Source organism: Pseudorhodoferax sp. Leaf267, assembly GCF_001422405.1.
GTDB lineage: Bacteria > Pseudomonadota > Gammaproteobacteria > Burkholderiales > Burkholderiaceae_C > Pseudorhodoferax.
The window spans coordinates 55,806-111,564 of sequence record NZ_LMMV01000004.1 but is presented as its reverse complement, the minus strand read 5'-3'; the positions used below and the strand labels follow the sequence as shown (position 1 = coordinate 111,564).

The following is a 55,759-nucleotide window of genomic DNA, read 5'->3' as shown; positions in this document are numbered from 1 at the left end:
GAACGGCGGCGCCACCAAGCAGGTGCAGGAGCTGCGCAACCTGTACGACCGCGAGAAGGTCGACGCCGTGGTGGGCTACGTGAGCTCGGGCGACTGCCTGGCCGTGGCGCCGGTGGCAGAGGAACTCAAGCGCTTCCTGATCCTGTACGACTGCGGCACGCCGCGCGTGTTCGAGGACGGCAAGTACAACTACGTGTTCCGCACCGCCTCGCACGGCACCATGGACAACGTGGCGCTGGCGCGCTACCTCAAGGCGCGCAACATCAAGGCCGACACGATCAACCTCATCAACCAGGACTACGCCTGGGGCCACGATTCGCGCAACGACTTCAAGGCTGCCATGGGCCAGCTGTACCCGCAGGCCAAGGTCGGCGAAGACCTGCTGCCCAAGTTCGGCGCCGGCCAGTACGGCACCGAGATCTCGGCGCTGACGTCCAAGCGCGCCGACGTCACGCACTCCAGCCTGTGGGGCGGCGACCTGCAGGCCTTCGTGCTGCAGTCCGGCCCGCGCGGGCTGTTCAAGCGCACCCAGGTCGTGCTGTCGGCGGCCGACCATGTGCTGACCCCGCTGGGCGACAAGATGCCCGACGGCACCATCCTCGGCGCGCGCGGCGCCTACGGCCTGCTGGCGCCCAAGAGCGCGCTGAACGACTGGTGGTGGAAGCTCTACGAGACCGGCTACAACACCTACCCCGCCCAGGCTCCGTACCGCATGGCGCAGGCGCTGCTGGGCCTCAAGCTCGCGGCCGAGAAGGCCATGGCCGCCAACGGCGGCAAGAAGCCCACGCACGAGCAGCTGGCCGCCGCCCTGAAGGGCAGCGAGTGGGACGCCCCCGGCGGCCGCATCCGCATGACGCTGGCCGACGGCCACCAGGCCACGCAGCCCACGGCGATCGGCAAGACCCGGTATGACGCGGGCAAGAAGATGGTGGTGCTGGAGGACATCCAGCGCTTCCCGGCCGAATGCGTGAACCCGCCGGCGGGTATGAAGTCGGAGGACTGGATCAAGGGAGGCATGGCCGGCGCGAAGTGCGAATGACGCCATGAGCAGCTTCATCACCATCCTGGTGGACGGCCTGAGCTACGCCTCCTGGCTGTTCATCGTGGCGCTGGGCCTCACGCTGGTGTTCGGCGTGTTGAAGATCCTGAACATCGCGCATGGCAGCTTCTATGCGCTCGGCGCGTACGCGGCGGCCAGCTTCGTCGGCTGGTTCGCCACGCTGCAGTGGGCGCCGGGCTGGTCGCTGGTGGCCATGCTGCTGGCGGCGGTGGCGGTGGCGGCGCTCGTCGCGCCGCTGACCGAGCGCGGCCTGCTGCGCTTCTTCTACGGCCGCGACGAGGTGCTGCTGGTGCTCGTCACCTACGCGCTGTTCCTGATGCTGGAAGACGTGACCAAGCTCATCTGGGGCGCGAATCCCTACTACCTGTCCGAGCCCTATGCGATGTTCGGCAACGTGGAGATCGGCGAGCAGATCTACGTGGGCTACGACTTCATGCTCATGGGCCTGGCCGTGGCCGTGGGCCTGGCCGTGTGGTGGGGGCTGAACCGCACGCGCCAGGGCAAGATCGTGCTGGCCGTGATCCACAGCGAGGAAGTGGCTTCCAGCATGGGCGTCAACGTCTCGCGCGTGTACATGCTGGCGTTCTCGGTCGGCATCTTTTTGGCGGCGCTGGGCGGGGCCTTCACGGCGCCGCTGATCTCGGTGCAGCCGGGCGTCTCGGTCGGCGTGATCATTGTCTCGTTCGCGGTTGTCATCATCGGCGGGCTGGGCAGCATCGAGGGCGCGGCCATCGGCGCGCTCATCGTCGGTCTCGCGCGCTCCTGCGCCGTACATTTGGCGCCGCAGGTCGAGCTGTTCGCGATCTATGTGGTCATGGCGCTGGTCCTCGTATTCCGGCCCGAGGGCCTGTTCCAGCGCATTCAAGCAAGGAAGATCTGATGAAGAGCGCTTCCCTTCCTGCACCCGCCGTGGCGCGCACGGCGCCGCGCGGCAATGCGGTCTTCTGGGGTGGCCTGGTGCTGCTGGCGGCGCTCGTCGCCATCGGCGCCTGGCTGCCGCGCTGGCTGGTGTTCCTGTTGACCATGGCGGCCTCGCACGGCCTGGTCTCGCTGGGCATCGTGCTGCTGATGCGCAGCGGCGTCGTGTCCTTCGGCCAGGGCCTGGTGTTCTCGGTCGGCGGCTACTGCGCGGCGCTGGCCTTCAACCACCTGGGTGTGACCGACGCACTGGCACTCGCGCTGCTCGGCGGCCTGGCGGCCGTGCTGGTGGCCGCGCCGTTCGCGCCGCTGCTGGCACGCTACCGCGGCATCTTCTTCGCGATGCTGACGCTGGCGCTGTCCATGGTCTGCTATGGCGTGCTGGTCAAGACCACCAGCCTGGGCGGCTCGGACGGCTTCAACATGGGCCGGCCCACGCTGCTGGGACAGAGCCTGTCGGACGAGCGCGTGGCCTACGTGCTGTACGCGGTCACGATCACGGTTGCCGGCGTGCTGGCCCTGCTGACGCGCGTGTATTTCGACTCCACGCGCGGCCTGATCGCACTGGCCGTGCGCGACAACGAGTTGCGCGTCGAATACCTGGGCGGCTCGGTGCGCCAGGCGGTCGCGCTGAACTTCGGCATGGCCGCCTTCGCGGGTGGCTGCGGCGGCGCGCTCACGGTCATGTCGCTGGGCCACATCGACCCGAACTTCAGCTACTGGACGACCTCGGGCGAGTTCGTGTTCGTCGCCATCCTGGCGGGCTCGCAGAGCGTGCTGGCGGTGTTCGTGGCGTCCACGCTGCTGGAGGTGGTGCGCTCGTTCTCCAACCTGTACTTCCCGAACACCTGGCAGCTGTGCCTGGGGCTGTTCCTGCTGCTGATGATCCGCTTCCTGCCGGGCGGCATCGGCTCCCTGTGGATCAAGAAGAGATGAGCGAGAACATCCTGCTGCGCGCGCGCGGCGTCGAGAAGCGCTTCGGCGCGGTGGTCGCCGCCAGCGGCATCGAGATTGCGATTGCGGCCGGCGAGCGTGTGAGCCTGATCGGCAGCAACGGCGCCGGCAAGACCACCTTCGTGAACATGGTCACCGGCTATTTGAAGCCCGACACCGGCAGCATCGAGCTGGCGGGCCGCGACATCACGCAGCTGGCGCCGCGCGCCATCACCCACCTGGGCGTGGCGCGCTCGTTCCAGATCCCGCAGCTGTTCGCCGAACTCACGGTGCTGGAGAACATGCTGGTCGCTACCGCCTGCCATGGTCGCCGGCTGTCGTTCTGGCGCTCCGCGCGGCGTGCCGATGCCGTGGCGCGCGCCGACGTGCTGCTGCAGCGCTTCCAGCTCGCCGAGCACCGCGAGCGCCGCGTGGCCGAGCTGCCGGGTGGCGTGCGCAAGCTGCTCGACATTGCCATGGCGCTGACCGGCGAGCCGCGCCTCTTGCTGCTGGACGAGCCCACGAGCGGCGTGGCCGCCGAGGAGAAGTTCCCGATGATGGACGTCATCATGACCGCGCTGGGCCAGGAGGCCATGACCGTGCTGTTCGTGGAGCACGACATGGACATCGTGGAGCGCTACGCCGACCGCGTGGTGGCGTTCTACGCGGGCCGCATCATCGCGGACGACGTGCCTGCCGTGGCGCTGGCGGCCGAGGACGTGCGGCGCTATGTCACCGGCACCTTGCACTAGGAGCACGCGATGCTGACCGTCGAATCCATCCACGTCGCCATCGGCTCGGTACAGGTGCTGCGCGGGCTCACACTCACTGTGCCGCAGCAGTCCATGGTCGGCCTGATCGGCCGCAACGGCGCGGGCAAGACCACGCTGCTGCGCACCGTCATGGGCCATTTGCCTTGCACGCAAGGCCGCATCCGCTTCGAAGGGCAAGACCTGGCCAGCGTGCCACGCCATGCGCGCGCCGCCATGGGCATCGGCTACATGCCCGAAGACCGCGGCCTGGTGCCCGAGCTCAGCGTGGAAGAGAACATCCTCGTGCCGCTGTGGGCCACGGGCATGCGCGACACGCGTCAGCGGCTGGACTTCGTCTATGGCGTGCTGCCCGAGCTGGCCGACATGCGCGCGCGCCGCGCGCTGCTGCTGTCCGGCGGGCAACAGAAGCTGGTGGCGCTGGCCCGCGCGCTGGGCGTGGGCACGCGGCTGCTGCTGCTGGACGAGCCCTTCGAGGGCGTGGCTCCGGCGCTGTCGATGCGGCTGGGCGAGGTCATCGCCGGCTTGCGCGGTGGCGCGCTGTCGGTGCTGATCGCGCAGTCGGACCTGAACCACGCGCGCAAGCTGGTCGACAGCGAGGTCACGATCGAGCGCGGGGCCAATGCCGTGGTGGAGGCCGCATGACGCTGTGGCACACGACTGAATTGCCGCCGCTGCGCATGGAGGCCGTCTATGGCGACCGCCTCGTGCGCTGCTTCGCCGAACGCCCGGCCAGCCTGCACGCGCTGCTCGCCCGGGCCGTGGCGCAACACCCCGAACAGGACGCCGTCGTCTGCGGCGCCACGCGCTGGAGCTACCGCGCGCTGGAGGCCGAAGTCGCCCGCATCGCCGCCGGCCTGGCCGCGGCGGGCGTCACGCCCGGCGAGCGCGTGCTGATGTTCATGGGCAACCGGCCCGCGTTCGTAGCGGTGCTGTACGCCATCGCGCGGCTCGGCGCCATCGCTGTGCCGGTCGGCGAGCGCGAGCAGCTGCCTGGCCTGGCCTACATGCTGCAGCAGTGCGGCGCCTGCGCCATCGTGTTCGACGACCCGCTGGCCGAGCGCGTGCCGTCGTCCGACGTGCCGGCGCTGCGCCTGCGCATCGCGGCCAGCGCGCTCTCCACACTGGGCGCCGGCCTGCCGCCCCGCACCGAGGCCGCCGACGTGCAGCCGCAGGACACGGCGCTCATCCTCTACACCTCCGGCACCACGGGCCGCCCCAAGGGCGCGATGCTCACGCACCTGAACGTTGCCCATTCCGTGCGCCACTACGAAGTCTGCATGGGCCTGCGTGCGGGCGACCGCTCGGCCCTGGCCGTGCCGGCCAGCCATGTCACCGGCCTCATCGCCATCATCGCGGCCATGGCCCATGTGGGCGGCGCCGTCATCGTGCTGCCGCAGTTCAAGGCCGCCGACTTCCTGGCCACCATGGCCACCGAGCGCGTCACGCACACGCTGATGGTGCCGGCCATGTACACGCTGGCGCTGATGCAGGGCCTGGACGGTGCCGCGCTCGCCCACTGGCGCATCGGCGGCTACGGCGGCGCGCCCATGCCGGTGGCCACCATCGACGCGCTGGGTGCACGCCTGCCGGGCCTCACGCTCGTCAATGCCTATGGCGCGACCGAGACCACCTCGCCCGCGACCATGATGCCGCCCGGCCTCACGCGCGAGCATGCCGACAGCGTGGGCCTGGCGCTACCGTGCGCCGACATCCGCGTGATGGACGACGCCGGCCGTGAACTGCCGCCCGGCGAGGCCGGCGAGCTGTGGATCGGCGGCCCCATGGTCGTGCCCGGCTACTGGGACAACCCGGCCGCAACGGCCGCCAACTTCACGGCCGGCTACTGGCACTCGGGCGACCTGGGAAGCATCGACGCCCAGGGCTTCGTGCGCCTGTTCGACCGCAAGAAGGACATGCTCAACCGCGGTGGCTTCAAGATCTATTCGGTGGAGGTCGAGAACACGCTGATGGCGTTCCCCGGTGTGGTGGAGGCTGCGGTCATCGGCCGGCCATGCCCCGTGCTGGGCGAGCGCGTGCACGCCTTCCTCCACGCACCCGGCATCGCGCCCGACGACGCGGCCGTGCGCGCGCACTGCGCCGCGCGGCTCACCGACTACAAGATGCCCGAGACCCTCACCTGGTCCGACACCCCGCTGCCGCGCAGCGCCACCGGCAAGCTGCTCAAGCGGGTGATGCGCGAGCAGCTCTGACCCGCTCCCAGACCTTCTCGTGGAAGAAGAACGCAAAGGCCTGCACGGTCGGCTCCAGCAGGCTCAGCGTGAGCGACATCAGCAGGTTGCCCGTGACCGCATAGGCCACCAGCGCCGCCACGGTGATGTGGACCAGGTAGTAGCTGGCGGTCTTCTGCAGGGTCGCCAGGTTGGCGCGGATGAATCGGGTCATGGTGCTCTCGGTGGGCGTGCGATGCAGGCATTCTGGATGCGAACGACTCGCAATGCCAATCGATTCCATCGAAGGCCGCGATAGCCTGATGGGCAACTTGATCGTTCTCGCCAATCGGAAGCATCCATTCGGCCATCGTCGCGGCACAGGGCGCTGCCTAGACTTGCCCGCATGACACAAGATGCGACCCGCGACGCCCCCCCCAGCGCACCCGCCAGTGCCCGCCCGCCGCTGGCCGGCGTGCGCGTGCTCGACCTCACGCGCCTGTTGCCTGGCCCCGTGTGCACGCTGCACCTGGCCGACCTGGGGGCCGACGTCATCAAGATCGAAGACACCGGCGCGGGCGACTACGCCGCGCCGCCGCTGCGTGCGCTGGTGCACCGCAACAAGCGCGCGCTGCAGCTGGACCTGAAGCAGCCCGACGGCGTGCAGGCGCTCAAGGCGCTGGCGCGCACGGCCGACGTGCTGGTCGAGGGCTTTCGCCCCGGCGTGATGGACCGCCTGGGTGTGGGCTACGCCACGCTGGCCGCCCTCAACCCCAGGCTCGTCTACTGCAGCATCACCGGCTACGGCCAGAGCGGCCCCCTGCGCAACGCGCCCGGGCACGACCTCAACTACTGCGCGCTGGCCGGTGTCAGCGACCAGATCGGCGTGGCCGGCCAGCCCGCGCTGTCCAACCTGCCGATCGCCGACCTCATGGGCGGCGCGCTGACCTCGGCCATGGGCCTGCTGGCCGCGCTGTTCGACGCCGGCCGCACCGGCCAGGGCCGGCATGTGGACATCGCCATGGCCGATGCCGCGCTGGCGCACAACCTGGTGGCCATGGTCACGCTCAACGGAAAGGGCGCCACCCAGCCGGCCGGTGGCGACAAGCTCTCCGGCGCGCTGCCCTGCTACGGCCTGTACCAGACGCGCGACGGCCGCCACCTGGCCGTGGGCGCCCTGGAGCGCAAGTTCTGGGACGGCTTTTGCGAGACCATCGCCCGCCCTGATCTGAAGGCCCGCCACCTGCCGGCCAGCCCTGCAGAGGCCGCCGCCGTGCGCGCCGACGTGGCCGAGCTGATCGCCTCGCAACCGTTGGCGCATTGGCAGGAAGTCTTCGCCGACAACGACTGCTGCGTCACGCCCGTGCTGCGGCTCGGCGAGGCGCTGCACGAGCCGCAGTTCCGCGCCCGCCGCATGGTGCTGGACACGGCCGACGGCGCGCACCTGGCCAGCCCCGTGCAGATGAGCGGCCACGCCTTCGAAGTGCGCCGGCCCGCGCCACGGCCGGGGCAGCACAGCGACGAGGTGCTGGGCGAGGTGGGGTACTCGGCCGACACGCTGGCCCGGTTGCGGGCCGACGGCGTGATCGGCTGAGGGCCGGCGCGCTGGCGACGCCGCGACTGCGCAGCGCCCAGGCGCGCAGCGTGCCGGGTTACTAAGTCGTTCCCCTGGCCGCTTGCAGAACCCTGCCTTGACCGACGCCACGCACCCCCGCGCCCGCCACACCATCGCCATCGCGCAGGTGGAGCGCATCCTGCTGGGCGCGCGCCAGCGCGGTGCCGACGTGCACGCGCTGCTGGAGCGCGCCGGCATCGCACCCGCCTTGCTGGGCGCGCCGCTCTCGCGTGTCACGCAGGCCCAGTACGCGTGCCTCACGCATGTGCTGCGCCGCAGCCTGCGCGACGAGCTGTGGGGCCTGTGCAGCCGGCCCGTGCCGGTCGGCAGCTTCGCCCAGGCGGGGCGTTTGCTGGTGGGCTGCCGCAGCCTGGGCGAGGCGCTGGAGCTGGGCCTGCGCCAGTACCGTCTGCAGATCGACGACTTCGTGCCGCGCCTGCAGCTGCACGGCGAGATGGCCACGGTCAGCGTCTCGCCACGCCACCCGCCCGGGCCGGCACAGTCCTACGCGCAGCGTGTGTTCAGTTTCCTGGCCTACGGGCTGGCGTCCTGGTTGGTCGGGCGGCGCATTCCGCTGCTGGCGGTGGACTACCCCGCCACGGCCGAGCGCCCCGCCAGCGAGGCCGCGGCGGTGTTCCAGGCGCCGGTGCGCTACGGCGGCACGCGCACGGCCTGGCATTTCGGGGCCGGCTGCCTGGCGCTGCCCGTGGTGCAGGACGCGCAGAGCCTGCGCGCGTTCCTGCGCCAGGCACCGGCGAGCCTGCTCATCAAATACCGCGACCAGTCCAGCGTGACCGAGCGCATCCGCCGGCTGCTGCGCCACCAGCTCGCGGGCGAGCTGCCCTCGCTGGCCGACATCGGCCGCCAGCTCGACATGACACCGCAGACGCTGCGCCGCCGGCTGCGCGACGAGGGGCAGCCGGGATTTCAGGCCATCAAGGACGACCTGCGCCGCGACGTGGCCATCGAATGCCTGGCCCGACCCGAGATGGCGCTGCCCGAGATCGCGGGCCTCCTGGGCTTCTCCGAAGCCAGCACCTTCCACCGCGCCTTCAAGCACTGGACCGGCGTGGCGCCTGGCGCCTACCGGCAGGCGCGCCTGCGCAACGGCTGAGCTTCACTCCAGCCGGATGTTCGCGTCCTTGATGATCCGCGCGTAGATCGCCGCGTCGTCGCGCACCACCTTGGCAAAGTCCGCCGTGGGCATGCCGCCCGGCGTCATGCCCAGCGCCTCGATGCGCTGCACCACATCGGGCAGGCGCAGGATGCGGTTGCTCTCCTCGGCGAACTTGGTGGCGATGGCCGCCGGAACCTTGGCCGGCATGAACAGGCCGAACCAGCCCACGGGCTCGAACGAGTGGTAGCCCAGCTCGGCGAAGGTCGGCACGTCGGGCAGCGTGGGGTTGCGTTTGCTGCCGGTCACGGCCAGCACGCGCATCGCGTCCAGGTGCGGCCGCGCCGTCGCCATGTCGATGAAGGCCGCGGTGAGCTGGTTGCCGCGCAGGTCCTGCAGCAGCGGTGCCGCGCCCTTGTAGGGCACGTGCACCAGGTCCAGCCCGGCCTGCATGTTCAGCAGCGAACCCTGGATGTGCGAGGACGTGCCCACGCCGTAGCTGCCGTAGTTGTACTTGCGCGGGTTGGCCTTCACCTGGGCCACGAAGTCCTGCACGTCCTTGAACGGTGCCGCCTTGGGCACGGCCAGCAGCGAGTTGGTGTTGGCCACCTGGGCCAGCGGCTGCAGGTCGCGCATCACGTCGTAGGGCAGGTTGGGCATCAGCGGCGGGATCTGCACGATGGCCGTGATCGCCATCAGCACGGTGTAGCCGTCGGGCGCGGCCTTGGCCACCATGTCGTTGCCGATGGCGCCCGAGGCGCCAGGCTTGTTCTCCACGATCACGGTCTGGCCCCAGGCCGTTTGCAGGTGGCTGGCCATCATGCGCGCCAGCGTGTCGGTGGCGCCACCGGCCGGGTAGGGCACCACGATGCGGATGATCTGGTTCGGGTAGCTGCCGGGGCCTTGGGCAAAGGCAGGCAGGGTGCCCAGCCCGAAGGCGGCAAGCCCGCCGATGGCCTGGCGGCGTGAAATCGAGAGGTGTCGGCCCATGTGTCGTGTCTCCTGTCGGTCGCGGCGGGACGGGCGTGTCCCTGGCCGCAGTCTGGACGACTTGGCAGGCCGGACCAATGGCCGCAAGCGCGGCGGGCATTGGCAGAAAGTGACAAGGGGGGCCAACCCAGGGATATCCCCAGGTCTTGCAGCGCCTGCGCGGCCGCGGCCGATCTCAGGGCAGGCAGGCGACGACGCGATCGATCTCGTCCTGCGTGAGTCCCAGGTGGAACGGCAAACCGATGACGCACGGGGCCACCGCGTCCGTCTGCCGCAGCGTGGCGCGGGGCACGTCGGCGAACGCGGGGTGGCGGTGGCAGCCCAGCCCCCACCAGCGGCGCCATTCGATCCGGTCGGCGTCCATGCGGTCGGTGACGGCCTGCACCTGCGATGCCGGCACGATGGCGTTGAGCGTCATGGTGACCCATTGCGCGCCCGCGCCGCGCTGCAGCCGTGCGGCCTTGTGCTGCAGCCGGCTCGCATAGGCGGCCGTCAGCGCGCGCAGCGCTGCCGTCTGCTGCGGCAGGCCGTCCATCGCCGCCAGGCCCACGGCGGCCGCGTACTCGGAGATGCGGTAGTTTCCGCCGCGCAGGGTGGACACACGCTCGGCACTGCGAAAGCCGAAGCCGGTGAGGGCCGTGGCTTCGTCGGTCAGGGCCGTGTCGGCGCTGAAGATCGCGCCACCCTCGCCGATGCCCAGCACCTTGGTGGCGTGCAGGCTCACGCAGACAGGCTGGCGGCCAATGCCGTCCAGCGCGGTGACGGCAGCCGCCGCGTCGAAGACGACGGGGATGCCGGTGTCGGCCTCGAACTGCGCCCAGGCGCCCTGGTCCGGCGGCGCGCCGAACGCGCTGACGACCAGCACCGCGGCGACCTGGGCCGGCGCCTGCGCCAGCGCCGCGTGCGCGATCTGCGTCGTCAGCACCAGCGCTTCGGCGTCCACGTCGGCCAGGTAGGGCGTGAGCCCCGCATTGCAGACGGCATGGGCGCTCGCGATGAAGGTGAAGGCGGGCATCAGGCACAGGCTGCCCTGGCGCGCGCGCAGGCGCAAGGCCAGTTCGATCGCGCTCGTGCCGTTGGCCGTCAAGGCCGTGCCGGCCGCGCCGGCCATGCGCCCCAACCGCTCACCGAACTCCCGGCTCAGTGGGCCGTAGTTGCTGTAGATGCGTGCGCCGTCGATGCGCTCGATGTAAGGCTTGAGCGTGCCGATGGTCGGCAGCTGCGGCCGCAACACGCGAACCAGCGTGCGAGCCGGCACGGGGCAAGAGGTCGCACCCGTGGGCAGCGCGGGTTCGGGCAAGCGGGCGGCGCCATTGCCTGGGTGCGCCATGGGCCATGGCGCGGCGTGCTCGAGTGAAGGGCGGTTGTCTGTGTACACGGCGGCATTTTGCCGCCGTTTTCATTATGTATACGAACAAATGTCAAAAAATGATGTCGATTCGATGGAGCGCAATCAACACGTTAACTGACATGGTGCACACGTCTCGGATTCTCGGAATCGGGCCGCGCCGGAGCGGTTACTTTGCCGTGGGCATCACGAACTCCGCCCCCTTGGGCGTGCTCTCCGGCCAGCGCTGCATGATGGACTTCTGCTTCGTATAGAAGCGCACGCCCTCCTCGCCATACGCGTGCATGTCGCCGAACAGGCTCTTCTTCCACCCGCCGAAGCCGTGCCAGGCCATGGGCACCGGGATCGGCACATTGATGCCCACCATACCGACCTGGATGCGCCGCGCGAACTCGCGGGCCACGTTGCCGTCGCGCGTGAAGCAGGCCACGCCGTTGCCGAACTCGTGCGCGTTGATCAGCTCCACCGCGGTGGCCAGGTCCGGCACGCGCACGCAGGCCAGCACCGGGCCGAAGATCTCTTCCTTGTAAATGCGCATCTCGGGCGTGACCTTGTCGAACAAGGTGCCGCCGGTGAAGAAGCCCTGCTCGTGGCCCTCGACCTTGTGGCCGCGGCCGTCGACGACCAGCTCGGCGCCTTCCTGCACGCCGATGTCGATGTAGCCCTCGATGCGCTCGAGTGCCTGCTGCGTGACGATCGGGCCCATCTCGGCGTCAAGCTCCATGCCGTTCTTGATGACCAGCTTCTTCGCGCGCTCGGCCAGCATCGGCACGACCTTGTCGGCCGCGTCGCCCACCAGCACCGCGACCGAGATCGCCATGCAGCGCTCGCCCGCCGAGCCGTAGCCGGCGCCGATCAGCGCGTCCACGGTCTGGTCGATGTCGGCGTCGGGCATCACCACCATGTGGTTCTTGGCGCCGCCCAGGGCCTGCACGCGCTTGCCGTGGCGCGCGCCAGTCTCGTAGATGTACTGCGCGATCGGTGTGGAGCCCACGAAGCTGATGGCCTTCACATCCGGATGCTCCAGCAGCGCGTCCACGGCCAGCTTGTCGCCCTGCACCACGTTGAACACGCCGTCCGGCAGGCCGGCCTGCTGCAGCAGTTTGGCGATGAACAGCGAGGCCGATGGGTCGCGCTCGCTGGGCTTGAGGATGAAGGTGTTGCCGGCGGCAATGGCGACGGGGAACATCCACATCGGCACCATCACCGGGAAGTTGAACGGCGTGATGCCTGCCACAACGCCCAGTGGCTGGCGCAGCGTCCAGTTGTCGATGCCGGTGGAGACCTGGTCCGTGAAGTCGCCCTTCAAGAGCTGCGGCACGCCGCAGGCGAACTCGATGATGTCGATGCCGCGCGAGACCTCGCCCTGCGCGTCGGTGAACACCTTGCCGTGCTCGGCCGTGATGATGGCGGCGAGTTCATCCTTGTGCTGGTTCACGAGTTCGAGGAACTTGTTCAGCACGCGTGCGCGGCGGATCGGCGGCGTATCGGCCCAGGCCGGGAAAGCGGCTTGCGCGGCGGCCACGGCCGCGTCCACGTCTTCGCGTGCGGCCAGGCGCAGCTGGCGCGCCTCGGTGCCCAGCGCGGGGTTGAAGACCGGCTGCGTGCGCGTGCCCTGGCCGGGGGTGGGCTGGCCGCCGATGAAGTGCGCCACTTCGGCGCTGTCGACAAAGGCGGGGGTAGCGGGCAGGTCGCGCTTCATGGTGTCTCGCTTAGGGTAGAGGTGAGGAGCCGGCAGTCTAGGAAGCCCGCGCGCGCTTGTACAGGCCGCAGCCTTGAATTGATTGTTCAGTCTGCTGAACAATGCTTGCCATGAATCCCGACAAGCTCGACGCCCTGTGGCCGCACCTGCACAGCCTGGCCGTGCTGGGCGAGCATGGCAGCTTCACGGCCGCTGCCGCGCGCCTGTCCATCAGCAAGGCCGCCATGAGCCAGCGCATCACCGAACTGGAGCGCGCCGCCGGCGTACCGCTGGTGCAGCGCACCACGCGCAGCGTGCGGCTGACGGAGGCCGGCCAGCGCCTGGTGGACGGCACGCGCGGCGCCTTCGCGCAGATCCAGCAGAGCTTTGCCACCGTGCGCGACCTGGCCGCCGCGCCGCACGGCCCGCTGCGCGTGACGGCGCCCGTCGCGTTCGCGCGCCAGCAACTCGTGCCGCGCCTGCCCGAGTTCCTGCGTGCCCACCCCCAGGTGCGGCTGGAGCTGGACCTGTCCGACGGCCTGCGCACCCTGGCCATGGAGGGCTTCGACCTCGCCGTGCGCCACACGGCCGCACCGCCCGAGACGCACGTGGCCTGGCCGCTCGCGGCCACGCAGTCGCTGCTGGTCGCCAGCCGCGCCTACCTGCGCCGGCGCGGCGTGCCGGCCGCGCCCGATGACCTGCGCACGCACGACTGCCTGCACTACCCGCGCGCCGGCCAGGTGGCGGGTTGGACGCTGCTGCGCGGCGCCGAGCGCCAGGTCGTGCCCGTGGCCGGGGCGTTCGCGGCCAACAACAGCGAGGCGCTGCGCGACGCCGCGCTGGCGGGCCTCGGCATCGCGCTGGTGCCCGACTTCAGCGCCCAGGCCGCGCTGCGCGGCGGGCAGTTGCAGCCGGTGTTGCCGCTCTGGAAGGTGGAGGGGCCGTTCAGCGAGACGCTGTACGCGATCCGGCCGTACTCGCCCTACGTGCCGCGCGCGGTCGAGGCCTTCGTGGCCTATCTGCGGCATGCGTTCGCCGGCGGCTTCGGCGTCTGAGCGAGCGGTGGCCGCCCGTCGACCCGTGCCATCCGCGCGCCGCCTGCCATGTGTTTTCTGGCAGGTAGCGGTCGTTATCGGTTTGTGCCAATCTATCGTTCAGTTTGTTCAATCCGTAGCCAGCTGATGGCCACGGGCTCGATCGCATCCCGATTGCCACCACCTGCGATGCCATGTTGGTCGAAACGCACCAGCCGTTGCCGTCCGCGTCTGCCCTCGAAGGCGCGCGCTACACGGTCAGCGAGCTGCTCTGGGGCGAGGCCCTGGTGCCCGCCCAGCGCAAGGCCATGCGCCCCGGCCGCGGGCGCAGTGCCGAACTGCGCAACGAGGGCCGCATCCTCGGCCTGCTGAGCGGCATCGCCGGCGTGCCGCAGTTGCTGGAGGTCGACGGCGCCGGCGAATGGCTGGTGCACACGCGCCTGCCCGGCAAGCCGCTGCGCCAGGTAGCGGCCGGCCTGCGGGCCGACGTGCCGGCCGTGTTGCGCGGCATGCTGTCGCTGCTCGGACTGCTCGAACACGTGCACGCGCGCGGTGTGCTCGTGGGCCGCATGACGCCCGACCACGTGCTGGTGCTGGCCGACGGCTGCGCGGCCGGGCTGCTGGACTTCAGCCATGCTGCCGCGCAGCAGCACATCGACGCCGGCTTGCGCCACCTGGGCGACCAGCAGCTGGCCCAGCCCTTCGGCGCGCCCGAGCAGACCGGCCGCATGGCCCGCGCCGTCGACTACCGGGCCGACTACTACGCGCTCGGGGCCGTCGCCTACTGGGTGCTGGCCGGCCGTGCGCCGTTCACCGAGACCGCGCCGCTGGCGCTCCTGCACGCCGTGCTGACACAGCCGCCAGTCTCCGTCGCGCTGCTGAACCCGGCCGTGCCGCCGGCGCTGTCCGCGCTGCTGGACAAGCTGCTGGCCAAGAACCCCGACGCCCGCTACCAGTCGGCCCACGGCCTGCGGCAGGACCTGCAGCGTTGCCTGGACGGCGCACGCGACTTCACGCCCGGGGCGCACGACCACCGCACACAGCCCACGCGCCCCTCGCGCCTGTTCGGCCGCGAAGCCGCGCTGGCCACGCTGCAGGCGGCGCTGGCCGCAGATGGCACGGGCTGCCGCGTGGCCCTGGTGCGCGGCTACTCGGGCGCCGGCAAGTCGGCGCTGGTGCAGGCCCTGGTGCCGGCCATCAGCGCACGGCGCGGCCTGGTCGCGGCCGGCAAGTACACCCAGTTCCGCCGCCTGCAGCCCTTCAGCGGGCTGGCCGAGGCGCTGGGCGGCGTCACCGAATACTGGCGCGCCGAGCCGCCTGATTGGCTGGACGCGATGCGCGCGCGCCTGGTGCAGCGCCTGGGCCGCAACGCCGCGCTGCTGGCCCGCACCGTGCCGGCTTTCGCCCAGCTCCTGTGGCCGCAGGGCACGCCCCCCGACGACGTGGAGACCGATGCCCCGCTGCTGGTGCGCATGCGCCAGGCCCTGGCCGCGCTGTGCGAGACGCTGCGCGATGCCGGCGCGCCGTGCGTGCTGTTCATCGACGATCTGCAGTGGGCCGACGCCGATTCGCTCGCCGCGCTGGAGACCATCGCGCAGGAGCACAGCCGCGGCACGCTGCTGCTGATCGGCGCCTACCGTGACCACGAGGTCGATGCCGCGCATCCGCTCAGCCGCATGCTGGCGCACCTGCGCGAGGCCGGTACCGAGCTGCTGGACGTGCGTGTGGCCGGCCTGGCCGCGGCTGACCTGCACGACCTGCTGGCCGACGTGCTGGACGCCACGCCCGAGGCGCTGGCGCCGCTGGCCGAGGCGCTGCACGCCAAGACCGGCGGCAATGCCTTCTTCGTGCTCGACTACGTGCGCCGGCTGTTCGACGCCCATGCCCTGCAGCGCACGGACGGCCAATGGCAGTGGGACGCGCACGCCGTGGCCGCGCTTCCCAGTTCCGACAACCTGGTCGCCGGCCTGATCGCCGAACTGCACCGCATGCCGGCCGACGCGCAGGACCTGGCAGGCGGCTGTGCCTGCCTGGACGGCGCCATCGACATCGAGGCGTTGGCCGCCGTGCGCCAGGTCACGCCTGCCACGCTCGAGCAGCAGTTGCTGCCGCTGCTGCGCCGCGCCATCGTGGGCAGCAGCACAGCGCTGGACGACGAACCCGGCAGCGTCGGTGCCCTGCGCTTTTGCCACGACCGCATGCAGGAGGCCGCGCTCGCACTGCTCGATGCGCCGGCACGCGAGCGCTGGCACCTGGGCCTGGCGCGCGTCATGTGGCAGCGCCAGGCCCGCACCGGTGCGCCGGGCGTGGCCGCTGCGGCGGGCCACTACCTGGCCGCGCTGCACAGCCTGGTGGATGTGCAGGGTGACCTGCACGAACGCGCCCGCGCCATGGGCCTCATGCTGCGCGCCGGCCGCGACGCACTGGCCCAGGGCGCCAGCGAGCATGCGGTGCGCCTGCTGCAGGGCACGCGCACGCTGGATGCCATGCTGCCCGCCGACGGCGCCCGCACGCGCGATATGGCGATGCTGCTGCATGCCGCGCTGTTCTCGCAGTCGCGCTTCGAGGAGATGGACCCGCTGTTCGCTGGCCTCGCGCGTGACCTGGACGAAGACCCGCTGGCCGTGCACAGCGCCGTGCTGCTGCAGGCGCGCACGCTGTTCCTGCGCGGGCGCAACGCCGAGTCCATCGCGCTGGCGCTGGACGGCGCCCGGCGGTTGGGCCTGCCCTCACCCGGCCCCGACGAATGGCGCGGCGCCATGGAGTTCGAGCTCGACCAGCTGCAATCGCGCATGGCGGCCGGCGGCGACCACCTGTTCGACGCGCTGCTGCCCATGGACGACGCGCCGCTGGAGGCCGCCACCGCGCTCCTGATCGTGGCCCAGCTCAACCCCATGACCGACCAGCACCAGAGCGGCTCGTGGTGCTGCCTGCGCATGATCCGCCTGGGCCTGGAGCGCGGCAGCTTCCTCGGCCTGCCCGAGGCGCTCACCGGCGCCTTCACGCCCCTGGCCACCCTGCGCAACGACTACGCGCTGGGCTGCCGCCTGGGCCGCATCGGTGTGCGGCTGGTGCCGTCCCTGTCCGACGAGCGCAGCGCCAGCCGCGCGCTGTACCGCCATGCCAACGTCGTCTCCAGCTTCTGCGACCCGCTGGAGGCGCGCTTCGCCCACTACCGCCAGATCGAGCACCTGGCCGACACCATGGGCGACCAGTCCACGCTGGCCGAAAACCTGGTCTGGGAACTGTCGGCCACCTTCGAGACCGCGCCGCAGCTGGACGGCATGGACGCGCCGCTGGAGCGCGCCACCGCCCTGTCGCGCCGCCTGCGCGACAGCATGAGCCAGGGCAGCCTGGGCGTGTTCCAGTGGCTCACCGACTACGCATGCGGCCGCCTGTCCACGCTGGACAGCGTGGACGAGGCATTGCGCGAGCGCATCGCGCGCAGTGCCTATGCGCGGCTGCACCACACCGTCTACCACCTGGTGGCCGCGGCGCTGGGCGGTGACTGGGACCGCCTGCTGGCCGATGTCACCCAGGCACCGCCGCTGCGCCTGCTGCGCAACAACTATTTCTACGCGCTGTACCACTGGCTGCGCGCGCTGGCGCTGTGCCACGCGGTGGTGCAGGCCAGCCCGTGCATCGCGCGTGACGAGGCGCTGGCCGAGATCGCCGAGCGCGCGCAGTGGCTCGACGAGCGTGCCGCCGATGCGCCGCACAACTTCGCCCACATGGCGCAGCTGCTGCAGGCCATGCGTGCCTGGGCGCTGGACGACTTTGCCGGCGCCGCGCGCCGGTTCGAGGCCGCCATCGATGCCTCGTCGCACCGGCCGTGGCACCAGGCCATCGCCTGCGAGCTGGCGGCCCGCTGCCACGGCGCACAGGGGCTGCAGCGCGCCGCCGCGCTCTACCTGGCGCAGGCCCTGCTGGCGTTCGAGCGCTGGGGCGCCACGGGCCAGGCGGCGCGGCTGCGTGGCCTGCCCCGGCACGCGGACACGCACGCGCTGCTGCCGCTGTTCAGTGCCCGGGCCGCCGGGGGCGAAGAATCCGGCGCCCACGCCGAGCGCGGCATCGACGCGGAGGCTGTGACCCGTGCCGGCCAGGCCCTGGTCGCCGAGCGTGACCCGGCCCAGCTGCTGCGCGTGCTGCTGCGCCTGCTGCGCCAGTACGCCGCCGCCGAATACGGCGTGCTGTGCTGGCGCCACGGCGAGCAGTGGCGCCCGTTGGCGGCATTCGACCCGGCGCGCCAGCGCGTGGCCGACGGCGACGGCACGGCGCAAGGCGAGGCTTTGCTGCAGGTGCCGGCTGCCGTGCAGCACACCCTGGCGCAGGGCGGCCAGCCGCTGGTGCTGGCCGACGTGCGCGCGCACCCGCGTTTCTCGCACGACCACGCGCTGCAGGCGCGCGGCGCGAAGTCCATCGCCGCGCTGCCCATCGTGCTGCGCGGCGAAACCGTCGGCCTGCTGTACCTGGAGAACTGCCAGGCCGCCACCACGCTGCACGACACGCAACTGGAAACCTTGCGCCTGCTGGGCGCGCAGTTCGCCGCGGCCTACGACAACGCGCAGTTCTACAGCCAGCTCGAGGCCAAGGTGGCCGCGCGCACCGGCGAGCTGCGCCAGAGCCAGGCCACGCTGCAGGCCGTCCTGCACAACGCGCCGCTGCCCATCTTCGTGAAAAGCCGGGACAACGTCTGCGTGATGCACAACGCCACCTACGCCGCCAGCGTGGGCTACCCCGGCGAGACGCTGGTCGGCCGCAGCTACGACAACTTCATCGGGCCGCTGAGCGGCGATGCCGCCGTGCACGAGGCCGACCGGCAAGCCTTCAACGGCGACATCCCGCTCCCCTACGACGTCAGCCTGTCCACGCCCGACGGCCCGCGCCATTTCGAGGTCTACAAGTTCGGCCTGCCCGATGCCAGCGGTGCCATCTGGGCGGTGTGCGGCATGAGCATGGACATCACGCTGCGCAAGGCCGCCGAGGAGCAGCTGCGCCGGGCCAAGGAAGCGGCCGACGCGGCCAACGCCGCCAAGAGCGCCTTCCTGGCCAACATGAGCCACGAGATCCGCACCCCGATGAACGCGGTGATCGGCATGTCGCACCTGGCGCTCAAGACCGAGCTGACGCCGCGCCAGCGCGACTACGTGCAGAAGATCCAGCAGTCCGGCCAGCACCTGCTGGGCATCCTCAACGACATCCTGGACTTCTCCAAGGTCGAGGCCGGCAAGATGACCATCGAGCACGCGCCGTTCGAGCTGGACGAGCTGCTGGACAGCGTGGTGAGCCTGATCGGCGTGAAGACCCAGGCCAAGGGCCTGGAGCTGATCTGCGACCTGCCGCCCCAGGTGCCGCACAGCCTCACGGGCGATGCGCTGCGGCTGTCGCAGGTGCTCATCAACTACGCCAACAACGCCGTCAAGTTCACCGATGCGGGCGAGGTCGGCATCGCCGTGCGCCTGCTCTCGCAGGACGGTGGCCAGGCCATGCTGCGCTTCGAGGTGCGCGACACCGGCATCGGCCTGTCGCCAGAGCAGATCGGCCGGCTGTTCCAGAGCTTCGAGCAGGCCGACAGCTCCACCACGCGCCAGTACGGCGGCACCGGCCTGGGCCTGGCCATCAGCAAAAAGCTCGCCTCCCTGATGGGTGGCGAGGTCGGCGTGGAGAGCAGGCCCGGCCGGGGCTCGACCTTCTGGTTCACCGCACAGGTGGGCCTGCGCGCGCGCCGGGTGCGCGGCACGCAGCCGCCCATCGACCTGCGCGGGCGCCGCGTCCTGGTGGTGGACGACAACGAGAACGCTGCGCAGGTGCTGTCTCAGATGCTGCAGTACCAGGGCTTCGTGGTCGCCACCGCGCTGTCCGGCAGCGCCGCGGTGCAGGCGGTGCGCCAGGCCGATGCCCAGGGCCAGCCCTACGAAGTGGTGGTGCTCGACTGGCAGATGCCCGGCATGGACGGCCTGCAGGCGGCCGTGCAGATCCAGGCGCTGGGGCTGGACCATCCTCCGCGGCTCATGATGGCCACCGCGCATGGCGACGTCTCGCAGGAGGCGATGCAGGTCGGCATCGGCGTGGTGCTGGTCAAGCCTGTCAGCGGCTCCACGCTGGTCGAGGCCATGCTGCGCGTGTTCGGCCGCGCCGGGCAGCCGCAGCGCGACGGGCGCAGCCATGGCGACGACGCCATGGCCGCGCTGGCCGGGCTGCGCGGTGCCCGCGTGCTGCTGGTGGAAGACAACGCGCTCAACCAGCAGGTGGCCTGCGAAATGCTGCAGCAGGCCGGCTTCCAGGTGGACGTGGCGGCCGACGGCGCCATCGGCGTGGCCATGGCCGACCGCGCGCAGGCTGCCGCCCAACCCTACGACGTGGTGCTGATGGACATGCAGATGCCTGTCATGGATGGCCTGGCCGCCAGCCGTCTGCTGCGCCGGCAGCCCGTGCACGACGCCATGCCCATCCTGGCCATGACGGCCAACGCCATGCCCTCCGACCGCGACCTGTGCGCCGCCGCCGGCATGAGCGACTTCGTCCTGAAGCCGATCGAGCCCGAACAACTCTGGCAGGCGCTCGCCCGATGGATCCGCCCGCGCGCCGGCCTGCCCATGCCCGAGCAGGCGCAGGCACCGCCGGCCGACCCCGGCGCCGCAGCGCCGGCCCTGCCCGAGGGCATCGCCGGGCTGGACATGGCGCAGGGCCTGCGCCGCATGCTGGGCAAGCAGGCGCTGTACCTGGAGCTGTTGGGCAAGTTCGCTCGCACGCAGGACCGCGTGCCCGCGCAGGTGCGCAGCGCGCTGCAGGCCGGCGACACCGCGCTGGCCAGACGCCTGGCCCACACGCTGCGCGGCCTGGCCGGCAACCTCGGGGCGGGCGCCCTGCAGGCCCAGGCGGCCGAGGTCGAGCTGGCCATCGGCGCGGGCGTCACCTTGCCCGCGCTGGAGCCGGCACTGGCGCAGTTGGCGCAGTTGCTGGACCCGTTGACCGCCGCGCTGGTGGCGGCCTTGCCGGCGGCGGCGCCCGCCGCCGCGGCGCCAGGCACGAACGGCCAGGACAGCGCCGCCATCGCCGCCATCGCCGCACGGCTGCACAGCCTGCTGGAGCAGAGCGACAGCGATGCCGCAAGCTACTTCGCCGAGCACCGCGCATCGCTGGAGACGGCCATCGGCCCGGCCTGCGCCGAGATCGCCAGCGCCATCGACGGCTACGACTTCGACGCCGCGGCGGGCACGCTGGCCGCGGCGCTCGCAAGCGCTAGCGCTGCAGCCAGTCGCGCAGAGCCAGGCTGACCTGTTGCGGCTGCTCCAGCGGGCTCAGGTGGCCGCAGGCGCCAAACGTGCGCAGCTGCGCGCCTGGGATGCGCGCCGCCATTTCCTCGTGCAGTGCCGGCGGCGTCAGCACGTCGTCGGCGCCGCAGGCCACCAGCGTGGGGCAGGCCACGCCGCGCAGGGCCTCGCGCTGGTCCACCCGGCCGATGATGGCCTGCTGCTGGCGCGCGAAGGCCTCCACGCCCGTGTTGCGCGCCATGCTGCGCACCACGGCGGCCAGACCGGCGTGCTGCGGCGCCTGCGGCCACACCAGCTTGGGCAGCAGCGCCTCGGCCACCACGGCCAGGCCCTCGGCCCGTGCGCGGGCCACCAGCGTGCGGCGCTGGGCACTGCCCTCGGGCGTGTCGGGCCGTGCGTTGGTGTCCAGCAGCGCCAGGCGCTGCACGCGCTCAGGCGCCAGGCGCCAGATCGCCATCGCCACATAGCCGCCCATGGACAGGCCGGCCAGCGAGAAGCGCTCGAACGGGCAGGTGGCCAGCGCGTCACGCGCCATGGCCTCGATGCTGTCGTGCCGTGTGGGGTCGGCGACCCAGCAGTCGGCCACGTCGGCCAGGGCCTGCACCTGCGGCGCCCACAGCATGGCGTCGCACAGCAGGCCGGGCACGAGCAGCACCGGTTGCAGCGTGCTCATGCCTTGGGCCGGTGGATCGCGCACAGCTTGTTGCCATCGGGGTCGCGCACATAGGCCAGGTACAAGGCCCCCATGGCGCCGCTGCGCAGGCCCGGTTCCTCTTCGATCGAGGTGCCGCCGTGCGCCACGGCCGTTTCATGGAACAGCTGCACCTGCTCGGGCGAGCCGCACTTGAAGCCGATGGTGCCGCCATTGGCGCAGGTGGCCGCTTCGCCGTTGATGGGCTCGCTGATGCAAAAGCTGCTGCCGTCGTGGCGGTAGAACAGCCGTGTGTGGCCCGAGCCCGCCACGTTGCGCACCGGCTCGCCCGCGCCCAGCGTGCCGAGTACGGCGTCGTAGAAGCGTTTGGACCGTTCGATGTCGTTGCTGCCGACCATGATGTGGTTGAACACGTGTGTCTCCTGGGGCGCCTTGGGCGCCAGTTCGAGGGTGGATGTCGCTGGCTGCGCAAGGCTGCGCAGCCGTGCCCGGGGGCAGCGGCGATTGTGCGCAAGATCGGCGGCGCTGCGCATGCGGGTATCGTGGGGTCGATGCGCAAGACCGATGCCCCCAGGCGTTGCCACCCGTGCAGGCCCACGGCGCCGATGGGTCTGCGCTGCGGGCTGGCGGTGCTGGTGCTGCTGTCGGCGCTGACGGGCTGCTCGCGCGAGACCAGCGAGGCCGCACTGCGCAGCGAGGCGCTGGGGTGCATGCGCTGCCACGGCATGGTCACCAAATTCGTCGGGCCCGGCTTTGCGCAGATCGCCGCGCGCTACCGGGGCGACCCGGCCGCAGCGGCCAGGCTGCGCCAGACGATCCGCCAGGGCTCGGTGGGCACCTGGGGCAATGTCATCATGCCGCGCCAGCCGCAGGTGAGCCAGGCCGATGCGGAGCTGCTCGCAGCCTGGATCCTGGGGCAGCCGCCCAGCGACTGAGCGGCACGACGCGTGCTGCGCGCGTCAGCGACCGGTGTCCCCCACCAGCCCGCGGTGCCACTCCGCATACGGCGTGTTGCGCACCAGATGGCGGTTCCAGTCGGGTGCGCCATCGGTCCACCACACGGCCCCGCGCTCGCCGAGCGCCTGCTTGGCGGCATCGACGTCATCACGTGCGGCGCGCAGTGCGGCGGTGTCGTGGGCGCGCAGGGCGACGCCGACGGCGCGGCGTGCCGCCATCAGCGCGTGGACCAGGCGCTCATGCTGGTCCGCTGGCAGGGCCGGGTCGGCCGCGCGCCAGAGTCGTCCACGCACCACGAGGTAGCGTCCGTCCGGCGTGCGCAGCGGTGGCAGTCCGGGCGCGTTGCGCTCAGGAGCCGGCGGTTTCGCCACTCCCGGCCGCTTCTGCGCCATCTTGCGGGTGCTTGAGCGCCGGCTTCTTGCCGGGCTGCGGTGTGTGCTCGGCATCGGGCGCGATGGCCTCGCCATGGTGTTTCTTTTCCTGGTGCACTTTTTTGTCGTGCGCGACATTGCGGGGATCGGTCATGCAGCCACTGTGCGGCCCGCGCTGCGCACCAGGGGTGGGACAGCGCGCCGCACCGGCGCAAGCCCGGGTGCCTCGCGTGGAACCGGCCGTACCATCCCCTTGCGGCCAATCCGGCCGCCCCGGAGAAGACATGCCCGCACCCCACAACCCGCCCCACCTGGCGCTTTCGCGCCGCCACCTTCTCGCCCAGGGCCTGGCCACCACGCTCGCCGGCGCGCCCTGGCTCGGCCACGCCCAGACTCCCTGGCCCGCCAAGCCGCTGCGCCTGGTCGTGCCCTTCGCTCCCGGTGGCAGCTCGGAGATCGTGGCCCGCTCCATCGCGGGCGAGATGGCCAAGACCATCGGCCAGAACGTGTTCGTGGACAACAAGCCCGGCGCGGCCGGCAACATCGCGATGCAGGAGGTGGCCAATGCCGAAGACGGCCACACGCTGATCCTGGGCCACATCGGCACGCTGGCCGTGAACCCCTACATCTTCAGCAAGCTGCCCTACGACCCGGCCAGGGACTTCGTGCCCGTGACGCTGGTCTCCAAGGTGCCCAGCCTGTACGTGGTGCACCCCGACCTGCCGGTCAAGGACCTGAAGGACTTCGTGGCCTACGCCAAGGGCAAGCCCGGCCAGCTTAACTACGGCTCGGCTGGCAATGGCAGCGCCGGGCACCTGGCCTTCGAGTACCTGAAGATGGTGACCAACACCTTCGTCGTGCACGTGCCCTACCGCGGCACCGGGCCGATGTTGACGGACCTGATGTCCGGCCGGCTGCAGGCGGCATCGGTCGGCGCGCCGGCGCTGCTGCCCTTCATCAAGGCCGGCAAGCTGCGCTGCATCGCCACCGGCACGGCGCAGCGCCTGCCGCAGCTGCCCGACGTGCCCACCGTGGCCGAGCAGGGCTACAAGGGCTTCGAGATGACGCAGTGGTATGGCCTGCTGGCGCCGGCCAAGTGGCCCCGGGCCAACGTCGCCAAGCTGGAGGCCGAGGCCGTCAAGGCGGCCAAGGGCAGCGTCGTGAAGGACAAGCTCTCGGCCGATACGGCGTTGGCCGTGGGCAGCAGCGCTGCCGAGTTCGAGGCCTTCATCCTGAGCGAGCAGGCGCGCTGGAAGCCCGTGATCGCGCGCGCGCAGATCAAGCCCGAGGGCGCCTGAGAGGCTGGTGACGGCGGCCAAGGGCGCTTGACGCCACCAGGCCGCGGCCACCTGCGCTGGGGCGGGCGCTGCTGCTGCAGCGCCACCGGCCCCCTTGCGGCTCAGCGCTGCAGCAGCAGCGCGCCGAACATGGCCGTGCCCAGCACGCCGTGCACCTGCGTCGTCGGGTGCATCGCGTCCCAGAACATGAAGGGCGGCATGATGCCGCTCTGGCGCACGTCCGGGCACAGGTGGGTGGTCGATGTCGGGGGCACGAAAAGGCACATCGAGGTCGGGATCTGGCCTTCGGCCACAGGCTCCAGGTAGTCCACCGCCGGCACGCTGGCCCAGACCAGGCCGGTGGCGACCACCGTCTCGCCCAGCTTGAACACGTCGACCTCGACGATGCGGATGTCGCGGCGCTGGCTGCGCAAGGCGGCAAGCTTGGCCTTGAGCAGGGCGTTGTGTCCCTTGGTCAGCTGCGTGGCTGCCGCGCCGGCGGCCGGCCCGCCTTGGCCCAGCACGAAGGGCGTGCCGCCCAGGTTCGCCAGGTTGGGCACCAGGAAGTCGCGCGCGCCCACGTCGTACAGGTCGGTGATGGCCTTCAGCACGTTGTTCGTGACCGCATCCGGGTCGACGCTCAAACCCTGCAGGTAGTCGTTGGCACCGCTCCACACCACGTACAGCGCCTGCTTGGACGCCTTGCCGCCGGGCAACGCGCTCTTGAACTGCTCGACCTGGCTTTGCAGGTTCTCCACGGGAAAGCCGAGCGGCACGCCCTGGCCCGTGCCCGAGCTCGAGCCGCCATAGGCGAAGCTGACGGCGGCCTGGGTGCGCACCGCGCGATCGGCCAGCGAAGGCACGACGGCCGCGTTGTGCTTGCCCGACATCAGGCGCCACAGGTACTCGACCGCGACCGGCCCGTTCGTGAAGCGGCCCTGCCAGTAGGTGGCGTGCGGGCTCGTGGACGGCGGCAGCGCCGTCGGCAGGCCCAGGTCGGTGGTCAGCTTGAAGTCATTGCCTGTGTCCGACAGGCTGTCGCCGAAGACGACCAGCGAGGGGTATTTGATCTGGCCAGCCCAGGCCGCGGGCAGGGCGGCCAGGCAGGCAACGAGGCAAAGCGCACGCCAAAGCGTGCGAAAAGAGATGTTCATCAAGCGCTCCAAACTAACAAATGGGAACGCGATGGTAAGTAACAAACTAAACATTCGATACGTAACTGCAGCAATTTAGTGACATCCGTCACATAGTTTGTGATGCAAATTGATACAAAGTACCTCGACGGTTCGTTGGCGCCGTGGCAAGCAGGGCATTGGCGGAGCGGCTAACCTGCGTTCTTTTTTCAGGAGCCGCCATGCCCCCTCGCCTGACCGCCCACGACTTCGACCAGGAACTGCTGATCCTCTTCGACGCCTACGTGCATGGCGACCTGGACCGCCGCGGCTTCCTCGGCCAGGCCCAGCGCTTCGCCAAGGCCGGCATGACGGCCGCCGGCCTGCTGGCCGCGCTGAGCCCCAACTTCGCCGCCGCCCAGCAGGTGCCGCCCGACGACAAGCGCCTGAAGGCCGAGCGCGTCGCCGTGCCGTCGCCGGCCGGCAACGGCAGCATCAACGGCTACCTCGTGCGCCCCGCCTCGGCCGGCACGGGCCGGCTGCCTGCCGTGCTGGTGGTGCACGAGAACCGCGGCCTGAACCCGCACATCGAGGACATCGCGCGCCGGGTGGCGCTGGACGGCTTCATGGCCTTTGCGCCCGATGCCCTGACGCCGCTGGGCGGCTACCCGGGCGACGAGGACAAGGCCCGCGCCGAATTCGCCAAGCTCGACCAGGGCAAGACGCGCGAAGACTTCCTGGCCGCCACCGCCTGGCTGCGCGCCCGGGCCGACGGCAACGGCAAGCTCGGCGTGGTGGGCTTTTGCTACGGCGGCGGCATGGCGCATTGGCTGGCCACGCGGCTGCCCGACCTGCAGGCCGCCGTGCCCTTCTACGGCAACAGCCCGCCGCCGGAGGAAGCGGCCAGGGTCAAGGCGCCACTGCAGGTGCATCTGGCGGCCGTCGACGAGCGCATCAACGCCGCCTGGCCGGCCTACGAGGCTGCGCTCAAAGCCGCGGGCGCCAGGGTCGAAGTGCACCATTACCCGGGCACGCAGCACGGCTTCAACAACGACACCACGCCGCGCTACGACGCCGCCGCCGCACAGCAGGTCTGGGCGCGCACGGTGGCGTTCTTCAAGACGCACCTGGCCTGACGGGCACCTGCGGCGCGCGCACCGGTTTGCCTATCGGCGGCATCGAAAACCTCAATTCGCGCCGGCGCTGCATCGGCCACAGAATGCGCGGCTCTGTTCCCCACAACATCCCCCAGGAGAAAAGCCCATGAGCGATACCACTTCCGCCAAGTGCCCCTTCAGCCAGGCCAGCAGTGCCGGCCGCACCAACCGCGACTGGTGGCCACAACAGCTGCGCGTGGACCTGCTGCACCAGCACTCGTCCAAGTCCGACCCCATGGGCGCGGGCTTCGACTACGCCGCCGAGTTCAAGACGCTGGACCTGGCCGCCGTGAAGGCCGACCTGGCTGCGCTGATGACCGATTCGCAGCCCTGGTGGCCGGCCGACTTCGGCCACTACGGCCCGCTCTTCATCCGCATGGCCTGGCACAGCGCCGGCACCTACCGCATCCAGGACGGGCGCGGTGGTGGTGGCCGCGGCCAGCAGCGCTTTGCCCCGCTGAACAGCTGGCCCGACAACGTGAGCCTGGACAAGGCGCGCCGCCTGCTGTGGCCCATCAAGCAGAAGTACGGCCGCAAGATCTCCTGGGCCGACCTCATGATCCTGACCGGCAACGTGGCGCTGGAGACCATGGGGTTCAAGACCTTCGGCTTCGCCGGTGGCCGGCCCGACGTGTGGGAGCCCGACCAGGACGTGTACTGGGGCCGTGAAGACAAATGGCTGGGCGGCGACGTGCGCTACAGCCAGGGCTCGCCCGGCGTCGAGAAGGACCGCGGTGTGCTCGTGAAGGACGACGACAGCCAGGTGCCGCACACCCGCGACCTGGAGAACCCGCTGGCCGCCGTGCAGATGGGCCTGATCTACGTGAACCCCGAGGGCCCGGACGGCAAGCCCGACCCCATCGCCGCGGCACGCGACATCCGCGACACCTTCGCCCGCATGGCCATGGACGACGAGGAAACCGTGGCGCTGATCGCCGGCGGCCACACCTTCGGCAAGACGCACGGCGCGGCGCCTGCATCGCACGTGGCCGACGAGCCCGAGGGCGCCGGCATCGAAGCCCAGGGCTTCGGCTGGCACAACAGCCACGGCAGCGGCGTGGGCTCCGACGCCATCACCAGCGGCCTGGAAGTCACCTGGACCACCACGCCCACCCAGTGGGGCAACAACTACTTCGAGAACCTGTTCGGCTTCGAGTGGGAGCTGACCAAGAGCCCGGCCGGCGCCCACCAGTGGGTGGCCAAGGGGGCCGGCGACATCATCCCGCACGCCTTCGACCCGGCGAAGAAGCAGCGGCCCACCATGCTCACGACCGATTTGTCGCTGCGCTTCGACCCGGCCTACGAGGCGATCTCGCGCCGCTTCCTGGCCAACCCCGACCAGTTCGCCGACGCCTTCGCACGCGCCTGGTTCAAGCTCACCCACCGCGACATGGGCCCGCGCGCGCGCTACCTGGGCCCCGAAGTGCCGGCCGAGGTGCTGGTGTGGCAGGACCCGATCCCCGAGGTGGACCACCCGCTGGTCGATGCGCAGGACGTGGCGGGCCTGAAGTCCAAGGTGCTGGCCTCGGGCCTCACGGTGGCGCAGCTCGTGTCCACCGCCTGGGCATCCGCCTCCACCTACCGCGGCTCGGACATGCGCGGCGGCGCCAATGGCGCGCGCATCCGCCTGGCGCCGCAGAAGGACTGGGCCGTGAACCAGCCCGCGCAGCTGGCCGAGGTGCTGGGCAAGCTCGAAGCCATCCGCGGCGACTTCCAGGCCGGCGGCAAGAAGATCTCGCTGGCCGACCTGATCGTGCTGGCCGGCAGCGCCGGTGTGGAACAGGCCGCGCGCGCCGCCGGCCATGAAGTCGAGGTGCCGTTCACCCCCGGCCGCATGGACGCCACGCAAGAGCAGACCGACGTCGCCAGCTTCGAGCCGCTGGAGCCCGTGGCCGACGGTTTCCGCAACTACGTGAAGGCCCGCTACAGCGTGCCGGCCGAGGTCTTCCTGGTCGACAAGGCGCAGCTGCTCACGCTGACCGCGCCCGAGCTGGCCGTGCTGGTGGGCGGCCTGCGCGTGCTGGGCGCGAACGTGGGCGATGCGAAGCATGGCGTGTTCACCGACAGGCCAGGCCAGCTCACCAACGACTTCTTCGTGCACCTGCTGGACATGGGCACGCAGTGGAAGCCGGCGGCAGGCGATGACGCGGTGTACGAAGGGCGCGACCGCAAGAGCGGCGCAGCCAAGTGGACGGCCACGCGCGCCGACCTCGTGTTCGGCTCCAACGCGCAGCTGCGCGCGGTGGCCGAGGTCTACGCCAGCGCCGACGCGCAGGACAAGTTCGTGCAGGACTTCGTGGCGGCGTGGGTGAAGGTCATGGAGCTCGACCGCTTCGACGTGGCGTGACGGGCTACGGCCCGCGCCCGCGGGCCGCCACCACGCATCAGCCGGGGCCGTCGCGGCCCTTTGCGCGCCGGCAGGCGTCGGAGCAGTACTTGACCTGTTCCCATGTGCGCGCCCAGGCGCGGCGCCAGACCATGGGCCGGCCGCACGCCGCGCAGTCCTTGCTCGGCAGGGCCTGCTTGTTGCCCTTGAAGCCGCGCGGAGCGGGCTGCGCGGCCGCCATCACGGCGCGGGCAGGATGACCTTGTCGATCAGGTGCACCACGCCGTTGCTGGTCAGCACATCGGTGGCGGTGATGTTGGCCATGCGGCCGCGCTGATCGGTGATCGCCAGGTTGCTGCCCACGGTGAACGTGCCGCCCTGCACCGTGGCGATGGGCTGGCCCACCGGCACCGCGGCCTTGAGCACGTTGCCTGGCACCACGTGGTAGGTCAGCACCTTGGTGAGCAGCGCGGTGTCGGCCAGCAGCTGCGCCTTGGTCACGCCCAGCTCGGCCAGCAGCGCGGCGAAGGCCGCATCGGTCGGCGCGAACACGGTGAACGGGCCAGGGCCGGAGAGCGTGCCCGCCAGGTTGGCGGCCGTCACGGCCTCGACCAGGATGCTCAGCGACGGCGTGGCCGCCGCGGTCTGCACGATGGTCTTGTCGGCCGGCAGCAGCACCTTGTCGATGGCATGCACCACGCCGTTGTCCGCTTCCAGGTCCGTGGCCACCAGCCGCGCCGTGCGGTTGCGTCCATCGGTCACCACCAGATCGCTGCCGACCCGGTCGATCTTGAAGATGCCGCCAGCCAGCGGGGTGATGGGCCGGCCCAGTGGCACGTCGTCCTTCTCGACCTCGCCGGACACCACGTGGTACTGGAGTACCGCGGTCAGCAGCGTCTTGTTGGCCAGCAGCTGCTCCTTGGTCACCCCCAGCTCGGCCAGCAGCGCCGCGAACGCGTCGTTGGTGGGCGCGAAGACCGTGAACGGGCCGGGACCTGACAGCGTGCCGGCCAGGTCGGCCGCGGTCACGGCCTCGACCAGGATGGAAAACCGTGCGTCGCCCTGCGCGAGCTGCACGACGGTGTCCGGATCGTCGTCGCCACCACCGCCACAGGCGGCAACGAAGGCCAGCGTCGACACGGCGGCCAGGTGCTTGACCCAGCGAAGCATCATCTCGTCTCTCCAGTCGGGTTGGGACAGCACGGCCCCGCGCAATGGCAGGCCGGCGCTCGGGTTTCACGTGCGCGAAACACGCCCCGCCCACGCCGGCGGCGCGCTTCGCAGCACGTCGTCCAGGTACGACGGGCTGCTTCGGCTGGATCAATCCCGTGCGGTCGCAAGGGAATCGGGTGGCGTCGGGAGGTTTGTGCGCTCGTCGTGATGGAACGGGGCCCGATGCCGTCCCCGGACTTGCTGGCAGCCGTCGCTGCGCTACGGCTCTTCCGCCTTGTCAAAATCCAGCTCCACGCGCGCCCCGTTCGGGTCGTGGCTGAACATCTGCCACAGCGCGCCGGCCTGGCGCCGCAAGTCGTACTTCCAGCCGGCGGCGTCGAAGCGGGCCTTGACCTCGCGCAGGCCTTTGGCGGTGAAGGCCATGTGGTCGATCACGCCCGCGCGCTGGGCCGGCACCGGGCGGTCGAAGTAGACGTGCAGGATGGCGTGCCGCTTGTCCTCGCCGTACAGCCAGGCGCCGGGGAACCCCAGGTCGGGGCGGAAGCCGGGCGTCAGGCCGATCAGTCCGGTGTAGTACTCCATGGTCGCCTGCGGGTCCTGTGCGATCACGGTGAAGTGGTTCATGCCGAGGATCATGGGGATGGGCTCCTTCAGGGGATCAGGACGAGGGCCCCGCTGCGTTCGCGCGACTCCAGGCGCAGGTGGGCCTGGGCGGCGGCGGCGAGGGTGAAGCGCTCGATGGTAGGCGGCTGCACGCTGCCATCGGCCAGCGCGGCCCACAGGCGTGCGGCGCGGCGGGCCAGCGTTGCCGGATCGGCCACGTAGGCGAACACCACCGGGCGCGAGAAGGTGGCGGACTTCGCCACCAGCGCATCGGGCTCCACCGGCGCCAGCGGGCCGCTGGCCTGGCCCAAGCTGATCCAGTGGCCACAGGGCGCCAGCGCGGCCAGGTTCTCGGCCTGCGCGGCGCGGCCCAGGCCGTCGACGATCACGTCGGCGCCGCCCAGCGCCTGCACCGCGTCGGCGAAGCGGTAGTCCGGCGTCACGATGACCTGCGCCGCGCCGTGCGCGCGCGCGATGCGGGCCTTGGCCTCGGTCGACACGGTGGCGATGACCTGCGCGCCCAGGCGGCTGGCCCAGCGGCACAGCAGGCTGCCGAGCGCGCCCGCGCCCGCATGCACCAGCCAGCGCGCGCCGGGCCGCACGGGCGCCAGATCGTGCAGCAGGAATTCGGCGGTCAGGCCCTTGAGCAGAAGCGCGGCGGCCACCTCGTCGTCCACGGCCGGCGGCAGGCGCACCAACCAGGGCGCGGGCACGTTGCGCACGCCGGCATAGGCGCCCGGCTGCGGTCCCAGGTAGGCCACGCGCTCGTCGGGCAGGAAGCCGTGCACGCCCGCGCCGCAGTCCAGCACGCTGCCGGCCGCCTCCATGCCGGGCGTGCCACCCGGCGCCAGCATGGCCGGCAGCTGGCCGCGGCGCTGGTACACGTCGATGAAGTTCAGGCCGATGGCGCGCTGGCGGATGCGCACCTCGCCAGGCGCGGGCGGCGGCGCCTCGGCGTCCTCGGTCCGCAGCTGCGCGGCATCGCCATAGCCCTGCAGCACCACGCGCCGCGTGGGCAGCGCCAGCGCGGTGGGCATGGGCGCGCTGCCGGGGCCGCGCAGGTCGGCGCCGCGTTCCAGGTGCCGGCGCAGGTTGGCGAAGCCGGCTTCGTAGACGCCATTGGCCACCATGTCGCGCAGCTCCCGCTCCATGCCGGGGGGCGTGGCGAAGGTCGATTCCCAATGCCAGAAGGTGCGGTCGCCGTCGGTGACGGGCTTGAGCGTGACGGTGGCCACGTAGCGCTGCAGCGGCACCGTGGCCTCGACGATGCAGTAGGTGCTTTTGTAGAGCCGGTCGTCCAGCGTCAGCAGCTGCTCGCGGATGCGGTTCCCGTCTTTCAATGCGAAGCTGCGCACGCAGCCGACCTGGTCGCTGCGCTCGCCGCCCTCGATGCGGCTCTGGTCCACCACGTCGTGCCATTGGTCGTGGCTGTTGAAGTCGCGCAGCACGGCCCAGACGCGGGCGATCGGCGCGTCGATGACGGTGGAGCGGACGACTTTCTGCAGCATCAGGCCCTCCGCCGGGCCGCCCCAAGGAGGGCCTGCGCCCCCTTGGGGGGCAGCGAGTACACGCAGTGACGAGCGTGGGGGCTCATCGCCAGTGCTGCTTCAAGGCGTTGAAGCCGGTTTGAAAAACGCCGTCGGCAATCGTGCGCGTCAGCTCGCGCTCGCGGCTCTCGTCGCAGTCGAACTCGGCGCTCCACTCGGCGAAGCAGCGGTTGCCGTCGGTTACCGGCGTCAGCTTCAAGGTGGCCACGTAGTTGGCCACGCCCATGGCGCTTTCCAGGATCTCGTAGGTGCAGCTGAAGTCGTAGTCGGACAGAGCCAGCAATCGTTCGCGGATGGTGCCGCCGTCGCGCGTGTGGAAGTGGCGGATGCAGCCGATGCGGTCGGCGGGCTCGCCGTTCTCGATGCGGCTGTCCGCGATGCCCGGGTGCCACTGCGGCAGGCCGTTGAAGTCGCGCACGCGCGCCCACACGTTGTCGGCGCTGGCCTCGATCACGCTGGAGACGTAGAGGCGGATCATGAAGCCTCGGACTTCTGTTGGGCCGGTGGCAGGGCTGCCGTCGCGCCCGATGCGTTACCGGCCAGGCGCTGGATGTCGCCGCCCTCCAGCCCGATCTCGCGCAGCAACTGGTCCACCAGCGGCGCCTGCGCACGGAAACGCAGCGCCGAGTTCACCACCCCATCGGCAAACCCGCCGCCGCTGCTGCCGTCGCCGCCGCCGCCCCCACCGCCGCCCAGCCCGTCCACATGCAGGATCTTGATCCCCTCGATGCGCTCCATGGGCCGCACCGATTCGCGGATGATGCCCTCGGCCTTTTCCACCAGCCGCATGCGCAGCGCGGAGGTGCGGGCCTCGGGCGACAGCACGTTCTGCGCCTCGTTCATCCAGCGCTGGGCCTCAGCCTCGATCTCGGCGCGCACGCGCACGGCCAGCGCGCGGATGCGGTCGGCATCGGCATCGGCCTCGGCCTGCGCGCGGATGGCAGTGCCGCGGTCGGCGCTGGCCGTCATCTCGGCATGCGCGGCCACGGTCAGCTGCAGCGCCTCACGCTCGGCCGCCTGCGAGGCGCCGATCAGCTCGATGGCCTTCTTGCGCTCGGCCATCTCGACCTCGCGCGCGGTGAACACCTTCTCCTCTGCTGCCACCGCCAGCGCGCGCGCGGCCTCGGCGCCGGCCTGCGCGTTCGACAGCGCCTCGCTCTCGCGCGCCACGGCAATCGCGCGCTGCTGCTCGGCCAGCTCCAGCGATTGGCGGCGCTCGATCTCGGCCGCCTGGATGCTGCTCTCCTTGCGGATGCGCTCCTGCTCCAGGCTCTGCTCGCTGCGGATGCGCGCCAGGTCGATCGCCTGCTTGGCTGTGATCTGCGCGCCCTCGGTGTCCTGGTCGCGCTGGGCGCGTTCGGTGCTCAGCTCGGCGCGCTGGCGTGCGCGCGAGATCTCCACCTCGCGCTGCTGCGACAGGCGAGCCTGCTCGGCCTCGCGGTCGATGTCCAGGCTCAGCTTCTCGGCCTCCAGGTTCTTGTTGCGGATGGCGATCAACGTGTCCTGCTCCACGTCGTTGCGCTGCTTCTTGCGGTGCTCGATCTGCTCGGTCAGCCGGGTCAGGCCCTCGGCGTCGAAGGCATTGCTGGGGTTGAAGAACTCCATGCCGGTCTGGTCCAGCTGCGTCAGCGAGGCGGCCTCCAGTTCCAGCCCGTTCATGGTCAGGTCGCCGGCCACGGCCTCGCGCACGCGCTTCACGTAGGCACCGCGCTTCTCGTGCAGCTCCTCCATGGTCATCTCGGCGGCGGCCGTGCGCAGCGCGTCGACGAACTTGCCTTCCACCAGTTCCTTGAGCTGCTCGGGCTCCAGCGTGCGCAGGCCCAGCGTCTGCGCGGCGGCGGCCACGGCATCGGGCTCGGCCGCCACGCGCACGTAGAACTCGGCGATCACGTCCACGCGCATGCGGTCCTTGGTGATGAGGGCCTTGTCGCGGCCGCGGCTCACCTCCAGCCGCAGCGTGTTCATGTTCACCGGGATCACGTCGTGCACGATGGGCAGCACGAAGGCGCCGCCGTCCAGCACCACCTTCTGCCCGCCCAGGCCGGTGCGCACGAAGGCGCGCTCCTTGCTGCTGCGCAGGTACAGCCAGTGCAACAGCGCCACCGCGATGGCGACGACGATCGCCACCACGATCAGGCCCAACAGAAAGCTGCCAAATTGCGCGCCGGTCATAGTGCGATCTCCGTGAAGCGTCGTGTGGTTTCGGTCAAGGCGATTTCGGTGGGCAGCCGCTCCATGGAGCTGGCGCCGTAGAAGCCGTGCAGTTCGGGGCACTGGCCCAGGATCCAGCGCGCGTCCTCGGGCGTGGCGATGGGCCCGCCGTGGCACAGCACCAGCACGTCGGGGTTCGCGGCCTTGGCGGCGGCGGCCCATTCGCGGATCGGCGCCACGCAGTCGGCCAGTTGCAGGGCGGTCTCCGCGCCGATGCTGCCGCCCGTGGTGAGGCCCATGTGGCAGACCACGATGTCGGCGCCGGCCTCGGCCATGGCGCGCGCTTCGGACGCCTGGAAGACATAGGGCGTGGTCAGCAGGTCCATCGCGCGCGCGCGGCGCACCAGCTCCACTTCGAGCCCGTAGCCCATGCCGGTCTCTTCCAGGTTCGCGCGGAAGGTGCCGTCGATCAGGCCCACGGTGGGGAAGTTCTGCACGCCCGAGAAGCCCAGGTCGATCAGGCGGCGCAGGAACTGCTCGGGGATCATGAACGGGTCCGTGCCGTTCACGCCGGCCAGCACCGGCGTGTGCTTGACCACCGGCAGCACCTCGCGCGCCATCTCGCACACGATCTCGTTGGCGTTGCCGTAGGCCAGCAGCCCGGCCAGCGAGCCGCGGCCGGCCATGCGGTAGCGGCCCGAGTTGTAGATCACGATCAGGTCGATGCCGCCGGCTTCCTCGCACTTGGCCGACAGGCCGGTGCCGGCGCCGCCGCCGATCAGCGGCCGGCCCGCGGCGATCTTGGCGCGAAAGCGCTGCAGCAGTTCTTCTCTAGCGATGCGTGGCATGGGCGCGCTCCTGGGGATGGGCCGAGACCTCGCGCCAGGCTGCAACCAGCGCGTCGGCAAAGGCTTCGTCGTTGATGTGGTGCGGCAGGCGCACCAGCTTCTTGTGCGTGCCCGTGCGGAGGTTCTGCGCGATGGCGTCGAACAGCGCGCGGTCGGCTTCGGGGTCGTGGAAGGGCTGGCCAGGCTTGTCGATGGCCGAGACGCCGCCCTCGGGGATCAAGAGCCGCACCGGCCCGCGCATCGCGTTGCATTTGGCGGCCAGGAACTCGCCGATGGCACGGCATTCGTCGGGCGTGGTGCGCATCAGCGTCACGCTGGCGTTGTGCTGGTAGAAGCGCCGCTGCCGAAAGCGCTCGGGCACCGTGTCGCGTGCGCCGAAGTTCACCATGTCCAGCGCGCCCACCGAGCCGACCCAGGGCACGGCGTGGCGCGCGAACACGTCCAGCCGCGTGGGGCCTGCCGACATGATGCCGCCCACGATCTGGTCGGCGATCTCGGTGGTGGAGACGTCGATGGCGCCGGCCAGGAGGCCCGAGTCGGCCAGCTTCTCCATGCTCTGGCCGCCCGTGCCCGTGGCGTGGAACACCAGGCAGTCGTAGTCGTCGCCCAGCTGTTTGGTGACGGCCTGCACGCAGGGCGTGGTCACGCCGAACATGGTCAGGCCCAGGGCCGGCTTGCGCACGGCGCTCTCGGGCAAGGGGTGCGTGACCATGCCGGCCAGCGCATGCGCGGCATTGGCCAGCACCTTCTCGCTGATGCGGTTGATGCCCTGCACGTCGGTCACCGAATACATCATGCAGATGTCGCTCGGCCCCACGTAGGGCCGCACGTCGCCGCTGGCGACGGTGCTGACCATCATCTTGGGCACGCCGATCGGCAGCGCGCGCATGGCCGGCGTGGCCAGCGCCGTGCCGCCCGAGCCGCCGGCCGAGATCAGGCCGCCCAGGTCGCGCCGCGTGAGCACGTAGCGCTCGAAGGCTTGTGCCATCGCGGTGACGGCCGTGCCGCGGTCGCCGCTGAACACGGCCGATTCACCACCCGGGTGGTGCCGCGCCACCTCGCGCGGGTGCACGCTGGCGGGCGAGGGCTTGCCGCTGGTGGACAGGTCCACCGTCACCACGCGCAGGCCCAGCTTCTCCAGGCACTGGCGCAGGTAGGCCAGCTCGCGGCCCTTGGTGTCGAAGGTGCCCGCCACGTAGGCGGCGCGGCCACTCGTGGCGGCGACGGGGAACTCGACGACGACGGCGGGCGCGGGCCGCGGGTTGACCGGCGCCTCGGCCGTGCGCGGGATGTCGGCCACGGGCGCGGCGGTGTCGCCCGCGTTCCAGCGGTTGAAGCCGCGCACGGTGCGGGGCAGCAGCGCGTCGAGCGAGGGCGCGCCATCGCCATGGGCGCGCGCGACGGTGAAGATGGTGGTGGGGCCGCCGGTGGTGGGCGCCTCGGCGGTCTCGTCCGGCTCGTCGGCGGCCGAGCGCACGCCCAGCAGCCGCTCCTGCAGCGCGCGGTCCGCGCCCAGCTCGGCGGCCGGCATCAGCTGCGCGATGCGGCCGTTGACCATCACGCCGATGCGGTCCGACACCTCGATGGCCACGCCCAGGTTCTGCTCGATGAGCAGGATGCCGATCTCGCCCTCGGCCGCCAGTGCGCGCAGCGCGTTCGCCACATGCTCCACGATCACGGGGGCCAGCCCCTCGGTGGGCTCGTCCATCACCAGCAGCCGGGGCTTGAGCAGCAGCGCGCGGCCGATGGCCAGCATCTGCTGCTCGCCACCCGACAGCTGCGCGCCGCCATTGCCCTTGCGCTCGGCCAGGCGCGGGAACATGGCGTAGACGCGGTCCACGTCGTTGCGCTTGGCAGCGACCAGCCGCAGGGTTTCGTCGACCGTCAGCGAGGGCCACACGCGCCGGCCCTGCGGCACGTAGGCGATGCCGCGCCGCGTGATGCGGTCGGGCGGCAGGCCCAGGATCTCGTCGCCCATCAGCCGCACGCTGCCGGTGGCCGTGCAGTGCGCGGGCACCAGGCCGGTGATGGCATTGCACAGCGTGGTCTTGCCCATGCCGTTGCGGCCCACGATGCCGAGCACGCCGCGGTCCAGCGACAGGCTGACGCCCTGCAGCGCGTGGGCGCGGCCGTAGTAGACGTCCAGGCCTTCGATGGCGAGCAGCGGTGCAGTCATGGGCGGGCTCTCATCTCCCTCGCCCCTTTGGGGAGAGGGTTGGGGTGAGGGGCAGGGGGCCTCGAAGAGGCGCGGCTTGTGCTGCCGCCGCGCGCCCTCACCCCAGCCCTCTCCCAGAGGGAGAGGGGGCAATACCGGGCCGCCCGCCCACATGAGGGTGAGCTGTGCGCGCGCATCAGTGCCGCCCTCCCATGTAGATCGCCTGCACCTCGCCATCGCCCTCGATCTCGGCCGGCGTGCCGCTCTTGAGCACACGCCCGTTGTGCATCACCGTCACGTACTCCGTCACGCGCAGCGCGATGTCCAAATCGTGCTCGATCAGCACGAAGCTCATGTGCGCCGGCAGCGAATTCAACAGCGCCACCAGCTCGCGCCGCTCGGCCGGCGACAGCCCGGCGGCCGGTTCGTCGAACAGGATCAGCCGCGGCGCGCCGGCCAGTGCCATGCCGATCTCCAGCTGGCGCTGCTGGCCATGCGCCAGGTTGGCCACCAGCTCATCGGCGATGTGCGACAGGCGCGCGCGCTCCAGCAGGTCCTGCGTGGCCAGCGTGGACGCATGCGTGGCACCGGCCCGCCGCAGGCTGAAGCGCCCATTGGCCACGCCGCGCACGGCCAGAAACAGGTTGTCGCGCACCGACAGGTCGCGGAACAGCAGCGAGGACTGGTAGGTGCGCCGCAACCCCTTGCGGATGCGCTCGTGCGGCGGCAGTTCGGTGATGTCCTCGCCGAAGAAGCGGATGCGCCCCGCAGTCGGCGGGAAGTCGCCCGTGATCGCGTTGAACAGCGTGGTCTTGCCCGCGCCGTTGCTGCCCAGCACCGCGTACTTCTGGCCCGCCGCCACCGCGAACGACACCGTGTCGACGGCGCGCAGCGCCCCGAAGGCGCGCGTCACGCCTTCGAGCACCAGCGCGTCGCCCGAGGCCAGCGCGCGCGGGGCCGCCGCACGTGCATGGCCGGGTCGCAGGGGGGTGACGGTGGCCATCTCTCAAGACCTCAGGGGCAGGCAGGAACGTCGCGCGTGCCCGTCTTGAAGTCTTCCTTCTTCATGCCGAGCAGCTGGTCGATGTTGTCGACCTTCTTGCTCACCTTGGTCGTGAGGTTGCCCTGCGCGTCCTTCACCACCTCGGTCACGAAAGTGGTGCCGATGGCCTGGCGGTTGGCGTCCAGCCGCACGTCGCCGGTGGGCGTCTTCAGCACCATCTTCTGCAGCGCCTCGCGGTACTTGGCCTGGTTGCCCGACAGGTCGCCCTTCACCGCATCGAGCCCGTCGAGCGCGGCCTTCATGTTGGTGTAGTACACGTAGGCGAACAGGCTGGGGCTGGGGAACGCGCCGCTGGAGACCGGGTAGGTCTTCTGATAGTCCGCCACGAAGGCCTTCCAGCCGGCGCCGTCGTAGCTGTCGGCCACGGGGCCGGCCGACAGCGTGCCCACCAGCGAGTCGCGCCGCTTGCCGCGGTAGTTCAGCACGTCCTGGCTCACCGTGATCGAGCCGCCCAGCATGGGCTTGTCGCCGCCCGCGTTCTCGTACTGCGTGAGGAAGTTCACCGCATCCGCGCCGCCCAGCACCACCAGCAGTGCGTCCACGTCCTTGGGGATGCGCGCGATGACCGAGCTGTAGTCCTTGCCGCCCAGTGGCACCCAGGCCTTCACCGGCACCTTGCCGCCCTTGGCGCAGAACTCGGCCATGAAGCCCTGCACCTGCGAGTAGGGGAAGGCGTAGTCCTCGGCGATCACCATCACGCGCTTGTAGCCCTTGTCCAGCGCAGCCTGGCCCAGGCCCACCATCCACTGCGCGCCCTCGGTGTTGAAGCGGTAGAAATTGGGGCTGGGGCTGTCCAGCGTGGTGCCCTGCGCACCCGAGGCGCCGTTGATGAAGGTCACCTGCGGCTGGGTCTTGGAATAGTCCTTCACGGCGATGCCCTCGCCGCCCGACAGCGGGCCGACCATGATGTCGACCTTGTCCTGCTCCACCAGCTTGCGCGTGGCGTTCACGGCCACGTCGGGCTTGGCGTCCGAGCTGGCCTTGACCAGTTCGATCTTGCGCCCGGCGACCATGCCGCCGCGCTCCTTCACGGCCAGTTCTGCACCGCGCATGCCGTCGGCGCCACCGGCCGCGAACGGGCCTTCCAGCGTGGCCAACAGGCCGATCTTCACGGGCTGGCCCTGGGCCCAGGCACCGGCCGCGACGAGGGCGGCCGCAGCCGCGAGCAAAGTCTGCTTCATGTTCACGCTTGTCTCCTTGGGGTTGTGGTCTGCCTGGGTGCGAAGCGCGCACGCGCGCGCGCCCACAGTCCGAGCAGGCCGTCGGGGGAACACAGCACGATGGCGAGGAACACGCCACCAATGACGAGGTTGAAGCGTTCGCGGTCGACCAGGTCGATGGCGAAGGTCTGCAGCAGTACGAACAGCACGGCGCCGATGAACGCCCCGATGGGGTGGCGCATGCCCCCGAGCACGGCGATGACCAGGATGTTGATGAGCCAGCTGGTGCCCACCGAGCCCGGCGTCATCAGCCCGTTGTACCAGGCCAGCAAAATGCCGCCCACCGCCGCCAGCGCACCGGCGAACGCATAGGCCGCCACGCGGTGCGCCACCACGGCGTAGCCCAGCGCGGCCATGCGGCGCGGGTTGTCGCGGATGCCCTGCAGCGCGATGCCGAAGGGCGCGCGCACCACCCATTGGACGAGCCAGTAGCCGCCCAGCGCGCAGAACAGCGAGAGAAAGTAGAACGGCAGCGGGTCACGCCACTGCAGGCCGAACACGGTCGGCGGCTTCAATTCGCGCAGGCCCTGGAAGCCGTTGAACACGCTGTAGTTCTGCAGCACCAGGTAGTAGAACGCCACGCCCACGGCCAGTGTGATCATGATGGTGTAGATGCCCTCGGTGCGCACCGACAGCCAGCCGATCAGCGTGGCGCAGGCCACCGCGATCAGCACCGCGAACGGGATCGCCACCCACCACGCCCAGCCCAGGCTGATCTCCGCGGCGCTGCTCGTGCCCAGCACGGCCACGCCGTAGCCCGCGATGCCGGCCACCGTCATCTGCGCCAGTGACACCATGCCGCCGTAGCCGCCCAGGAAGGTCAGCGACAGCGCGATCAGGCCCAGCACCAGGGCTTGCGACGCCACCTGGAAAGTGAAGAAGGGCGTGGCGACGAAGGGCAGCAGCACCAGGGCGATGAGCGCGATGGCGTGGCGGATGCGGATGGCGCGCCAGGCGGAGGTCCAGCGCGGCGCGACCGCCTCGCTGGGCCCGACCTGCGCGAGCGGGCTCGACACACGCGGGCGCACCGGCGCGTCGGCCGGCTGCCGGTTCATGGCACGGCGCCATTGCGAGGCGCTCATGCGGGCCGCCCCATGATCCCGCGCGGCCGAAACGCCAGCACCAGGATCAGGATCACGAAGGTGAACACCACGCTGTAGGTCGGCGCATAGGCCAGCCCATACGTCTCCGCCAGCCCCAGAATCACCGCACCGATCGCAGCCCCCACCACGCTGCCCATGCCCCCCACGATCACCACGATCAGCGAGGCCAGCAGCAGCCGGATGTCTTCGCCCGGCACCATGGACAGCTCCACTGCGCCGATCACGCCGCCCAGGCCGGCCAGCCCGGCCCCCAGCATGAAGGTCACGGCGAACACCAGGTTCACGTTGACGCCGGCCGCGGCCAGCATGCCGCGGTCGTCCACGCCCGCGCGGATCATGGTGCCCACGCGCGTCCTGTTCAGCAGCCACCACAGGCCCAGGCCGATCACGATGCCGAAGCCCAAGAGGCTCAGCCGGAACGCGCCGTACGCGTTGATCAGCGGGATGCCGCGGATGGGCCCCTGCAGCCATTCGGGCGCTTCCATCTGGTGCACCTGGCCCGTGAAGATCCACAGCAGCACGTCGGCAATCACGATGGACAGCCCGATGGTTACCAGCGTCTGCCGCAGGTCCTGCCCCTGCATGCGGCGCAGGACCAGCACCTGGATCAACAGCCCCGCAATGGCCGCCGCCGCGAAGCCCGCCGCCAGCGCCAGCAGCCACCAGCCCGTCTTGTCGGCCACCACATAGCCCACGTAGCCGCCCAGCAGGTACAGCGAGCCGTGCGCCAGGTTCACGTTGCGCATCAGCCCGAACACCAGTGTGAAGCCGCTGGCCACGATGAAGTACAGCGAGGCCAGCGTGAGGCTGTTGAGCAGCGTGACGAAGTACAGCCGCGTGTTGTCGGCCACGGCCCAGATGCTGAACACCAGGATCGGCCCGCCGACCACCAGCCACAGCGCGATGCGCCGGTTGCGACTCATGCGGCGCGCTCCCAGCGGCGTTCGCTCGCGACAGGTGGCGCCTTGGCGAACGTGCCATCCTTCATCACGGCCAGGATGCGCCGAGGGTCACGCAGGATGGCCAGGTTGGCCAGCGGGTCGCCGTCCACCAGCAGCAGATCGGCCAGGCAGCCGGTGCGCACCAGGCCCAGCTCGCCGGGCATCTTCATGATCTGGCCGCCGAACTCGGCCGTGGAGCGGATCGCCTCCAGCGGCGTCATGCCCAGGTACTTGACGAAGAACTCCAGGTCGCGCGCGTTCTGCGTGTGCGGCGTGAACGCGAAGCCGTAGTCTCCGCCCGGCAGCACGCGCACGCCGCGCCTGTGCATGGCTTTCAGCGATTCGATGGCGTTGTCCCACTCGTCCTGGTAGCCCATCTGCGTGGCCATGGCCTGGGTGATGCCCCAGGGCTCGGCCTCGTGCAGCATGGCGTAGAGGATGGCGATGCCGGGCGCGACGAACACGGTGTCCCTGGCGGCCTCCAGCGCGTCCAGCGTTTCGGTGTCGGTGTAGCTCGCGTGGTAGATCACCTCGATGCCGTGGCGCAGCGCCTGCTTCACACTGTCGGCGGAGCGGGCATGGGCCACGCCGCGCTTGCCGCGCATCTTCACTTCCTGCATGGCCGCGGCTACTTCGGCGTCCGTCATCCAGGTGGTGCCGGCCGGCGACTGGGGCGTGAAGTTGTCGCCCGACAGGTTCAGTTTGATCGAGTCCACGCCGTACTTCAGGAAGCGGCGCACATGGCCGCGCATGTCGTCGGCGCCGTTCACGTTCACGCCAAAGCTGAACTCGGGGAAGGGCAGGTGCGGCAACGTCTCGTCGCCCAGGCCGCCGAGCACCGTGATCTCCTGGCTGGCGGCCAGGTAGCGCGGGCCGGGAATCTGGCCGCTGTTGATCGCGTTGCGCGTGACCACGTCCAGCCGCGGCTTGGCGCAGGCCGCACCCACGCACGAGGTGAAGCCGGCCTGCAGGTAGCGCCCCGCCACCTTGGCGCACCACAGCACGTGTTCTTCCAGTGGCATGGCCTGGATCGCGGCCAGCGTGGCCGCATCGTTCCAGCTGAAGTGCGTGTGCGCCTCGCACATGCCGGGCATCAGCGTGGCGCCCGCGCCGTCGATCACGGTCACGCCGCTGTTGAATCCGCCCACCGGGGCCAGGCTGCGGCCCACTTCGCGGATGCGGTTGCCGCTGACCCGCACGCTGCCCTGGTAGGGCGGCGTGAGGTTGCCCTCGATGATGCGCACGTTGGTGAACAGGACTTCGGCCATGGCGATTTCCTCACGCTGCCCAGCGGTTGATGGTGCGCATGTCGCGCTGGCCCGCCATGGCCCGCAGCGGCGGCGCGCGGTGGAACGCGCCGTCCTTCATCACGGCCAGGATGCGGGCCTTGTCCTGCAGGATGGTGATGTCGGCCAGCGGGTCGCCGTCGATCAGCAGGATGTCGGCCAGGCAGCCCTCGCGCAGGTAGCCGATCTCCTTGCCCATCTTCATCATCGGCCCGCCCCAGGCCGTGGCGGACAGCAGCGCCTCCATGGTGCTCATGCCCACGTGCTTGACGAAGTACTCCAGGTCGCGCGCATTGGTGCCGTGCGGCGTCCAGGCGAAGCCGTAGTCGCCGCCGGGCAGGATGCGCACGCCGCGCCGGCGCAGCGCCTGCATGCTGGCGATGGCGGCTTCCAGCTCGCGGTGGTAGCCCATCTTCTTCGTGACCTCGGGCGTCAGGCCCCACTCGCTGGCGTTGTGCACGGTGCGGATCAGCCAGGCCAGGCCGGGCGCGACGAAGTGCTCGAACTTGTGCGCCTCCAGCAGGTCCAGCGCCTCCTCGTCGCAGAAGCTGGCGTGGTAGATCACCTCGATGCCCAGCTGCACGCAGCGCTTGATGGACGGCGTGCTGCGCGCATGGGCGGCCACGCGCTTGCCCCAGGCCTTGGCTTCCTCCACGCAGACGCGCACCTCCTCGGTGGTGAACTGGCTCATCTCCGACGGCATGCCGGTGATGGACTCGCCACTCAGGTTGATCTTCAGCGTGTCCACGCCGTACTTGGCGAACATGCGCACGCAGCGGCGCATCTCCTCGGGGCCGCTGACGACGGCGCCGAACGCGAATTCCGGCTGCGGCAGGTGCGGTTGCGTGGTGTCGCCCAGGCCGCCGGGCACCGTGATCTCCTGGCTGGCGGCCAGGTATCGCGGGCCCACGATGGTGCCGTCGGCGATCGCGTTGCGGATGACGACATCGAGCCGTGGCTTGGCCGCTGCGGCGCCCACGCAGCTCGTCCACCCCATGTCCAGGTAGCGCTTGGCCACTTCCGCGCACCACAGGATGTGTTCCTCCGGCGGCATGCGCTGGATCGCGTCCAGGCTGGGCTGGTCGTTCCAGCTGAAGTGCGTGTGCGCCTCCACCATGCCGGGCATCAAAAACGCACCGCCGCCATCGATCACCGTGGCGCCTGCAACCGGCTGGCTGCGCTGGCCGAAGGCCGTCTTCACGACGCGCTGGATGCGGTTGCCCGAGACCAGCATCTCGCCCATGAACGGCTGCTCGCCGCCGCCGTCGAAGATGCGCACATTGGTGAAGTGGACATCGGCCATGTCAGTTCCTTTGGGACGACAGGAATTCGCCCAGCGCGCGCTGGCATTCCTCGGGCTTCTCCACCGGCGTCCAGTGCCCGCAGCGCGGCAGCACCAGCACGCGCGCGCCGACGATCTTCTCGGCCATGAGGCGCACGGCTTGCGGCGGCGCCACGCCGTCTTCGTCGCCGGTCACCAGCAGCGTGGGGCAGGCAATGCGCTCCACGGCCGCGGGCTGCGCCCCGGCCAGCGCTTCGCAGCTGCGCGCATAGGCCTCGGGTTCCTGGCGCATCAGGCTCTCGCGCACGAAGGCCACGGCCAGCGGGTGGCGCTGGCGCGTCTCGGACGACAGGGCTGCCTGCAGCAGCGCGACGACGATCTCGTGCAGGCCGGCCACGCCCTCGCGCGCCTTCACGGCGCGGGCGCGCATGGCGGCGCGGGCCGGCTCGGGCGGCGCGATCAGCGGGCCGAACAGCGCCAGACTGCGCACGAGCTTGGGCGCCTGCACGGCGAGGTGCTGGGCCACGATGGTGCCCATGGAATGGCCCAGCACATGGGCGCGCGTGACACCGGCGCGGCTGCACAGGGCCTGCACCGCGTCCACGTAGCGCTCGATCGACAGCGCACCCTCGGCACGCTGCGAGCGCCCGCTGCCCGGCAGGTCCAGCCGCATCACGCGGTGCCGCGACAGCGCCGGCAGCAGCGGCCCGAAGCTGTTGGCGCTGCCGCCCAGGCCGTGGATGCACAGCACGGCGTCGCCCTCGCCTTCGTCCTCGGCGACCACGCGGTCGATCAGATGGAGGGTCATGCGAACCTGTTCTCGATGGCCCCGATGCCATCGATCTCCACCTTGAACACGTCGCCCGCCTTGAGCCAGCGTGGCGGCTTGAAGCCCATGCCCACGCCCGAGGGCGTGCCGGTGGCGATCACGTCGCCGGGCAGCAGCGTGATGCCGCGCGAGCAGGTCTCGATCAGCGTGGGGATGTCGAAGATCATGTCCTGGGTGCTGCCGTCCTGGCGCAACTCGCCGTTGGCCCAGCCGCGCACGCGCGTGTCGCGCCCGTCGAGTTCATCGGCCGTCACGATCCACGGGCCCATGGGGCAAAACGTGTCGAAGCTCTTGCCCAGGTCCCACTGCTGGTGGCGCGTCTGCACGTCGCGTGCGGTGACGTCGTTGACCACGGTGTAGCCGAACACATGGTCCATGGCGCGGGCCTTGGAGATGTCGCGGCCGGCGCGGCCGATGACAACGGCCAGCTCGCTCTCGTAATCGATCTGCTCGGTGATGGCGCGGCCCGGCAGGCGCACGGTGTCGAACGGGCCGATCACGGTCTCGGGCACCTTGGTGAACACGATGGGCCACGCATCCTCTTGCGGCGGGCTGTCGCGGAACACCGTGCCGGCCAGCTCGGCTGCGTGGGCGCGGTAGTTGCGGCCCACGCAGAACAGGTTGCGGCGCGGCCGGGGCAGCGGCGCGCGCAGCGCGATGGCGGAGACGGGCAGTCGCGTGCCGCTGGGCGCTGGCAGCGCGCCGCCTTCGGCGAGTGACAGGATCAGCGGCAGTACGCCGGCTGCGGCATCGCGGCACGCGAGCGGCGTGGCCTCGCGGCCGTCGGGCGAGATCAGCCCCACGTGGTCGGTTCCACCCCAGCGCCAGCTTGCCAGTCGCATGTGTTGTCTCCGTGCGTCCCACATGCTCGGCCCGGACAGGCGGCTGTGAGATCTGTTGTCCAATATAAGACTTGCGTCTCAATTTGGAGGTGGCGCATCATAAGCAGCAAGCGTGGACACTCACAAGACCGAACAAGCCCGCAACGACCCGTACAAACCCGCATGGCGCGTCCCAAACACCAAGTCACTCTTCCGCCTTCTGCACCCGAGCGCGGCGTCAAGGCCTCCACCTTCAAGCTGCTGCTGGAGACGGCCATGGCCATCATCCAGACCGACGGCCACATCCCCTCCGTGGCCGAGACGGCCAAGCGTGCCGCCGTCTCGCGCGCCACGGCCTACCGCTATTTCCCGAGCCGCAGCGCGCTGATCACGGCCGTGATCGACACCTCGCTCGGCCCGGTGCGCACGCATGCGTCCGACCTGCCCGGCACGCGCGAGCGGCTGCACGAACTGTTCAAGAACACGTTCCCGCGCTTCAAGGAGTTCGAGCCGCAGCTGCGCGCCGCCGCGCAGCTCGCGCTGGAACAGTGGGCGCTGGCGCGCGCCGGGCTGCTGGAGGAAGAGCCCTATCGGCGCGGCCACCGCGTGGGCATCCTCGAGCACGCGCTGGCGCCGCTCGCGCCCGACCTGCCCAAGCCCGTGTACGACCGGCTGCACCGGGCGCTGTCGGTCGTCTACGGCATCGAGCCGTATGTGATCCTCAAGGACATCTGGGGCGTGTCCGACCGCGAGGTCGAGCGCACCGCGCTGTGGATGGCCGACGCCATGGTCGACGCCGCGATGCGCGAGGCCGGCCTGCCCCCGCGCAAGAAATGAAGGAGACCTGCATGGCCGAACACACCCCCGCCTGGTACGACGCCCAGTACCACACGCGCGCTGCCATTCCCGAACACCCGGCCATCCTGCGTCACTGGACCGAGGCCTCGCAGGGCGCCCGCGCACAGCTGGCAGGCCGGCTCGACCTGCGCTACGGCCCGGGCCAGGGCGAGTTGCTGGACCTGTTCCCCGCCGCGCGGCCGAACGCGCCGCTGCTGGTCTACATCCACGGCGGCTTCTGGCGTGCGCTGGACAAGCGCGACCACAGCTTCATCGCCCAGCCCTTCGTGCAGGCCGGCATGTCGGTGATCCTGCCGAACTACGCGCTGGCGCCGGCCGTGTCCATCGAACACATCGTGCTGCAGCTGGTGCGCGCCATCGTCTGGATCTGGCGCGAGGCCGACATGCTGGGCGTGGACCGCAGCCGCATTGCCCTGGCCGGGCATTCGGCGGGCGGCCACCTGGCGGCCATGCTGCTGGCCTGCCGCTGGCGCGACATCGAGCGCCGCATGCCGGCGCAGCCGCTGCGCGGTGCGCTGGCGCTGTCGGGGCTGTACGAGCTGGAGCCGCTGCGCCACGCGCCCTTCCTGGCGCCGGACCTGGGGCTCACCGAGGCGTCCGCGCGGCAGCTCAGCCCGGTCCTGCTGCCTGCGCCGCAGGGGCCGCTGCTGGCGCTGGTCGGTGGCGACGAGAGCGCCGAGTTCCAGCGCCAGAACGCGCTGATCCGCGAGCGTTGGGGTGAAGCCGTGGTGCCCGTCTGCGAGACGGTGCCTGGGCGCCATCACATGAACGTGCTGCACGAGCTGGCCGACCCGGCCGCGCGCGCGCATCGATTGGCCCGGGAGTTGCTGGGCACATAGACTGCACGACGCATTTAACCCCCGGAGAAGCACTTGCCGACCACCCGTACCTGCCGCCTGACCACCCTGGCCAGCGCCCTGAGCCTCACCCTGCTGCTGGGCGCCTGCGCGCCGATGTCGCCGACCGCGTCCACGTCTGCTGCCACACCTGCCGCCTCGCCGGCCGCGGCCACCCTGCCGGTGGACGCCGCCCTGCGCACGCAGACGCAGGCCGAGGTGCAGCCCTACCTCAAGACACTGGAGTCGCTGGTCAACATCGAATCGGGCAGCCGCGACCTGGAGGGCTTGAAGCGCCTGGGCGACGTGGTGGCCGAACGGCTGGGCAAGGCCGGCATGCAGGTGGAGATCAAGCCCGCGCGCGCGCCCGACTTCCACCCGCAGCTCAAGGGCGCGCCGCTCGGCAGCATGGTGTATGCGACCAAGGCCGGCACCGGCGCCAAGAAGGTGCTGCTGATCGCGCACATGGACACCGTCTACCAGCGCGGCATGGCGGCCAAGCAGCCCTTCCGCATCGACGGCGACCGCGCCTACGGCCTGGGCATCGCCGACGACAAGCAGGGCGTGGCGCTGATCCTGCACGTGGTGGACCTGCTGGCGCGCAACGGCTTCAAGGACTACGCGCAGCTCGGCGTGCTGATCAACGGCGACGAGGAGGTGGGCTCGCCCGGCTCCGGCCCCTTCATCACGCAGCTGGGCAGCGAATACGACGCCGTGCTGTCGTTCGAGGGCGGCGGCAGCGCGGCGGCCGGTGGCGGCGACATGGTGCGCCTGGCCACCAGCTCGATCGCCATCGTGGAGATGAAGGTCACGGGCAAGGCCAGCCACGCCGGCTCGGCGCCGCAGCTGGGCCGCAACGCGCTGTACGAGCTGTCGCACCAGATGCTCAAGAGCCGCCAGTTCGGCGACCCGGCCAAGGGCCTGCAGATCAACTGGACGGTGGCCAACGCCGGCGGCTCGCGCAACGTGATCCCGGCCGAGGCCACGGCCATTGCCGACGTGCGCTCGCTGACCAACGAGGACCTGGACCTCATGGAAGCCGCGCTCAAGAAGTCGATCGAGGAGAAGCTGATCCCCGACACCAGGATCGAGCTGGGCTTCTACCGCAGCCGCCCGGCCTTCGTCTCCAACGCCGCCTCGCGCGCGCTGGCGCAGCATGCGGTGGCGCTGTATGGCGGCCTGGGCGTGCCGCTGGACATCCGCGAGCGCGCCACGGGCGGCGGCACGGACGCGGCCTTCGCGGGCCTGCGCCCGCGCGGTGGCGTGCTGGAAAGTTTCGGCCTGCGCGGCTTCGGAGCGCACTCGAACGACGACGAGTACGTGCTGGTGTCCAACATGGCGCCGCGCCTGTACCTGGCCACCCGCATGGTCATGGATTCGGGCAGCGGGAAGGTGCGCTGGTAGGCGCTACTGGTTCGGCCGGGCCGGGTCCTTCACGCGCTCGAAGCGGTCGAACTCCACGTTGACGGGGCGGCCGCCCACCTTCTCGGTCTTGCGGATGTACACCGTCTGCACGATGTCGCGCGTGGCCGCGTCGATCTCGATGGGGCCGCGCGGGCTCTCGAAGGCCAGGCCCTTCACGGCGTCCATGACGCGATCGCCGTTGGTGTCGCCGCCGGTCTTGCGCAGCGCCAGGTCGATGGCGGCCATGGCGTCGTAGGCCGCCACGGCGAAATAGCTCGGCCGCAGGCGGTTGCCGAAGCGGGCCTCGAAGTCCTGCACGAACTGGCGGTTCTTGGCCGACGGATGCGCGTAGGAATAGTGGTGGCTGGTGACCAGGCCCAGCGCCAGGTCGCCCGTGGCGTCCAGGTAGCTGTCGTCCGTGGCCTCGCCGGTGGCATACAGCGCGATGCCGGCCTGCGCCATGCCGCGCTCGCGCCAGGTTTTCAGAAAAGCCTGCGGCATCACGCCCGACGGAAAGAAGAAGAACACGGCCTTGGGGGCGGCGTCCTTGATGCGCTGCACGTAGGCGGCGAATTCCAGGGTGCCCATGGGCGTGCGCAGCTCGCCGACGATGCGGCCACCGCCGGCCTCGAAGGCCGTGCGGAACGCGGCCAGCGCATCGGCCCCCGGCCCGTAGTCGGCCACCACGAGGAAGGCTTCCCGCTGGCCGTTCCTGAGCATCCAGCGCGCCATGGGGTCGGCCACCTGCTGCACCGTGAACGACACGCGCGCGATGTAGGGCGAGGCCGCCGTGATGCCCGAGGACGAGGCGTTCATCACCACCGTGGGGATGCGCGCCTGCGTGGCGATGGGCGCCACGGCGTAGGCGTTGGGGCTGAAGTCCAGCCCGGTCAGCAGCTGCACCTTCTCGCGCACCACCAGCTCTTGCGCCAGGCGCCGGGCCGCGTCGGGCGCGGCGCCGCCGGTGTCGCGGCGCAGGATGTCCACGACGCGGCCGGCGATGCGGCCGCCCTGCTCCCGCAGGTAGAGCGCCACACCGGCATCGAACTGGCGGCCGTAGTCGGCATAGGGGCCGGTGTAGCTGCCGATCAGGCCGATGCGCAGCGCGTCCTGCGCGCGCGCGACGCTGGCGATGCCGGCCATGGCGGCGGTGGCGAGCAGGCTGCGTTTGCTGATGTGCATGGTCTGGTCCTCATGGAAGGCGCGTGGGCCGTGTCGGCCTGCGCTGACAGGCGCTCGCGGCAACGGCTGGGCTGGCGGGCCCGGCCTGCGCGCGAAGATGGAAAGCCTATTCTCGTCCGCACGCCGCCATGAACACGTCGCACCGCACCCCCCACCACCATGGCGCCGATGAGGGTGCGCCCGAGCCTGGCGGCATGCCGGTGGAGCCTGACGATGGCGCTCCCATCCCGGGCATGCCGACCGAGCCGGAGCCGGGCGGCGACCCGGCGCCCGAGGTTTGACCGCGGCCCACGCGGGCCCGCTCTCCATGTGGTCGCTGCACGACAGGGTGCGTTTTCTCGGGCCACAGGCATCCGAGATCCTGCACCATCCAGCCGACTTCGTGCTGCGGGTGCTCAAGGCCTTCAAGGCGAACCAGGGCCTGCTGCTGGCCGGTGCCGTGGCCTACTACGCGCTGCTGTCCATCGTGCCGCTGCTGATCCTCACGGTGATCGCGCTCTCGCATTTCGTGGACCAGCAGGCCCTGCTGCTGACGCTGCGCCGCTACCTCGAATGGCTGCTGCCCGGGCAGTCGCGCGCCGTGGTGGCAGAGCTGGGCAACTTCCTCGCGCACCGCGAAGTGCTGGGCTGGGTGCTGCTGGTCAGCATGCTGTTCTTCAGTTCGCTGGCGTTCACGGTGCTGGAGAACGCGTTTTCGGTCATCTTCCACCACCGCGTGAAGATCCGCCGCCGGCACTTCATGGTGTCGGCCATCCTGCCCTATGCCTACATCCTGTTTCTGGGCGTCGGCCTGCTGGTCGTCACCATCGTGGCCGGCGTGCTGCAGGCGCTGGGGGAGGAGGAGCTGCACTTCCTGTGGCTGGACCTGTCGCTCAACGGCGTCTCGGCCGCGCTGCTGTACCTGCTGGGCTTCGTCGGTGAGGTGTTCGTGCTGGCCTCGATCTATCTCGTGATGCCGGTCGGCAGGCCGCTGCTGCGCCACGCGCTGATCGGCGCCGTCGCCGCGGCCGTGCTGTGGGAGATCTCGCGCCGCGCGCTGGTCTGGTATTTCCTGACGCTGTCGCAGATCGGTGTCGTCTACGGCTCGCTGACCACGGCCATCGCCGTGCTGCTGAGCCTGGAGGTGGCGGCCATCTTGCTGCTGCTGGGCGCCCAGGTCATCGCTGAGTACGAGCGCTACTGCGCCGAGGGCCAGGCCTGCGCCGTCCAGCCGTTCACGACCGAAGGAGCCGGGCGATGAGCGCGCCGGCGGCCGCGGCCGCACCCGCTGCATCGGGCGAGCGCCTGTGGCAGGTCGACGCGCTGCGCGGCCTGATGCTGGTGCTGATGACGCTCACGCACCTGCCCACGCGCTTTTCGTCGCCGACCGGCCAGCCTTTCGGCTTCGTGTCGGCGGCCGAGGGCTTCGTGCTGCTGTCCGGCTTCATGGCCGGCATGGTCTACGCCGCGCGCGAACGGCGCGAGGGCGAGGACAAAATGCGCGCGGCCTTCTACAAGCGCGTGCTCAAGATCTACCTGTGCCAGGCGGCGCTGCTGGCCTTCCTCTTCAGCGTGGTCGCCGTGCTCGCAGTCGTCGCGCAGCAAGAGGCCATCACCGGCCTCATGCGCTACTACCTGCACGAGCCGCTGCATGCGCTGGTGGGCAGCCTGCTGCTGCTGTACAGCCCGCCGCTGCTGGACATCCTGCCGCTGTACATCCTGTTCATGCTGGTGAGCCCCGTGCTGCTGCTGCACGGGCTGCGCCACGGCTGGGGCGGCATCCTGGCCATCAGCGTCGCGCTGTGGCTGGGCGCGCAGTTCAAGCTGGGCGCCTGGCTCTACGAGGCCGCGGCCTCGGCCACGCGCCTGCCGGTGCCGCTGGAGCAGACCGGCGCGTTCGACGTGCTGGCCTGGCAGTTCCTGTGGGTCATGGGCCTGTGGCTGGGCGCCGAGCGCAGCACGCGGCCGGACCGGCCGCCACTGGTGTTCCCGCGCTGGATGCTCATCACGGCCATCGTGGTCGCAGCCATCGGCTTCGTGTGGCGCCATGTGGTGGGCCAGGTGCCGATCCCGGGCAACGCGAGCCTGAACATGCTGTTCGACAAGTGGCAGCTCGCCCCACTGCGCATCGTCAACCTGTTTGCATTGCTCGTGCTCACCGTGCATTTCGCGCCATGGATGGCCACGCACCTGCCACGGCCCCGCTTCCTGGAGACGATGGGCGCCGCCTCGCTGCCCGTTTTCTTCGCGCACCTGGTCGCGGCCCTGCTGGCGCTGGCGCTGTTCGGCGCGCCATCGGCCAACCGCTCCTGGTTCATCGACATCGGCATCCTGGTCGTCAGCTTCGCCGCGCTCTACGCGGTCGCGCTCGCCAGCCAGGAGCTGGACCGTCAGGCCGCCGCTGCGAAGCGCCGCCGACGCGAGAAGCTCAAGGCGCGCGCGGCGGAACCTTCACCGACACCAGCGACGGTTCCGCGCTGAGTTTGGCGTCGGCCAATGCGGCTTCGGGCAGCTTGACCACCAGGTGCGGCGAGATGGCGGACTTCCACACGGCGTAGCCCGCCGGGTTCATGTGCAGCGAGTCGGCGCCGTACAGATCGGCGCGCGGCTTGCCCTCGGCGTCCAGCATGCGCGAGTAGATGTCGATGTAGTCCAGGTTCGGGACGGACGCGCTGTACTTCTCGATCAGCGCGTTCGTCTCGATGGCCTGCGGCATCAGCGTCGCACGCAGCGGGCTGGGTTTGATCGACAGGTAGGCGATGCGCGTGTCGGGCAGGGCCGCACGCACCCTTTCCACGAACTGCGTGAAGCTGGCCAGCACCTCGATGGGCGTGCGGCCCTCGGCCAGGTCGTTGTCGCCGGCATAGACCACGACCAGGCGTGGCTTGTAGGGCAGCACGAGCAGGTCGACATGGGCCGTCACGTCCAGCATGCGCGAGCCGCCGAACCCGCGCTTGACCACGGGCTCGTCGCCGAACTGGGTTTCCAGGTCGTTCCACAGCCGGATCGACGAGCTGCCGACGAACAGGATGCCGCCGGCCTTGGGCGCCTGCTTCTGGTCGGCTTCGGCGAAGGCGTCGAAGCTGTCCTTCCAGCGGGTATCCACCACGGCGGTGGCACGGGCCGCCGGACGGCTGGCGACCGGGTGCGTCTGGGCGCCGATGGAGGCGCCCATGCCCAGTCCATACAGCGTGAAGGCGAGCTTGGTGAGGCGTCGTTTGGTTTTACGCATGGAGATGACCTTGCCACGTGTTGCGGTCTGGACCATGTCGGCCAGCGCCTACAGACGGCGTGCGCCGCGAGGCCGCGGGTCGGGCAGGGGACGCCCCGCCACTTTGCGGCCTGGGATCCGGCCGGTCATCGCATCAACGCCTCGATCTCGTCCGCCTTCACCGGCACGCCGCGCGTGATCAGCTCGCAGCCATCGGCCGTGACGATGGCGTCGTCCTCGATGCGGATGCCGATGTTGTGGAACTGCTCGGGCACGCCGGGGCCGGGGCGCACGTAGATGCCGGGCTCGATGGTCAGCACCATGCCGGGCTTCAGGATGCGGCTGGGGCGGTCGAGGATGGTCTCGCCGGACAGTGCGTCCTTGCGCTCGCTGCCGTTGCCGATCTCGCTGGGCTCCACGTAGCTGCCGCAGTCGTGCACGTCCATGCCCAGCCAGTGGCCGGTGCGGTGCATGTAATAGGCGAAGTAGGCGCGCTTCTCGATCACGTCGTCGACGCTGCCGACCTTGTTCCTGTCCAGCAGGCCTACGTCCAGCATGCCCTGCGCCAGCACCTGGACAGTGGCCTCGTGCGGGTCGTTGAAGCGCTTGCCGGGGCGGGTGGCGGCCACGGCCGCGTCCTGGCTGGCCAGCACCAGGTCGTACAGCACACGCTGCGGGCCGGTGAACCTGCCGTTGGCCGGGAAGGTGCGGGTGATGTCGCTGGCGTAGCCGTCGAGCTCGCAGCCGGCGTCGATCAGCACCAGCTCGCCATCGCGCACGGGCGCGGCATCGGCGCGGTAGTGCAGCACGCAGGCATTGGCGCCGGCCGCCACGATGGAGCCATACGCCGGGTACTGCGAGCCGTGCAGGCGGAACTCGTGCAGCAGCTCGGCGTCCAGGTGGTATTCGCGCACGTCCTGGCCGTCGCGCAGCCGGCGGGCCGACAGCTGCATGGCGCGGACGTGGGCCCCGGCGCTGATCTGCGCGGCGCGGCGCATGATGTCCTGCTCGTGCGCGTCCTTCACGAGGCGCATTTCGTCCAGGATGCCGCACAGGTCCTGCTGCGACTGCGGGCACAGCGCGCCATAGCGCACGCGGGCGCGCACGCTGGACAGCCAGCCGTCCACGCGCGATTCCAGCCCCTTGTGGATGGCGAACGGGAACCACACCGTGCCGCGGTTCTCCAGCAGCCTGGGCAGCTGCGCGTCCAGTGCGGCCACCGAGTGCGCGTCGTCCACGCCCAGGGCGTCGGGCGCGGCCTCGGGCCCCAGGCGGTAGCCGTCCCAGATCTCGCGCTCCAGGTCCTTGGGCGCGCAGAACAGCGTGCTCTTGCCGTCGCCGGTGATGACCAGCCAGGCGTTGGGCTCGGTGAAGCCGGTCAGGTAGTAGAAGTAGCTGTCGTGCCGGTACAGGAAGTCGCTGTCGCGGTTGCGCGGGCGTTCCGGGGCGGTGGGCACGATGGCGATGCCGTCGCGGCCGATCTGGCGGGCGAGTGCGGCGCGGCGTTGGGCGTAGGGCGTGGTCATCGCGCCATCCTACCGCCGGCCGTCCGCTTCAGTTGCGCTGCATCTGCCCGGACAGCAGCGTCTGCACGCCGGGCGCGCCGCGCGCCACGCCGGCCACCAGCGCCTTGGCCACGTCGCTGGCAAGGATCGCGCGGTAGTTGGCCGGGATCAGCGGGCGCAGGGCCTTGCTGACGGCCTCGCCGATGGTCTCGCCGCGCCGCGCGGGCTGGCCCAGCGGGCCGCGGTCGCCGATCAGCAGCGAGGGCCGCGCGATCACCACGCTGTCGTAGCCCAGCGCGGCCACGGCCTGCTCGACCTCGCCCTTGACGCGGCTGTAGAACACGCGCGAGCCCGCGTCTGCGCCCATGGCGCTGACCAGGCCCAGCCGGCGCGCACCGGCGGCCCGCGCGGCACGCGCCACGGCCAGCACGGCGTCGTGGTCCACGGCGCGGAAGGCCTCCTGGCTGCCGGCCACCTTGATCGTGGTGCCCAGCGCGATGTAGACCGCCTGCACGGGCGGCAGTGCCGGCATCTGCCGCAGGTCCGAGGCATGGTGCTGCAGCTTGGCGTGCTGCAGCGGCGCTGGCCTGCGGCCCAGCGTGTGGACGCGCGCGATGCTGCGATCGGCCAGCAGCAGGCCCAGGATCTCGCGGCCGACCAGCCCGGTCGCGCCCGCCAGCAGGACGGCGTCGTTCATGCGTGCTCCCCGGCGTCCAAGGCCCGCAGCTGGGCCGGCGTGCCCACGTTGTGCCAGGCGCCGGTGTAGAGCTCGGCGCCCACGCGCCGCGCGCGCATGGCCGCGAACAGCAGCGGCCCCAGCGCGGCCTTGTGGCCGACCGGCAGCTGGGCGCACAGGTCACGGCGCATCAGGGCCAGGTTGGCATAGGTCCAGCGCCGGCCGTCGGGGCCGGGGCCGTCCAGGCCCAGGCCGTCGGGCGACAGGCCGAAGTCGCCCTGGGGGTGGAAGTCGGGGTTCGGCACCAGCCACAGATGCGCCAGCCG

50 protein-coding genes and 1 pseudogene (2 of these 51 only partly in view) are annotated in these 55,759 nt (G+C 70.8%); 20 read left to right on the top strand and 31 right to left on the bottom strand.

From position 1 onward, the window contains the following. The 6 genes in view from ASF43_RS09500 to ASF43_RS09475 are tightly spaced (at most 9 nt apart) and all read left to right on the top strand, a layout consistent with a single transcriptional unit that may run on beyond the window. Positions 1-1,039, top strand: the 3' portion of a protein-coding gene (locus ASF43_RS09500; RefSeq protein ID WP_056179533.1) for an ABC transporter substrate-binding protein. The gene continues 251 nt to the left of window position 1, outside the view; the window shows 1,039 of its 1,290 coding nt (coding positions 252-1,290); the start codon falls outside the window, past its left edge; the stop codon is at positions 1,037-1,039. Positions 1,040-1,043: 4 nt separating this feature from the next. After that, positions 1,044-1,940 carry a branched-chain amino acid ABC transporter permease gene (locus ASF43_RS09495; protein ID WP_056179528.1) on the top strand — a complete coding sequence of 299 codons (897 nt, stop codon included), beginning with the start codon at positions 1,044-1,046 and terminating at the stop codon, positions 1,938-1,940. Further along, positions 1,940-2,914 carry a branched-chain amino acid ABC transporter permease gene (locus tag ASF43_RS09490; protein WP_082497743.1) on the top strand — a complete coding sequence of 325 codons (975 nt, stop codon included), beginning with the start codon at positions 1,940-1,942 and terminating at the stop codon, positions 2,912-2,914. The genes ASF43_RS09495 and ASF43_RS09490 overlap by 1 nt, the downstream gene beginning before the upstream one ends. After that, positions 2,911-3,663: an ABC transporter ATP-binding protein gene (locus tag ASF43_RS09485; RefSeq protein ID WP_056179526.1), complete on the top strand. Its 753-nt coding sequence runs from the start codon at positions 2,911-2,913 to the stop codon at positions 3,661-3,663. The genes ASF43_RS09490 and ASF43_RS09485 overlap by 4 nt, the downstream gene beginning before the upstream one ends. A gap of 9 nt (positions 3,664-3,672) precedes the next feature. Continuing rightward, the gene (locus tag ASF43_RS09480; RefSeq protein WP_056179523.1) at positions 3,673-4,326 is read left to right on the top strand and encodes an ABC transporter ATP-binding protein; all 654 of its coding nucleotides are present in this window, start codon (positions 3,673-3,675) and stop codon (positions 4,324-4,326) included. Continuing rightward, positions 4,323-5,894: a class I adenylate-forming enzyme family protein gene (locus ASF43_RS09475; protein WP_056179520.1), complete on the top strand. Its 1,572-nt coding sequence runs from the start codon at positions 4,323-4,325 to the stop codon at positions 5,892-5,894. Before ASF43_RS09480 ends, ASF43_RS09475 begins: the two co-directional genes overlap by 4 nt. On the opposite strand, the gene ASF43_RS09470 is transcribed toward ASF43_RS09475, so the two are convergent. Further along, a complete protein-coding gene (locus tag ASF43_RS09470; protein WP_056179515.1) occupies positions 5,866-6,087 on the bottom strand; it encodes a DUF2061 domain-containing protein in 222 nt (73 codons plus the stop codon). The genes ASF43_RS09475 and ASF43_RS09470 overlap by 29 nt on opposite strands. Before the next feature lie 171 nt (positions 6,088-6,258). Between ASF43_RS09470 and ASF43_RS09465 the strand changes: the two genes are divergently transcribed. Both ASF43_RS09465 and ASF43_RS09460 read left to right on the top strand, forming a co-directional pair. After that, the gene (locus tag ASF43_RS09465; protein ID WP_056179512.1) at positions 6,259-7,446 is read left to right on the top strand and encodes a CaiB/BaiF CoA-transferase family protein; all 1,188 of its coding nucleotides are present in this window, start codon (positions 6,259-6,261) and stop codon (positions 7,444-7,446) included. Between the two features lie 97 nt (positions 7,447-7,543). Continuing rightward, positions 7,544-8,581: an AraC family transcriptional regulator gene (locus ASF43_RS09460; protein WP_200932488.1), complete on the top strand. Its 1,038-nt coding sequence runs from the start codon at positions 7,544-7,546 to the stop codon at positions 8,579-8,581. A 3-nt stretch (positions 8,582-8,584) separates the two neighbouring features. Here the strand turns inward: ASF43_RS09460 and ASF43_RS09455 are convergent, their stop codons facing one another. From ASF43_RS09455 to ASF43_RS09445, 3 genes are all read right to left on the bottom strand, one after another. After that, the gene (locus ASF43_RS09455) at positions 8,585-9,571 is read right to left on the bottom strand and encodes a tripartite tricarboxylate transporter substrate binding protein (RefSeq protein ID WP_056179506.1); all 987 of its coding nucleotides are present in this window, start codon (positions 9,569-9,571) and stop codon (positions 8,585-8,587) included. A gap of 175 nt (positions 9,572-9,746) precedes the next feature. Beyond that, the gene (locus ASF43_RS09450; RefSeq protein WP_235578195.1) at positions 9,747-10,829 is read right to left on the bottom strand and encodes a DegT/DnrJ/EryC1/StrS family aminotransferase; all 1,083 of its coding nucleotides are present in this window, start codon (positions 10,827-10,829) and stop codon (positions 9,747-9,749) included. Positions 10,830-11,088: 259 nt separating this feature from the next. Continuing rightward, positions 11,089-12,621, bottom strand: a complete 1,533-nt coding sequence (locus tag ASF43_RS09445; RefSeq protein ID WP_056179503.1) for a CoA-acylating methylmalonate-semialdehyde dehydrogenase — start codon at positions 12,619-12,621, stop codon at positions 11,089-11,091. Between the two features lie 101 nt (positions 12,622-12,722). Between ASF43_RS09445 and ASF43_RS09440 the strand changes: the two genes are divergently transcribed. Both ASF43_RS09440 and ASF43_RS09435 read left to right on the top strand, forming a co-directional pair. Next, positions 12,723-13,655 (top strand): LysR family transcriptional regulator, encoded by a 933-nt coding sequence (locus ASF43_RS09440; protein ID WP_056179500.1) that lies wholly within the window; start codon positions 12,723-12,725, stop codon positions 13,653-13,655. Positions 13,656-13,828: 173 nt separating this feature from the next. Next, entirely contained in the window at positions 13,829-20,911 is a 7,083-nt protein-coding gene (locus ASF43_RS09435; protein WP_056179497.1) for a response regulator, read from the top strand. On the opposite strand, the gene ASF43_RS09430 is transcribed toward ASF43_RS09435, so the two are convergent. After that, positions 20,877-21,581, bottom strand: coding sequence for an alpha/beta fold hydrolase (locus ASF43_RS09430; protein WP_056179493.1), 705 nt, complete (start codon positions 21,579-21,581; stop codon positions 20,877-20,879). The two genes, ASF43_RS09435 and ASF43_RS09430, sit on opposite strands and share 35 nt — an antisense overlap. Next, the gene (locus tag ASF43_RS09425) at positions 21,578-21,973 is read right to left on the bottom strand and encodes a VOC family protein (RefSeq protein ID WP_056179712.1); all 396 of its coding nucleotides are present in this window, start codon (positions 21,971-21,973) and stop codon (positions 21,578-21,580) included. The genes ASF43_RS09430 and ASF43_RS09425 overlap by 4 nt, the downstream gene beginning before the upstream one ends. Before the next feature lie 192 nt (positions 21,974-22,165). Between ASF43_RS09425 and ASF43_RS09420 the strand changes: the two genes are divergently transcribed. Continuing rightward, a complete protein-coding gene (locus ASF43_RS09420; protein WP_056179490.1) occupies positions 22,166-22,495 on the top strand; it encodes a c-type cytochrome in 330 nt (109 codons plus the stop codon). Positions 22,496-22,519: 24 nt separating this feature from the next. Here the strand turns inward: ASF43_RS09420 and ASF43_RS09415 are convergent, their stop codons facing one another. Further along, on the bottom strand, positions 22,520-22,810 hold the full coding sequence (locus tag ASF43_RS09415) for a hypothetical protein (RefSeq protein ID WP_235578194.1): 291 nt from the start codon (positions 22,808-22,810) through the stop codon (positions 22,520-22,522). Positions 22,811-22,865: 55 nt separating this feature from the next. After that, on the bottom strand, positions 22,866-23,042 hold the full coding sequence (locus ASF43_RS31365) for a hypothetical protein (protein WP_200932486.1): 177 nt from the start codon (positions 23,040-23,042) through the stop codon (positions 22,866-22,868). A gap of 130 nt (positions 23,043-23,172) precedes the next feature. On the opposite strand from ASF43_RS31365, the gene ASF43_RS09410 reads away from it, so the two are divergent. Beyond that, positions 23,173-24,186 (top strand): tripartite tricarboxylate transporter substrate binding protein, encoded by a 1,014-nt coding sequence (locus ASF43_RS09410; RefSeq protein ID WP_056179487.1) that lies wholly within the window; start codon positions 23,173-23,175, stop codon positions 24,184-24,186. 101 nt (positions 24,187-24,287) lie between these two features. Here ASF43_RS09410 and ASF43_RS09405 read toward each other — a convergent pair whose 3' ends face one another. Next, a complete protein-coding gene (locus ASF43_RS09405; protein ID WP_056179485.1) occupies positions 24,288-25,319 on the bottom strand; it encodes an SGNH/GDSL hydrolase family protein in 1,032 nt (343 codons plus the stop codon). A 200-nt stretch (positions 25,320-25,519) separates the two neighbouring features. Here ASF43_RS09405 and ASF43_RS09400 point away from each other — a divergent pair, with 200 nt between their 5' ends. Both ASF43_RS09400 and katG read left to right on the top strand, forming a co-directional pair. Next, entirely contained in the window at positions 25,520-26,413 is an 894-nt protein-coding gene (locus ASF43_RS09400; protein WP_056179482.1) for a dienelactone hydrolase family protein, read from the top strand. Positions 26,414-26,540: 127 nt separating this feature from the next. Further along, positions 26,541-28,781 (top strand): catalase/peroxidase HPI, encoded by a 2,241-nt coding sequence (gene katG, locus ASF43_RS09395; RefSeq protein WP_056179479.1) that lies wholly within the window; start codon positions 26,541-26,543, stop codon positions 28,779-28,781. Between the two features lie 37 nt (positions 28,782-28,818). Here katG and ASF43_RS09390 read toward each other — a convergent pair whose 3' ends face one another. From ASF43_RS09390 to ASF43_RS09315, 17 genes and pseudogenes are all read right to left on the bottom strand, one after another. After that, a complete protein-coding gene (locus ASF43_RS09390; protein WP_056179476.1) occupies positions 28,819-29,001 on the bottom strand; it encodes a DUF2256 domain-containing protein in 183 nt (60 codons plus the stop codon). Continuing rightward, the gene (locus ASF43_RS09385; RefSeq protein ID WP_056179706.1) at positions 29,001-29,930 is read right to left on the bottom strand and encodes a fasciclin domain-containing protein; all 930 of its coding nucleotides are present in this window, start codon (positions 29,928-29,930) and stop codon (positions 29,001-29,003) included. Before ASF43_RS09385 ends, ASF43_RS09390 begins: the two co-directional genes overlap by 1 nt. 261 nt (positions 29,931-30,191) lie before the next feature. Next, the gene (locus tag ASF43_RS09380) at positions 30,192-30,569 is read right to left on the bottom strand and encodes a VOC family protein (RefSeq protein WP_056179473.1); all 378 of its coding nucleotides are present in this window, start codon (positions 30,567-30,569) and stop codon (positions 30,192-30,194) included. Positions 30,570-30,583: 14 nt separating this feature from the next. Further along, positions 30,584-32,044, bottom strand: a complete 1,461-nt coding sequence (locus ASF43_RS09375; RefSeq protein WP_056179472.1) for an SRPBCC family protein — start codon at positions 32,042-32,044, stop codon at positions 30,584-30,586. Positions 32,045-32,126: 82 nt separating this feature from the next. Further along, a complete protein-coding gene (locus ASF43_RS09370; RefSeq protein ID WP_056179469.1) occupies positions 32,127-32,561 on the bottom strand; it encodes an SRPBCC family protein in 435 nt (144 codons plus the stop codon). Further along, positions 32,558-34,255, bottom strand: coding sequence for a flotillin family protein (locus tag ASF43_RS09365; protein WP_056179466.1), 1,698 nt, complete (start codon positions 34,253-34,255; stop codon positions 32,558-32,560). Before ASF43_RS09365 ends, ASF43_RS09370 begins: the two co-directional genes overlap by 4 nt. Further along, positions 34,252-35,082, bottom strand: a complete 831-nt coding sequence (locus ASF43_RS09360) for a phosphoenolpyruvate hydrolase family protein (protein ID WP_056179463.1) — start codon at positions 35,080-35,082, stop codon at positions 34,252-34,254. The genes ASF43_RS09365 and ASF43_RS09360 overlap by 4 nt, the downstream gene beginning before the upstream one ends. Then, on the bottom strand, positions 35,066-36,277 hold the full coding sequence (locus ASF43_RS09355; RefSeq protein WP_235578201.1) for a Tm-1-like ATP-binding domain-containing protein: 1,212 nt from the start codon (positions 36,275-36,277) through the stop codon (positions 35,066-35,068). Before ASF43_RS09355 ends, ASF43_RS09360 begins: the two co-directional genes overlap by 17 nt. A gap of 510 nt (positions 36,278-36,787) precedes the next feature. Then, positions 36,788-37,258 (bottom strand): annotated as a pseudogene (locus tag ASF43_RS32025) (ABC transporter ATP-binding protein); the annotation flags it as partial. 175 nt (positions 37,259-37,433) lie between these two features. After that, complete coding sequence (locus ASF43_RS09350; RefSeq protein ID WP_056179456.1) at positions 37,434-38,240, bottom strand: ABC transporter ATP-binding protein; 807 nt, start codon at positions 38,238-38,240, stop codon at positions 37,434-37,436. Positions 38,241-38,251: 11 nt separating this feature from the next. Beyond that, positions 38,252-39,481 carry an ABC transporter substrate-binding protein gene (locus ASF43_RS09345; RefSeq protein WP_056179453.1) on the bottom strand — a complete coding sequence of 410 codons (1,230 nt, stop codon included), beginning with the start codon at positions 39,479-39,481 and terminating at the stop codon, positions 38,252-38,254. Positions 39,482-39,483: 2 nt separating this feature from the next. Beyond that, positions 39,484-40,602, bottom strand: a complete 1,119-nt coding sequence (locus ASF43_RS09340; RefSeq protein ID WP_200932482.1) for a branched-chain amino acid ABC transporter permease — start codon at positions 40,600-40,602, stop codon at positions 39,484-39,486. Beyond that, entirely contained in the window at positions 40,599-41,546 is a 948-nt protein-coding gene (locus tag ASF43_RS09335) for a branched-chain amino acid ABC transporter permease (protein ID WP_056179450.1), read from the bottom strand. The genes ASF43_RS09340 and ASF43_RS09335 overlap by 4 nt, the downstream gene beginning before the upstream one ends. Then, positions 41,543-42,832 carry an amidohydrolase family protein gene (locus tag ASF43_RS09330; protein ID WP_056179447.1) on the bottom strand — a complete coding sequence of 430 codons (1,290 nt, stop codon included), beginning with the start codon at positions 42,830-42,832 and terminating at the stop codon, positions 41,543-41,545. The genes ASF43_RS09335 and ASF43_RS09330 overlap by 4 nt, the downstream gene beginning before the upstream one ends. A 10-nt stretch (positions 42,833-42,842) precedes the next feature. Next, positions 42,843-44,153, bottom strand: coding sequence for an amidohydrolase family protein (locus ASF43_RS09325; RefSeq protein ID WP_082497740.1), 1,311 nt, complete (start codon positions 44,151-44,153; stop codon positions 42,843-42,845). Position 44,154: 1 nt separating this feature from the next. Next, the gene (locus ASF43_RS09320; protein WP_056179445.1) at positions 44,155-44,940 is read right to left on the bottom strand and encodes an alpha/beta fold hydrolase; all 786 of its coding nucleotides are present in this window, start codon (positions 44,938-44,940) and stop codon (positions 44,155-44,157) included. Beyond that, the gene (locus ASF43_RS09315; RefSeq protein WP_056179442.1) at positions 44,937-45,803 is read right to left on the bottom strand and encodes a fumarylacetoacetate hydrolase family protein; all 867 of its coding nucleotides are present in this window, start codon (positions 45,801-45,803) and stop codon (positions 44,937-44,939) included. Before ASF43_RS09315 ends, ASF43_RS09320 begins: the two co-directional genes overlap by 4 nt. A 162-nt stretch (positions 45,804-45,965) precedes the next feature. Between ASF43_RS09315 and ASF43_RS09310 the strand changes: the two genes are divergently transcribed. The 3 genes from ASF43_RS09310 to ASF43_RS09300 all read left to right on the top strand — a co-directional run bounded on the left by ASF43_RS09310 (position 45,966) and on the right by ASF43_RS09300 (position 48,880). Beyond that, entirely contained in the window at positions 45,966-46,619 is a 654-nt protein-coding gene (locus ASF43_RS09310; protein WP_056179439.1) for a TetR/AcrR family transcriptional regulator, read from the top strand. Positions 46,620-46,630: 11 nt separating this feature from the next. Then, positions 46,631-47,479 carry an alpha/beta hydrolase gene (locus ASF43_RS09305; RefSeq protein ID WP_056179701.1) on the top strand — a complete coding sequence of 283 codons (849 nt, stop codon included), beginning with the start codon at positions 46,631-46,633 and terminating at the stop codon, positions 47,477-47,479. A 114-nt stretch (positions 47,480-47,593) separates the two neighbouring features. Next, complete coding sequence (locus ASF43_RS09300) at positions 47,594-48,880, top strand: glutamate carboxypeptidase (protein WP_082497751.1); 1,287 nt, start codon at positions 47,594-47,596, stop codon at positions 48,878-48,880. Positions 48,881-48,883: 3 nt separating this feature from the next. Here the strand turns inward: ASF43_RS09300 and ASF43_RS09295 are convergent, their stop codons facing one another. Continuing rightward, positions 48,884-50,062, bottom strand: a complete 1,179-nt coding sequence (locus tag ASF43_RS09295) for an ABC transporter substrate-binding protein (RefSeq protein WP_082497739.1) — start codon at positions 50,060-50,062, stop codon at positions 48,884-48,886. A gap of 128 nt (positions 50,063-50,190) precedes the next feature. Here ASF43_RS09295 and ASF43_RS30585 point away from each other — a divergent pair, with 128 nt between their 5' ends. From ASF43_RS30585 to opgC, 3 genes are read left to right on the top strand one after another with little or no spacing between them, the layout of a single operon-like run. After that, the gene (locus tag ASF43_RS30585; RefSeq protein WP_156373241.1) at positions 50,191-50,343 is read left to right on the top strand and encodes a hypothetical protein; all 153 of its coding nucleotides are present in this window, start codon (positions 50,191-50,193) and stop codon (positions 50,341-50,343) included. 26 nt (positions 50,344-50,369) lie between these two features. Continuing rightward, positions 50,370-51,302 carry a YihY/virulence factor BrkB family protein gene (locus ASF43_RS09290; protein WP_056179436.1) on the top strand — a complete coding sequence of 311 codons (933 nt, stop codon included), beginning with the start codon at positions 50,370-50,372 and terminating at the stop codon, positions 51,300-51,302. Further along, positions 51,299-52,522: an OpgC domain-containing protein gene (opgC, locus tag ASF43_RS09285; protein ID WP_056179433.1), complete on the top strand. Its 1,224-nt coding sequence runs from the start codon at positions 51,299-51,301 to the stop codon at positions 52,520-52,522. The genes ASF43_RS09290 and opgC overlap by 4 nt, the downstream gene beginning before the upstream one ends. On the opposite strand, the gene ASF43_RS09280 is transcribed toward opgC, so the two are convergent. From ASF43_RS09280 to murU, 4 genes are all read right to left on the bottom strand, one after another. Next, positions 52,470-53,273, bottom strand: coding sequence for an SGNH/GDSL hydrolase family protein (locus tag ASF43_RS09280; RefSeq protein ID WP_082497750.1), 804 nt, complete (start codon positions 53,271-53,273; stop codon positions 52,470-52,472). The two genes, opgC and ASF43_RS09280, sit on opposite strands and share 53 nt — an antisense overlap. Before the next feature lie 125 nt (positions 53,274-53,398). Beyond that, positions 53,399-54,778: an aminopeptidase P N-terminal domain-containing protein gene (locus tag ASF43_RS09275; RefSeq protein WP_056179430.1), complete on the bottom strand. Its 1,380-nt coding sequence runs from the start codon at positions 54,776-54,778 to the stop codon at positions 53,399-53,401. 28 nt (positions 54,779-54,806) lie between these two features. Next, on the bottom strand, positions 54,807-55,454 hold the full coding sequence (locus tag ASF43_RS09270; RefSeq protein ID WP_056179427.1) for an NAD(P)H-binding protein: 648 nt from the start codon (positions 55,452-55,454) through the stop codon (positions 54,807-54,809). Beyond that, a protein-coding gene (gene murU, locus ASF43_RS09265; RefSeq protein ID WP_056179424.1) for an N-acetylmuramate alpha-1-phosphate uridylyltransferase MurU crosses the window boundary here: on the bottom strand, positions 55,451-55,759 show its final stretch. 420 nt of this gene lie beyond the right edge of the window; 309 of the gene's 729 nt are visible here — the last part of the coding sequence; the start codon falls outside the window, past its right edge — the gene reads right to left on this strand; it ends in the stop codon at positions 55,451-55,453. The genes ASF43_RS09270 and murU overlap by 4 nt, the downstream gene beginning before the upstream one ends.

What these genes read in the sequence shown, in the direction of transcription:
- ASF43_RS09495 (WP_056179528.1), top strand. Translation starts at nt 1,044, where the DNA reads ATGAGCAGCTTCATCACCATCCTGGTGGACGGCCTGAGCTACGCCTCC.
- ASF43_RS09490 (WP_082497743.1), top strand. Translation starts at nt 1,940, where the DNA reads ATGAAGAGCGCTTCCCTTCCTGCACCCGCCGTGGCGCGCACGGCGCCG.
- ASF43_RS09485 (WP_056179526.1), top strand. Translation starts at nt 2,911, where the DNA reads ATGAGCGAGAACATCCTGCTGCGCGCGCGCGGCGTCGAGAAGCGCTTC.
- ASF43_RS09480 (WP_056179523.1), top strand. Translation starts at nt 3,673, where the DNA reads ATGCTGACCGTCGAATCCATCCACGTCGCCATCGGCTCGGTACAGGTG.
- ASF43_RS09475 (WP_056179520.1), top strand. Translation starts at nt 4,323, where the DNA reads ATGACGCTGTGGCACACGACTGAATTGCCGCCGCTGCGCATGGAGGCC.
- ASF43_RS09470 (WP_056179515.1), bottom strand. Translation starts at nt 6,087, where the DNA reads ATGACCCGATTCATCCGCGCCAACCTGGCGACCCTGCAGAAGACCGCC.
- ASF43_RS09465 (WP_056179512.1), top strand. Translation starts at nt 6,259, where the DNA reads ATGACACAAGATGCGACCCGCGACGCCCCCCCCAGCGCACCCGCCAGT.
- ASF43_RS09455 (WP_056179506.1), bottom strand. Translation starts at nt 9,571, where the DNA reads ATGGGCCGACACCTCTCGATTTCACGCCGCCAGGCCATCGGCGGGCTT.
- ASF43_RS09445 (WP_056179503.1), bottom strand. Translation starts at nt 12,621, where the DNA reads ATGAAGCGCGACCTGCCCGCTACCCCCGCCTTTGTCGACAGCGCCGAA.
- ASF43_RS09440 (WP_056179500.1), top strand. Translation starts at nt 12,723, where the DNA reads ATGCTTGCCATGAATCCCGACAAGCTCGACGCCCTGTGGCCGCACCTG.
- ASF43_RS09435 (WP_056179497.1), top strand. Translation starts at nt 13,829, where the DNA reads ATGTTGGTCGAAACGCACCAGCCGTTGCCGTCCGCGTCTGCCCTCGAA.
- ASF43_RS09430 (WP_056179493.1), bottom strand. Translation starts at nt 21,581, where the DNA reads ATGAGCACGCTGCAACCGGTGCTGCTCGTGCCCGGCCTGCTGTGCGAC.
- ASF43_RS09420 (WP_056179490.1), top strand. Translation starts at nt 22,166, where the DNA reads ATGGGTCTGCGCTGCGGGCTGGCGGTGCTGGTGCTGCTGTCGGCGCTG.
- ASF43_RS31365 (WP_200932486.1), bottom strand. Translation starts at nt 23,042, where the DNA reads ATGACCGATCCCCGCAATGTCGCGCACGACAAAAAAGTGCACCAGGAA.
- ASF43_RS09410 (WP_056179487.1), top strand. Translation starts at nt 23,173, where the DNA reads ATGCCCGCACCCCACAACCCGCCCCACCTGGCGCTTTCGCGCCGCCAC.
- ASF43_RS09405 (WP_056179485.1), bottom strand. Translation starts at nt 25,319, where the DNA reads ATGAACATCTCTTTTCGCACGCTTTGGCGTGCGCTTTGCCTCGTTGCC.
- ASF43_RS09400 (WP_056179482.1), top strand. Translation starts at nt 25,520, where the DNA reads ATGCCCCCTCGCCTGACCGCCCACGACTTCGACCAGGAACTGCTGATC.
- katG (WP_056179479.1), top strand. Translation starts at nt 26,541, where the DNA reads ATGAGCGATACCACTTCCGCCAAGTGCCCCTTCAGCCAGGCCAGCAGT.
- ASF43_RS09390 (WP_056179476.1), bottom strand. Translation starts at nt 29,001, where the DNA reads ATGGCGGCCGCGCAGCCCGCTCCGCGCGGCTTCAAGGGCAACAAGCAG.
- ASF43_RS09385 (WP_056179706.1), bottom strand. Translation starts at nt 29,930, where the DNA reads ATGCTTCGCTGGGTCAAGCACCTGGCCGCCGTGTCGACGCTGGCCTTC.
- ASF43_RS09380 (WP_056179473.1), bottom strand. Translation starts at nt 30,569, where the DNA reads ATGATCCTCGGCATGAACCACTTCACCGTGATCGCACAGGACCCGCAG.
- ASF43_RS09375 (WP_056179472.1), bottom strand. Translation starts at nt 32,044, where the DNA reads ATGCTGCAGAAAGTCGTCCGCTCCACCGTCATCGACGCGCCGATCGCC.
- ASF43_RS09370 (WP_056179469.1), bottom strand. Translation starts at nt 32,561, where the DNA reads ATGATCCGCCTCTACGTCTCCAGCGTGATCGAGGCCAGCGCCGACAAC.
- ASF43_RS09365 (WP_056179466.1), bottom strand. Translation starts at nt 34,255, where the DNA reads ATGACCGGCGCGCAATTTGGCAGCTTTCTGTTGGGCCTGATCGTGGTG.
- ASF43_RS09360 (WP_056179463.1), bottom strand. Translation starts at nt 35,082, where the DNA reads ATGCCACGCATCGCTAGAGAAGAACTGCTGCAGCGCTTTCGCGCCAAG.
- ASF43_RS09350 (WP_056179456.1), bottom strand. Translation starts at nt 38,240, where the DNA reads ATGGCCACCGTCACCCCCCTGCGACCCGGCCATGCACGTGCGGCGGCC.
- ASF43_RS09345 (WP_056179453.1), bottom strand. Translation starts at nt 39,481, where the DNA reads ATGAAGCAGACTTTGCTCGCGGCTGCGGCCGCCCTCGTCGCGGCCGGT.
- ASF43_RS09340 (WP_200932482.1), bottom strand. Translation starts at nt 40,602, where the DNA reads ATGAGCGCCTCGCAATGGCGCCGTGCCATGAACCGGCAGCCGGCCGAC.
- ASF43_RS09335 (WP_056179450.1), bottom strand. Translation starts at nt 41,546, where the DNA reads ATGAGTCGCAACCGGCGCATCGCGCTGTGGCTGGTGGTCGGCGGGCCG.
- ASF43_RS09330 (WP_056179447.1), bottom strand. Translation starts at nt 42,832, where the DNA reads ATGGCCGAAGTCCTGTTCACCAACGTGCGCATCATCGAGGGCAACCTC.
- ASF43_RS09325 (WP_082497740.1), bottom strand. Translation starts at nt 44,153, where the DNA reads ATGGCCGATGTCCACTTCACCAATGTGCGCATCTTCGACGGCGGCGGC.
- ASF43_RS09320 (WP_056179445.1), bottom strand. Translation starts at nt 44,940, where the DNA reads ATGACCCTCCATCTGATCGACCGCGTGGTCGCCGAGGACGAAGGCGAG.
- ASF43_RS09315 (WP_056179442.1), bottom strand. Translation starts at nt 45,803, where the DNA reads ATGCGACTGGCAAGCTGGCGCTGGGGTGGAACCGACCACGTGGGGCTG.
- ASF43_RS09310 (WP_056179439.1), top strand. Translation starts at nt 45,966, where the DNA reads ATGGCGCGTCCCAAACACCAAGTCACTCTTCCGCCTTCTGCACCCGAG.
- ASF43_RS09305 (WP_056179701.1), top strand. Translation starts at nt 46,631, where the DNA reads ATGGCCGAACACACCCCCGCCTGGTACGACGCCCAGTACCACACGCGC.
- ASF43_RS09300 (WP_082497751.1), top strand. Translation starts at nt 47,594, where the DNA reads ATGTCGCCGACCGCGTCCACGTCTGCTGCCACACCTGCCGCCTCGCCG.
- ASF43_RS09295 (WP_082497739.1), bottom strand. Translation starts at nt 50,062, where the DNA reads ATGCACATCAGCAAACGCAGCCTGCTCGCCACCGCCGCCATGGCCGGC.
- ASF43_RS30585 (WP_156373241.1), top strand. Translation starts at nt 50,191, where the DNA reads ATGAACACGTCGCACCGCACCCCCCACCACCATGGCGCCGATGAGGGT.
- ASF43_RS09290 (WP_056179436.1), top strand. Translation starts at nt 50,370, where the DNA reads ATGTGGTCGCTGCACGACAGGGTGCGTTTTCTCGGGCCACAGGCATCC.
- opgC (WP_056179433.1), top strand. Translation starts at nt 51,299, where the DNA reads ATGAGCGCGCCGGCGGCCGCGGCCGCACCCGCTGCATCGGGCGAGCGC.
- ASF43_RS09280 (WP_082497750.1), bottom strand. Translation starts at nt 53,273, where the DNA reads ATGCGTAAAACCAAACGACGCCTCACCAAGCTCGCCTTCACGCTGTAT.
- ASF43_RS09275 (WP_056179430.1), bottom strand. Translation starts at nt 54,778, where the DNA reads ATGACCACGCCCTACGCCCAACGCCGCGCCGCACTCGCCCGCCAGATC.
- ASF43_RS09270 (WP_056179427.1), bottom strand. Translation starts at nt 55,454, where the DNA reads ATGAACGACGCCGTCCTGCTGGCGGGCGCGACCGGGCTGGTCGGCCGC.